Origin of the sequence: Mesorhizobium sp. M7A.F.Ca.US.006.01.1.1 (assembly GCF_003997935.1) — a bacterium.
Classification (GTDB): domain Bacteria; phylum Pseudomonadota; class Alphaproteobacteria; order Rhizobiales; family Rhizobiaceae; genus Mesorhizobium.
This window is the reverse complement of record NZ_RZQL01000003.1, coordinates 1-57,671: the sequence shown is the minus strand read 5'-3', so window position 1 is coordinate 57,671 and position 57,671 is coordinate 1. Positions and strand designations below refer to the sequence as shown.

Genomic DNA, 57,671 nt, shown 5'->3' with positions numbered 1-57,671 from the left:
CCGCGTAGCGGCTCACCGGCCTGTCGGCGGCCAGTGCGGCGGTCTTTCTGTGTTCCGCCATCACCTCGGGCGGTATCATCCTGACCACGGCAAGGACGCCCAAAGGGACAAGGATCACGTCGTCGAGATAGCCGATCACCGGAATGAAATCGGGGATCAGGTCGATTGGCGACAAGGCATAGCTTGCAACACACACGGCAAGCGCCTTGGCGTACCAGGGCGTTCGGGGATCGCGAGCGGCAAGGTAGAGCGCATGCACATCGCGCTTGATCGTTCGGGCCCACTCATTCAGTGCCATCGGATGATTTTAGCGCCAAATGAAAACCGCCGATAGCGCACGCCAGGCGCCTGCCTCCGAGAGCATCTCGAAGAGCCGATGACCGCCGGTCTACCGCACGGAGCCGGTGACGGTCGGGTCGATCATGCTGGGAACCGACTTGCGTTCGTTTCCGGCAAGCGCCGCTATGATCAGCAGGCTGGCAACCACCGGGACAAACAGGATGGCAACGCGAGCCTGCACGTAAAATATGGCGCGCCATTCATTGCGCTTGTCGGGGCTGTTGCTCATCATACTCACTTTGTCGGCCCCCGGGACCGATGACATAGCCGCGAACGGTTAAACAACTCCTTCCGACTTCGTTAACCCAGCGGATTTGAGGCAAAATTCCCAGGCGATCCCCCAGATGGCGATCCCGGGCTTCAGTTCAGCCCGATGCGGCTGGCGCCCTGCCGGAACAGCGCTACGGCATCCGGTTCGAAGCGGAAGGTGCCGATGAAATCGTCGGCGCAATAGTCCGGCCTTGTCTTGCGGATGGCGGCGGCGAAGCCGCGCGCCTCGTCGAGCCGTCCGGCCAGCGCCAGGCAGTGCGCCGCGATCGCCAGTATGATGGCGTGGGCGTTGGGCCGCGCCGCCGCCTTCAGCGCCCATTCGGCCGCTTCCTCGAACTGGCCGAGCCGGACATGCGCCATGGCGCGTGCGCCCAGCATGCCGAACAGCAATGGGTCGAACGGGCTGAGATGACGCGAATGATCGGAAGAGCCGATCGCCGCTTGCGGGTCGCCCGACTGCGAATGCACGAAGGACAACGCGTAGTGGCCAAGCGCGAAGTTGGGGCTGAGATCGACCGCCCGTTCCAGTTCGAGCAGCGAACCGTCCTGCTCGCCGCGCAGCCACAGCGCCCGGCCCATTGCCCAATGCGCGGCCGGATTGTGGTCATCGACCAGCAGGCTGTTTCCGGCGCTCTCGAAGGCCAGCGCGCTTTCGCGGTCGCGGTCGCCCCAGCGCTGGAAAGCGTTCTGCCAGTGGGTGAAGGACAGGCCGGCATAGGCGCGGGCAAAGGTCGGGTCGAGCTGCAAGGCGTGGGCAAAGAAATGCCGCGCCTGCTCGTTTTCGACCTGGGTGAAGCGGTACATGTGCCAGAGGCCGCGATGGTACGCCTCCCAGGCGTTGAGCGAGCTGGGCGCCTTCAGCATGGCGCGGTTGCGCTCGACTGTTTCGATCTCGGCCGAGATCGAGGAGACGATGCTGTTGCCGATGTCGTCGAGCACGGAAAAGATGTCATCGGGCCTGCGCTCGAAGGTCTCGGCCCAGACGATCCTGGCGCTGCGCACCTCGATCAGTTCGACGCTGACGATGAGGCGGCCGGACGGGCTGCGCACCGTGCCGGTGGCGACATAGTCGACATTCAGCCGGCGGCCGGCATCCTCGGGCGCGATGTTCTGCTCTGCCAGCGCAAACACCGATCCGCGCGCGATGACGAAGAAATCCCTGAGCTTGGCCAGGCGGGTGATGATGTCGTGGGTGAAACCGTCGGCCAATCCGCCGCGCGTGCCGCCGCTCTCCTCGACAAACGGCATCACCGCCAGCGAAGCGTGGCTGGGCTCGACCGGGCCGGGTGCGGTGGGCAAGGTGGCCACCAGTGGCGATAGCGTGGACAGGCAGGCCGCCCGAAGCGAGGTGCCCGACCGTCGGTCACAGATCGCCCGCCAGGCCGCGCGAAGCGGTGCGAAATCGAGTTCCTCCGACCGAAACAATCGTTCCGCCGCTGCCAGATGCTCTTCGGCCGCACCGGCCTCGCCGCGCCCGGCCAGACCGGCCAGAAGTGCTGCATGCGCACGCGTGTCGAACGGCGCCAGTTCCACCCATGTGTCGAGATGGGCGATCGCCTCGTCACTATGCGCCGGCAGGCTCGCGACAAGCCGTTCCAGCACGGCGGCATGGCAAGCGCTGAAGCGCCGGCGCTGCGCGATCAGCCAGCTGTTGAAATGCGGGCTGCGCTCGAGCTCCAGCCCGTCCAGGAAATCGCCGGCAAACAGTTTGGCCAGCGCCCGCAAGCGGTCGACATCAAGGGTGCCGAGCCCTTGCGTGGCGGCGCGGCTCACCTCCAGCGCATCGACCAGGCAATCGCTCAGATCGAGTACGACCGTGTCGCCCTGTGTCGCGACCCGGTGTCGGCCCACCGCGTCGAGCGCGCCACGCAGCTTGCTCAGGCACCAGCGCAGTTCGCCCCGCGGGTCGTTCGGCACATCCCACAACAACTCGCACAGGCGACTGCGGCCGACCGGATGCGGCGCCAGCGCCAGATAGGCGAGCAGCGCGCGCAGCTTGCGTGACGACGGCAGCGCAACCGGCACATCGTTGTGGGAGATCATCAGCGGTCCGAGCAGGCGCACGGAAAGGACCGGCATCTCGCCGTTCAGCCTCGATCGGGTGGATTCCACGTGCGTTTCCACGCCTGCTCCCACGCTGGCCTGTCGGCCTCTCCTGTATCACCAAACACGACACGGCGCATCCGGCAGCGGATTTAAGCGCCGGATACCGTCATTGCCGCTATGCGGCATCTCAGTCCTAGCGCGGCAAGGTCACCAAACCTCGCCGCCCAACCCGCCGGTTTGTAACCGGCCTGTGAAGACACTCGAGGAGGACCAAAAATGTTGCAGCAGCAGAAGATCAGAACCACGGCCGGGCGCGGCCGCCTGTTCGACAGCATTCTCGACACCGTCGGCGACACGCCGGTGGTTCGCATCAACAATCTCGGACCGTCCCACGCGTCGATTTATGTCAAGGCCGAGTATTTCAATCCCGGCGCCTCGGTGAAGGACCGGTTGGCGCTTAACATCATCGAGGAGGGCGAGCGCAGCGGTGCGCTGAAGCCGGGCCAGACGGTGGTCGAGGCGACCAGCGGCAACACCGGCATTGGCCTCGCCATGGTCTGCGCGCAAAAGGGCTATCCGCTGGTCGTCACCATGGCCGACAGTTTTTCGGTCGAGCGCCGCAAGCTGATGCGCATGCTGGGCGCCAAGGTGGTGCTGACGCCGCGCGCCGAAAAAGGTTTCGGCATGTACAAGAAGGCGGTGGAACTGGCCGAGGCCAATGGCTGGTTCCTTGCCCGCCAGTTCGAGACGGCGCCAACGCCGCCATCCACGAAGCAACGACGGCGCGCGAGATCGTCAATGATTTCGCCGGCTCGCGGCTCGATTGCTTCGTCACCGGCTATGGCACCGGCGGCACGGTGGTGGGCGTGGCGCGCGTGCTGCGCCGCGAGCGGCCGGAAACCCGTATCGTGCTCTCCGAGCCGGCCAACGCGCAGCTCATCGGCAGCGGCAAGGTCCAGCAGCGCGGCGCCGATGGTGCCCCCGCCGCCAGCCATCCAGCCTTCGAGCCGCACCCGATCCAGGGCTGGACGCCGGATTTCATCCCCAACGTGCTGCAGGAGGCGATCGACACCAGCCTCTATGACGAGGTGATCCCGATCGCCGGGCCCGAGGGCATCAAATGGGCGAGGGAATTGGCGCGCAAAGAGGGCATCTTCACCGGCATTTCCGGCGGCGCCACCTTCGCCGTGGCACGGCAGGTCGCGGAGAAGGCGCCGGCCGGCGCGGTGATCCTGTGCATGCTGCCAGACACCGGCGAGCGCTACATGTCGACGCCGCTGTTCGACGGCATCGAGGCCGAGATGGATGCCGACGAGACGGCCCTGTCGCGCTCGACGCCCGGCTGCCAGTTTCCGGCGGCTTGACGGGAGATCTGGTATGGACGCCGTGCAAGGAAACCTCGGCCTGGTGGACGAGGAAACGCTCGATCCCTTGGACTGGGCCGATGTGCAGGCCCTGTCGCACCGGGTCATCGACGATGCGGTCGATTATCTCCGCGATGTGCGCGACCGCCCGGTCTGGCGGGAGATGCCGGCCAATGTGAGAGAGGCCTTCGCCGCACCCCTGCCGCGCTCGCCGGCGCCGCTGGATGCTGTCTATGCCGAGGTGTCGCGCACGGTGATGTCCTATCCGATGGGCAACATCCATCCGCGCTTCTGGTCCTGGTATATGGGGTCGAGCAACTTCACCGGCGCGCTCGGCGACTTCCTGGCGGCTATCCAGGGCTCGAACCTCGGCGGCGGCAACCACGCCGCCGGGCTGATGGACAGCCAGGTGGTGAACTGGTGCAAGCAGATGCTGGGCTTTCCCGCTTCTGCCGGCGGCACGCTGGTCAGCGGCGGCTCGATGGCCAACATTATAGGGCTGAGCGTGGCGCGCAACGTCAAGGCCGGCATCGACGTGCGCGAGCACGGTGTCGCCGCCATCGAAAAGCCGCTGCGCTTCTACGGCTCGGAGCAGATCCACTCCTGCCACCGCAAGGCGATGGAGGCACTTGGCCTCGGCAACCGGGCACTGCGCCGCATCCCGACCGATAGCGGGCTGCGCATCGATATCGCTGCCTTGCGTGCGGCGATCACTGAGGACCGCGCGGCAGGGTTAAAGCCGGCCTGCGTCATCGGTACGGCCGGCACCGTCAACACCGGGGCGATCGACGATTTGCAGGCGCTTGCGAAGCTGGCACATGAGGAAGGCCTCTGGTTCCATGTTGACGGCTGCATCGGCGCGCTGATCGCCATTGCGCCTGAAAATGCCCATCGCGTCTCCGGCATCGAACGGGCCGATTCGGTCGCGCTCGATCCCCACAAATGGCTGCACGCACCGTTCGAGGTCGGCTGCGCCCTGGTCAGGGATGCCGCCGCGCATCGCGGGACCTTTGCTGTGACGCCGGAATATCTGGAATCGACGCCGCGCGGCCTCGCTTCCGGCGAATGGCTGCACGACTACGGCCTGCAGACGTCGCGCGGTTTTCGCGCGCTGAAGGTGTGGATGGCGCTGAAGGAGCATGGCGTCGAAAAATTCGGCCGCCTGATCGACCAGAACATTGCCCAGGCCGCCTATCTTGCCGGCTTGATCGAGGCCGCGCCCCGGTTGCAACTGGCGGCACCGCCGACCGTCAACATCGTCTGCTTCCGCTATCAGCCCGATCTGACAGGCGAGGCTCTGAAGGCGCTCAATACGGAGATCATGCTGCGGCTGCAGGAACAGGGCATTGCGGCCCTTTCGGACACCACGGTGCATGGCGAGCACTGGTTGCGCGTGGCGATCACCAATCATCGCACACGGCGCGAGGATCTCGACCTGCTGGTGCGTGAAACGGTGCGGCTGGGGCATGAGATCGCGACGCAGCGTTCCGCGCCTTCCTAGTTACGGGCAGGCATGCGATTCTGCCGCGATGATTCGGGAGATCCAGGCCGTGACGCTGTTTCGTATGGTTGCACTGGCGGCGCTGGTCTTCACCGCCTCGGCGCAGGCCGCCGACATGGCCTTCTTCGTCAAGAACCTGCGCAAGGAATCTGTCGCGGTCGAGCTGTTCAGCCGCGACCGTGAGACGGTCTGGCCGGGCAATGACAAGGTGTTCCTGATCGCCCCCGGGTCGCAGAAATCCGTGCCGTTCTCCTGCAATCAGGGCGAACATATCTGCTATGGCGCCTGGGCCGACGGCAATGACAGCCTCTCGGCCGGCGTCGGGCCGGACAATGACCAGCCCTGCGACACCTGCTGCTTCATCTGCGTGGAACATTCCACCGAGACGATCGATCTGGTGCCGTAGAGCGCGGAAGTTTCGTTGGACCCAAATTAAGTCAGGGATCGGCTCATCCGGTCCACTTCCGCGATTCAGCGCTGCATGCAATGGTCGCCCCGCGGCCGGGTGGGCCGCTTATTCGGGGGTTATCATGTTTCATGCCTATGCGCGCCGCATGCTGGCCGCGCTGTCCTTCGTCATGCTGGTCGCGTCGGCGGCGCAAGCCGACGATGTCACCTTCGCCATCAAGAACAGCCACCCCAACGCCATGCGCGTCGAGCTCTACAGCCAGGATCGCGACTATGTCTGGCCAGGCGAGGACAAGGACTACGTCCTCGACGACGGCGAGACCAGGCAACTCCCGATATCCTGCAACGCGGGCGAATCGATCTGCTACGGCGCCTGGGTCGATGGCGATGAGGGCACCTATTGGGGCGTCGGTCCCGGCAACACGGAAAAATGCGAGGATTGCTGCTACACCTGCAACGGCGGCGAGACCGAGGAGATCGAACTGGTCCCCTGACCGGTTTGCCAGCTTGACGGTCTTCGGGCCGGAGCCATAGCCTGTGCAAATACCCAGCGCGCGCCGCCTCGAACTGTTCAGACGCGACGTGCTTCAGGCAAAAGGAGCCCAGCTATGGCCGGCATGGTCGAAAGCGACAAGATCGACGTCGGGTTTTCCGGCAGGCGCTGCATTCATTCGCGCAACTGCGTGCTCGGCGATCCGCATGTCTTCGTGCCCAACGCGCCGGGCCAATGGATCCATCCCGAGGCGGCCAGCGTCGAGAAGATCGTCGCCATCACCGAAAGTTGCCCCTCGGGCGCCATCACCTATGTCAGGAAGGATGGCGGGCCGCAGGAGCAATCACCGGTGGTCAACACCGTGCGGCTGCGGGAAAACGGCCCGCTGGCGGTACACGCCGAGATCGTGCTCGACGGCGAGACTTCTTATCGTGCCACGCTCTGCCGCTGCGGCGCTTCGGAAAACAAGCCGTTCTGCGACGGCAGCCACAACAAGTCAGGTTTTGCCGCCACCGGCGAGCCGCCGCTGAAGGACACGCCGGCGCTCGAAGCGAGGAACGGTCCGCTGAAAGTGACGCCGACCACCAATGGCCCGCTCAAGCTTGAGGGCAATCTCGAGATCGTCACCGGAACAGGCCATACGGTCGACCGTACGCAGCGCGCCTTCCTCTGCCGCTGCGGCCATTCCGCCAACAAGCCGTTCTGCGATGGCACGCACAAGAAGGTGGGGTTTGTGGGTTGAGCGGATAATCTCCCCCCTCGAGGGGGAGATGTCGCCGAAGGCGACAGAGGGGGTCGGCACATCCTGACGCGACGCCATGCAAGGGCGAAGATGAGGTCAGCGCTTCACGCGCGGCGACCCCCTCTGGCCTGCCGGCCATCTCCCCCTCAAGGGGGGAGATTACACCTGGCCCAGCGCTCGCGGCTTTATCGTCCGCTCCGTATCGGCTAAGGGCAGGGACAAATAAATTGCCACCCGGACCGCCGCCAAAAAATGACCGTCAAGACCAAGCCAAAGCCGCTGTTCCTCGGGATCGACACCGGCGGCACCTATACCGATGCCGTGTTGTGGTCTGAAACGGAAGGCCCGCAAGAAGGCCCGAACAAGGGCAAGGTGCTGGCCAAGGCCAAGGCGCTGACCACCAGGCATGATCTTGCCGTGGGCATTTCCGGCGCCGTCGACGCGGTGCTGCAGAAAGCGGGAACCGATTCGGCTGATATCAAGCTGGTATCGATGTCGACGACGCTTGCCACCAACGCGCTCGTCGAGGGCCAGGGCGGCCGCGTCGCGCTGGTGATGATCGGCTTTTCCGAGGGCGACCTCGCCCGCGACGGGCTGAAGGCCGCGCTCGGCACCGATCCGGTGGTTTTCTGCCCCGGCGGCCACGATGTGCACGGCAATGCCGCCAAGCTCGATTTGTCCGGACTGGAAGCGGCGCTGCCGGAACTCGGCGCCTCGGTGTCCGGCTTTGCCGTCTGCGCCTATTTCGCCACCCGCAATCCGGCGCATGAGATCGCTGCCCGCGAGCTGATCCGCGAAAAGACAGGCCTGCCCGTCACATCGAGCCACGAGCTGTCGGCCAAGCTCGGCGGCCCGCGCCGGGCGCTGACCACTTTGCTCAACGCCAGGCTGATCTCGATGATCGATCGGCTGGTGGCGGCAACCGAAGGTTTTCTCGAGGCACGCAACATCGCGGCACCGCTGATGGTGGTGCGCGGTGATGGCGCATTGGTGTCGGCCGCCTTTGCCCGCCAGCGGCCGATCGAGACCATCCTGTCCGGCCCGGCCGCCAGCCTGGTCGGCGCCCGCCACATGACCGGGCTCGACAATGCTGTGGTGTCCGACATCGGCGGCACCACCACTGACGTCGCCGTGCTCGACGGCGGCCGTCCCAGGCTCGATCCGGAAGGCGCCACCGTCGGCGGCTTCCGCACCATGGTCGAGGCCGTCGCCATGCGCACCTTCGGCCTCGGCGGCGATTCCGAAGTGGCGCTGGAAGATGGCGCGCTCAACCCCAGGATCCTGCTCGGGCCGCGCAGATTGGTGCCGTTGGCGCTGGCCGGCATGGCGCATGGCGTAGCGGTGATTTCAGAGCTGGAGCGCCAGCTGCGCGCGCCCAATCCCGGACGCATGGACGGCCGTTTCGCGGTCCGCACCGGCGTGCCCGACCGGCTCGCCGCCGGCCTGACCGGCGCCGAAGCCAGGCTTTACGAGGCCATTGGTGCCGTGCCGCTCGCCGTCGACAGGCTTTTGACCTCGAACGCCCAGAACGCGACGCTGAACCGGCTGGTGTCGCGCGGGCTGGTGCATGTCGCCGGCTTCACCCCGTCGGACGCCGCCCACGTGCTCGGCAAGCAGGCGAACTGGGATCCCGTTGCCGCGCGCCTCGGCGCCGAACTGTTCGCCCGCAGGCGTGACGGCCGTGGCCAGAACATCGCCGCTTCGCCGGAAGCGATCTCGGAACGGGTGCTGGTGACGCTGACGCGTTGGTCGGCCGAATATATCCTCGAAACCGCCTTTGCCGAGGACGGGCTCGATGGCGCGTCGACGGTGGCGCACGCCCTGGTGCAGCGCGCGGTCGACGCGCATCCCGGCATTGCCCGCCTGAGCGTTGCGCTCGACCGCCCGGTCATCGGCCTCGGCGCCTCGGCGCCGCTGCACTATGCCGGCTTGGCCGACCTGATCGGCAATGACTGCGTGGTGCCGGAGGATACCGATGTCGCCAACGCGCTCGGCGCCGTCGTCGGCCAGGTCAGGGTTTCGGCCGAGGCACGGGTCAGCCAGCCCATGGAAGGGCTGTTTCGTCTCGCCTCGGGCGAGACCGTACGCGATTTCCTCGACGAGGCGACGGCGATCGCGGCGGCCGAGGCCGATGTCCGCGCCATCGTCGCGGAGCGCGCCAGGGAAGCCGGCACCGACAGCGCCGAGATCGACGTCGCCACCGAATTCCGGGTCTCGACCGTCGAAGCCCAGCGCATGTTCATCGAGGCGCATGTCGTGGCCGTGGCCTCGGGAAGGCCACGCATTGCGGTCTGAGCGGGGTGGCGAAATACGCCCCCTTCACCCTAAGCTGAATTGACCCGGCAAACCTGACATGCCAAAGGCCCGCAAAGCCTTTCATCTGGAGTAGCCTGATGACCGACCGCATCGAGATCGCCGGATTGCGGATTGCCCGCGAGCTGCATGAGTTCGTGGCCGGGGAAGCGCTGACGGGCACGAGGATCGAAGCGGACGCCTTCTGGAACGGTTTTTCGGCCATCGTCCATGATTTGGCGCCGAAGAACCGGGCGTTGCTGGCAAAGCGTGACGCCATCCAGGAACAGATAGATGGCTGGTATCGCGAGCATGGCGCGCCGGTCGATATGGAGGCCTACAAGGGCTTCCTGAAAGAGATCGGCTACCTCGTTCCCGAAGGCCCGGCCTTCAGCGTGTCGACCGACAATGTCGACCCGGAAATCGCAATCGTTGCCGGCCCGCAGCTGGTCGTGCCGGTGATGAATGCGCGCTATGCGCTCAACGCCGCCAATGCGCGCTGGGGTTCGCTCTACGATGCGCTCTACGGCACCGATGCCATCCCCGAAACGGATGGCGCCGAAAAGGGCAAAGCCTTCAATCCGGCGCGCGGCGCCAAGGTCGTCGCCTGGACGAAGACCTTTCTCGACGAGGCTGCCCCGCTCACCCTAGGCAAATGGGCCGGCGTCAATGGTCTGTCGCTGGCGCAAGGTGCCTTGCGGCTGAGCGCCGGCGCCGGCTCGACGACGCTGGCCGACCCCAGGCAATTCGTCGGCTATCGCGGCGATGCCGCCAATCCCGATGCCGTGCTGCTTGTGCGCAACGGCCTGCATATCGAGATCGTGATCGACCGCAACAACCAGATCGGCCGCACCGATCCGGCTGGCATCGCCGATGTCATCCTGGAATCGGCGCTGACCACCATCCAGGACTGCGAGGATTCGGTCGCGGCGGTGGATGCGCCAGACAAGGTCGTCGTCTACCGCAACTGGCTCGGCCTGATGAAGGGTGACCTGGCGGAAGAGATCACCAAGGGCGGCAAGAGCTTTGTCCGCAAGCTCAATCCCGACCGCTCCTACACCGCGCCCGCCGGCGGCACGCTGACCGTGCCCGGCCGCTCGCTGATGCTGGTCAGGAATGTCGGCCACCTGATGACCAACCCGGCGATCCTTGACCGCGACGGCAATGAGGTTCCGGAAGGCATACTGGACGCGGCGATGACGGCGCTGATAGCGCTGCACGATGTAGGGCCGAACGGCCGCCGCGCCAATTCCCGCGCCGGCTCGATGTATGTCGTGAAACCCAAGATGCATGGGCCGGAGGAAGTCGCTTTCGCCGTCGAGATCTTCGACCGCGTCGAAGCGCTGCTCGGCATGACCGAGAATACCATCAAGATGGGCATCATGGACGAGGAGCGGCGCACCACCGTCAACCTCAGGGAGGCGATCCGCGTCGCAAAAGAGCGCGTCGTGTTCATCAACACCGGCTTCCTCGACCGCACCGGCGACGAGATCCACACCTCGATGGAAGCCGGCCCGATGATCCGCAAGGGCGACATGAAGCAGGCCGCCTGGATTTCCGCCTACGAGGCGTGGAATGTCGACATCGGGCTCGAATGCGGCTTGGCTGGCCACGCCCAGATCGGCAAGGGCATGTGGGCAATGCCCGATCTGATGGCTGCCATGCTGGAACAGAAGATCGCCCACCCCAGGGCCGGCGCCAACACCGCCTGGGTGCCGTCGCCGACGGCGGCGACGCTGCATGCCACGCACTATCACAAGGTCGATGTCCACGCCGTGCAGGCGGCGCTGAAGAACCGGCCGAAGGCCAGGCTCGACGACATCCTGTCGGTGCCGGTCGCGGTGCGGCCGAACTGGTCGCCCGAGGACATCCAGAAGGAACTCGACAACAACGCGCAGGGCATTCTTGGCTATGTCGTGCGCTGGATCGACCAGGGCGTCGGCTGCTCGAAAGTGCCTGACATCAACGATGTCGGCCTGATGGAAGACCGCGCCACGCTGCGTATTTCTTCACAGCACATCGCCAACTGGCTGCACCACGGCGTGTGCAGCGAGGACCAGGTGATGGCGACGATGAAGCGCATGGCTGACATCGTCGATCGCCAGAACGAGGGCGACCCGCTTTACCAGCCGATGGCGGCCGACTTTGACAAGTCGATAGCCTTCCTCGCCGCCTGCGACCTGGTTTTCAAGGGCCGCGTCCAGCCCAACGGCTACACCGAGCCGGTGCTGCACGCGCGGCGGCTGGAACTGAAGGCGCAGCAGAGCTGAAGAGGCCAGTCCCTGCGGTGAATGGGGCGGCAGGTCTTCGGCCTGGCTTCCTCCGGAGGTGAGGCGTCAGGAAGCTGTATGGTCCAGGAGCCGGATGGTGGGATCGCGACGGTGTTCGGAGTTGACCCTATCGACGCCTTCCACCGTAATCGCGATTGTCCCGTTTTCCACTCTTGCTATCCAGCCCTTCGCTTTCAGATACCAGAGATGAAACTCGAGATGCTCTCGCGGACAGTCTGACAGGCGTTCGAGCTCCACATCTCCGATCCCGGGATTGCTGACGTCGTGCCGGCGCTTCGCGTAAAGCAGCGACAGCAGCCTGGCCTGGATCACGACATCACGCTCGATGCCTTTGGTGTTGCTGGCTTCCTCGGTCAATTCACGGCGAAGGCCGGCATGGTCCCTGTATGCGATGTCGTATTGAGCGCGTTTGACCGGGTCCTTGAGCGTGTTGTGGGCTTCCACGATTTCACTGAAGCGGGCTTCATCGCCGGTTTCGCGATTGTCTGGATGATAGCGCATCGCAAAATAGCGAAATATGCGCTCCAGCGTCTCCGAATTGGCGTTCGGGCTAACTTCCAAAACTTCGTAATAGTCAATGAACATAGTGGGCTCCCCGACCACAACCATATTCGCATTGTCTAAATAAGGAATGTCCAATGCAGAGACCAAGACTTTGGTCCGATGCCGATGACGTCCACGCTTCTGGACGAGGAAGAAAATGGCCGACGCCCGGTCGGTGGGGGCCGTTGGGTGGTGAGGACGCCGGCCAAGCGGACAATCAGGTCCGCCGCACCGTGGAGATGATCGATTCGCAGCAATTTGGCGTGGTCGGCTTGTCGGGCGGCGAGTGACCTACGCCGCCTGCGCCATCCGCTCCGAGCTCATGCGATAAGAGATCGCTTCGGCCAGATGGATGCGGCCGACCGTCTCGCTGGCGTCGAGATCGGCCAGTGTCCTCGCGACCTTCAGCACGCGATGGTAGGCGCGGGCGGAAAAGGCGAGCTTTTCGCTGGCGTCCTTGAGCAGCGACAGGCCGGCGGCATCCGGCATGGCGATCTCCTCGATGACCGAGGGCGCGCAATGCGCGTTGGTGGTGGCGCGGGTGGCGCCGAGCCGCTCGAAGCGTTCGCGCTGGATGGTGCGGGCGCGTGCCACGCGCAGCGCCACATCGGCGCTTTTCTCCGCCCGGTCGGGCCGGATCAGGTCGCTGGCCAAGACCGCCGGCACTTCGATCCTGAGATCGATGCGGTCGAGCAGCGGGCCCGAAATGCGCGCCTGATAGTCGGTGCGGCAGCGCTCGCCGCGCAGGCAGCGATAACCCGGCTCGCCGGCCATGCCGCAGCGGCACGGGTTCATCGCCGCCACCAACTGGATGCGCGCCGGATAGGTGACGCGATGGTTCGCCCGCGCGATCATGCAGTCGCCGGTCTCCAGCGGCTGGCGCAGCGCATCGAGCGTCTGCGGCGTGAACTCGGGGAACTCGTCGAGGAACAGCACGCCGTGATGGGCCAGCGACACCTCGCCCGGCCGCGCGCGGATGCCGCCGCCGACCATCGCCGCCATTGAAGCCGAATGGTGCGGCGCGCGGAACGGCCGCCGGTCGGTCAATTTGCCTTCGCCGAGCTCTCCCGCCACCGAGGCGATCATCGAGACTTCCAGAAGCTCCTTCGGCGCCAGCGGCGGCAGGATCGACGGCAGCCGCTGCGCCAGCATCGATTTGCCCGATCCCGGCGGGCCGATCATAAGCAGATTATGCCCACCGGCGGCGGCGACTTCCAGCGCCCGCTTGGCGGTTTCCTGGCCCTTGATGTCGGCGAGGTCGGGCAAATCCAGCGCCGCGGCGTGGATGCCGGCCTCGGGGCGCGACAGCACCTGCGTGCCGCGGAAATGGTTGGCGATGGCAATCAGGCTGCGCGGCGCCAGAATGTCGAAATCCTTGCCCGCCCAGGCCGCTTCCGGCCCGCAGGCGAACGGGCAGATCAGGCCCTTGCCCTCGGCATTGGCGGCGATCGCCGCCGGCAAGGCGCCGGCTACCGCGGCAATCGTGCCGTCGAGCGACAATTCTCCAAGCACGACATAGCCGGCCAGCATGTCGCCCGGAATGGCGCCAAGGGCAGCCATCAGGCCAAGCGCGATCGGCAGGTCGTAATGACTGCCTTCCTTCGGCAGGTCGGCCGGCGCCAGATTGACCGTGACTTTCTTCGACGGCATCGACAGGCCGGAAGCATGCAGTGCGGCCTGCACCCGCTCGCGGCTTTCGGCCACCGCCTTGTCGCCCAGGCCGACGATGTGCATGTTGACCTTGCCGGGCGCGATCATCACCTGCACGTCGACCGGCACGGCCTCGATGCCTTGGAAAGCGACCGTGCGAACCCGCGCCACCATCGTGCAACCCCAATTCAGGCTGGCCCCAGCCCTGCGTTCAGGCCAGGAACGGCCCCCTGGGGCAGACAATCACACTTCCACGGTCAAATCAAGAACATTACGGGAACACATGACCGCTTGGGTTGCGGCGGAATCGAGCGCGGTTGTAAAAACGGAACATGGTTAAGACAAAATGAAAACGGCTTACCCCCGCTTGCCCTCGACCGCATCCCAGAACAGGCTGGCGATGTCAGCGCCGCCGAAGCGTTTGACCTCGCGCACGCCGGTCGGCGAGGTCACGTTGATCTCGGTCATGTAGTCGCCGATCACGTCGATGCCGACCAGGATGAAGCCGCGCTCCTTCAGCGATGGGCCGATGCGGGCGCAGATCTCGCGTTCGCGCGCCGTCAGTTCGGTCCTTTCGGCGCGCCCGCCGACATGCATGTTGGAGCGGGAATCATGCTCGGCCGGCACCCGGTTGATGGCGCCGACCGGCTCGCCGTCGATCAGGATGATGCGCTTGTCGCCCTTGCGCACGTCCTTGAGATAGCGCTGCACGATATAGGGTTCGCGGAACATCTGGCCGAACATCTCCAGCAGCGAGGCAAGGTTGCGGTCGCCCTCGAGCAGATGGAAGATGCCGGCGCCGCCATTGCCGTAGAGCGGCTTGACGATGATGTCGCCGAACTCTTTGCGGAAGGCGGCAACTTCGAGCGGATCCTTGGTGATCAGCGTGTCCGGCATCAGGTCGGCAAATTCGGTGACGAAGATCTTTTCGGGGCTGTTGCGCACCCAGGCCGGATCGTTGACCACGAGCGTTTTCGGATGGATGCGCTCCAGGATGTGCGTGGTGGTGATGTAGTTCATGTCGAACGGCGGATCCTGGCGCAGCAGGACGACATCCATTTCCGAGAGGTCGGTGCGCACCTTCTCGCCCAGCGAATAGTGGCTGCCCTTCTCGTCGCGCACCTGCATTTCCTCGATGCGGGCAAACACCTTGCCGTCGCGCAACGACAGCCGGTCCGGCGTGTAGTGGAACAGCTCATGGCCGCGCCGCTGCGCTTCCAGCGACAGCGCGAACGAGGTGTCGCCGGCGATCGACACCGTGGAGATGTGGTCCATCTGGACGGCGATTTTCAGCTTCATGACGGGTCTCCGGCGGCTCGGATGGACAACTGTCTTGCCTGTACAGGCTCATTGCCCGTCTGCCAATCGCGACATTCCTAGGATTGGCAATCTGACACCCGAATGCGCTGCGTTCATCGATCATTCGAAACAGGTCGCGGTTACCCATGGAAAATCGATTTCGCGATACGTTTCCTAAAGGGTTTGCTGCCAGTCTGAAACTAAATTCCGACGTCACAAAACAGGGACACCGATGCAAACTTCGTTTGGCACCGGTCAGGCAAACAGGGAGAGCACGGATCTGGCATTCACCGATCCGTTGACCGGGCTTGGCAACCATCGCCGCTTCTTCGACAAGGTCGCTCGCCTGATCGCCGACCGTGCCGACGATCCCGCGCCCTTTACCGTCGGCATTCTCGACCTCGACGGCTTCAAGCCGATCAACGATTTGTTCGGCCACAAGGCCGGAGACGACATCCTGATCCAGGTGGCGATGCGGCTGCGCGCCTCGATGGACGGCCATTCCACAGTCTGCCGCATCGGTGCCGACGAATTCGCCTTTCTCTATCCGATGGTGTTCTCAGAGGATGCAGCGGCCGAAAAATCGCGCATGCTGATCGAGATCCTGTCAGCGCCCTATGATGTCGGCGAACGCACCGCCAGGCTTTCGGCCTCGGTCGGCTGCTCGCTGTTCTATTCGGGCGACGAGACCACGGAAATCCTCATCAACAAGGCCGAGACGGCGCTCTATCACGCCAAGCGTTCCGGCCGTGGCCGCGTCGTCGTCTACACCCGTGAGATGGAAGAGGCGGCCAAGCGCGTCACCCGCATCGAACAGGCGCTGCGCCGGGCTGTCTCGGCCGGCGAGGTGGAGCCGCATTTCCAGCCCATCGTCGATCTCGCCACGCGCCGCACCATCGGCTTCGAGACGCTGGCGCGCTGGACCGATCGCGATCTCGGCTCGGTGCCGCCAACCGTCTTCATCCCCATCGCCGAGGAGCGCGGCATCATCGGCCCGCTGTCGCAGTTGGTGCTGCGCAAGGCGACCGAAGCGGCCCGAAGCTGGCCGAAGGACCTGTTCCTGTCGTTTAACCTGTCGCCATCGCAGCTCGTCGACCAGAACACCGGCCTGCACATACTGGCGATCCTAGACCGCACCGGCTTCGATCCGCGCCGGCTGGAGATCGAGATCACCGAGACCGGCCTGATGAACGACCCGGCCTCGGCCGCGCAGATCGTCGAGGATCTGCGCCGCGTCGGCATCCGCGTCTCGCTCGACGATTTCGGCACCGGCCAGTCCTCTCTCGGCCGCTTGCGCGAATTCCATTTCGACAAGCTCAAGATCGACCGCGCCTTCGTCTCTTCCATTCTCGATGACAGGCCGTCCGAACACATCATCCGCGCCATTCTCGCAATGTGCGAGGGGCTCGGCATGGATGTCGTCGCCGAAGGCATCGAGCAGGAAGCGCAGGCCGACCGCCTGGTCCAGTTCGGCTGCGCCGGCGGGCAAGGCTATCTGTTCGGCAAGCCGGTCGACGCCGACGCCACGCTCGGCTATCTCCGAGATTCTTTCCGCGGCGCCTTGCGCGCCAAGGCGATCTGACCGGCGATCCCCGTAGTCCGTAATCCCGACGGTGCCGCCATGCGCATCCGGTGCGGCGCATTGTCGTTTTGTCTGACATAAGCCCAGAAATCCGGTCTTTCGCCCTTGCCCACGCGCCTTGCGTGGCTAGGATGCGCGCCGGCCACGCTACAGCGCCGCGCGTCTTCCAAGACGCGCAAAGGACGCTGTAGCATTTAACATTTGCGCATGATCCCTTTCCGAAAATCGATCCGATTTTCGGGGTCATGCGCTGGGAGACAACAACGATGATGCCATCGGCGCATTTTGCCGACCTCGAAGGAGCCTCGGTGCTGATCACCGGCGGCGGCTCCGGAATAGGTGCTTCACTGACCGAGGGTTTTGTGCGCCAGGGCGCCAATGTCGCCTTCATCGACATCGCCGACGGCCCGAGCACGGCCCTTGCCGACCGCATCGAGAAAGAGTTCGGCAAGAGGCCGCTCTATCTCAAGACCGATTTGCGCGACGTCGAGGCTCTGCGTGCGTCCGCCGCGAAAGCCGTCGAGGCGCATGGCGATGTCACCGTGCTGGTCAACAATGCCGCCTGGGATGAACGCCACGCCGTCGAGGACGTGACGGTCGAGTTCTGGGACAACAACCAGGCGATCAATCTGCGGCCGCATTTCTTCACCGCGCAAGCGGTGGCGCCGGGCATGAAGCGGGCCGGCGGCGGCTCGATCATCAACTTCACCTCGACATCCTATCTGATCAACCACCCCGACATGCCGTCCTACACGGCCGCCAAGGCCGGTATCCTCGGTCTTACCAAGGGGCTGGCCGGCAAGCTCGGCGTCGATGGCATCCGCGTCAACGCCATTGCGCCTGGCTGGGTGATCACCGAGCGGCAGAAGGAGCTCTGGGTGACCGAACAGGCGCTTGCCGCCCATGTCGCCAAGCAGTGCATCAAGCAGGTGATGCAGCCCGACGACATCGTCGGCACCGTGCTGTTCCTCGCCTCGGACGCCTCGCGCATGCTGACAGCGCAGATGCTGATCGTCGATGGAGGTTTCCTGTGAACCCAGCCGGCAACGCACCGGCGGTCGCCGCCGTCGACTGGGGCACGACCCGCATGCGGGCCTGGCTGATCGATGGGCAAGGCAAGGTGGTTGCCGAACGCCGTGGCGATGATGGCCTGATCACCGCCCAGCAGAAGGGCTTTTCGACCATCCTCGAAGGGCATCTGGCGGCGATGGGAGCACCAGCGGCGCTGCCCGTCATCATCTGCGGCATGGCCGGATCCCGCCAGGGCTGGCTAGAAGCGCCCTATGTCACGGTGCCGGCGCCGCTTAGCGCCATCCTTGCGGGTGCCGCCAGCGTTCCCGGCCAGAGCCGCGACATCCGCATCGTTCCGGGCCTTGCCCAGCGGCTGGCCGATGCGCCCGACGTCATGCGCGGCGAGGAAACGCAGCTTGCCGGCGCCGGCCTGCCGGCCAAGGGGCGTCAGCTGGTCTGCATGCCCGGCACCCATTCGAAATGGGTGCTGGTCGAGGATGGCGCGGTTGCCGGCTTCGGCACCTGGCCGACCGGTGAGCTGTTTTCCGTGCTTGCCGCGCATTCGATCCTGCGTCATTCGCTCGGCGAGCACCCCAAGCCGGTCACATCGGACAATCCGTTCTTCCGCCGCTGGTGCGAAACGGCGCTTGGCGAAGGCGGCGATGTCACCTCGCGGCTGTTTTCCATCCGCGCCGCCGGCCTGCTGCAGGATCTGAAAGCCGACGATGCCGCAGCCTGCCTGTCCGGCCTTCTGATCGGCGGCGAGATCGCCTCCGCCAGCCGCCGTCACGGCGCCGGCGCGGAACCCGTGGTGCTGATTGCGTCCGGCGCGCTGGCCGCGCTCTACCAGGCCGCACTTGGTCTTGCCGGGCTTAAGGTCCGGGCCGTCGACGCCGACGAGGCAGTGCGTGCCGGTCTCGTCGAGGCGGCGCGTGAGAATGGCATGATCGCCAGAATTGGAGTTACCCGATGAGCCAGACCGCACCGTTTCCAAAACTCAAGCGCGGCCTGGTTGCCATCCTTCGCGGGCTCAAGCCCACCGAGGCGATGGCCATGGGCCAGGCGCTGTTCGACGCTGGCATCGAGGCGATCGAAGTGCCGCTGAACTCACCGCAACCGTTCTCGTCGATCGCCCGCATCGTCCAAGTGCTGCCGAAAACGGCGCTGGTCGGCGCCGGCACGGTGCTGACGCCGGCCGATGTCGATGGCTTGCACCAGGCCGGCGGGCGGCTGCTGGTCAGTCCCAATATCGATGCCGAGGTGATGGCGCGCGCCATGCACTACGGCATGGTGACGATGCCCGGCGTGTTCACGCCGACCGAAGCCTTCCTGGCGATCAAGCTCGGCGCCTCGGCGCTGAAATTCTTCCCGGCGAGCGTGCTCGGTGCTGGCGGCATTTCCGCGATGCGCGCCGTGTTGCCGGCGCAAACGCTGGTCGGCGCCGTCGGTGGCGTCTCCGAAAAAGATTTTGCCGGCTACAAGGCGGCCGGCGTGACCGCCTTTGGATTGGGATCCAGCCTGTTCAAGCCTGGCATGAGCGTCGACGAGGTGTCCGCGCGTGCGCAAGCTGCCGTCGCGGCCTGGGATGTGGTGTTCGGAGAGGCATGATGAGCGAAGCGATCGTTTCGGTTTTTTCCGATCACGTCTGCCAGCTCGGCGAGGGGCCGAGCTACGATCCCGCCACCGATACGCTCTACTGGTTCGACATCGTCAACAGCCAGCTTCTGGAAAAGCGGCTGTCCGGCGGCGCGACCACCGTCCATGAGCTTGGTCAAATGGCGAGCGCCATCGCCGTCATCGACGACAAGCGCCAGCTGATCGCCGCCGAGACCGGCCTTTATGTGCGCGACGTCGCGACCGGCAAACTGACGCTGCACACGCCTGTCGAGGCCGACAATCCGGTCACGCGCTCCAACGATTCCCGGGTCCATCCCTGCGGCGCCTTGTGGATAGGCACGATGGGCAAAGGCGAGGAAAAAGGCGCGGGTTCGATCTACTGGTTTTTCAAGGGCGAACTGCGCCGCCTGTTTTCGGACATCACCGTCTCCAATTCGATCTGTTTTACCGAGGATGGCACGATCGCCTACTACACCGACACCTCGACCGGGCTGCTGATGCGCGTCGCCTGCGACCCGGCGACCGGTCTGCCTGCCGGTGAGCCGAAGCTGTTCGTCGACCACCGCTCGGCCAAGGGCTATATCGACGGGTCTGTGCTCGACCGCGACGGCATCCTGTGGAATGCCGTCTGGGGCGGCAGCGTCATCGAAGCCTATGGTCCCGACGGCAAGCTCGTCCGCACGGTTGCCATGCCGGTGACGCAACCGTCCTGCCCGGCCTTTGTCGGCGCCAAGGCCGATCGGCTGGCGGTTACCTCCGCGTGGTCGGGCAAGGATGAGAAGCAGCGTCTGCTGGATCTGCAGGGCGGCATGACCTTTCTGCTCGATATTCCCGTCAATGGCCGCTTCGAGCCGCGCGTGCTGATCGCCTGAGCAAGGCCGGCCTTCCCGGCTCCATGCCGGTGCTGTCACGCAGGCGCCCGCGCCATGTCGGTTTCGCGAGAGCCGATAGTATCGGCCGTGCGATGGTAGGTGGCCCCCGCCGCCGGAAACCGTTGAAGCCATGACGAGCACAAAACGAAGACTGATCCTTGTCCATGAGCTGGAGAAGGCTTGTTTCGACCGTCTGGTCGCCGACGGTCATGCGCCGCAGCGCGCCGCCGAAATCGCGTCCTATCTGGCGCAGTCGACCGATCTCGCTCCTGAATTCGAGGCGCTTGACCGCGCCTGCCAGGCACGCGGCCTGTCGTTCACGCCGGTGGCGCTGGATGACGCCGCGAGCGTGCTCGCCGGCGAGCACCCCAGCACAACGCTGGTCTGGACGCTGACCGACGGCATTGCCTATTTCCGGGGCGGGGCGGCGCCCGCTTTGGCGCGACTGGGCGGTTTCAAGACAATCGGCGCCGACGATGCGCTGTTCGCGCTCTGCCAGGACAAGTTCCGCTCCGGCGCCGTGCTCGGCGCGCTCGGCCTGCCGGTGCCACAGGCTGGGCTCGCGCGTGACGGCCGATGGCTGGTCGAGCCGCCGGCCTCGCGCGCCGGCTGGTTCGTCAAGCCCAACCGGCTTGGCGCCAAGATCGGCATCTGGCCGGATTCGCGTGTGGCCGAGCTCGGCCATGCACTGGAGCTTAGCCGGCGCGTCTTTTCGGCCTATCGCGACGATGTCGTCATCCAGCCCTATGTCGCCGGCCGCAACGTGCGCGCCAGTTTCCTCGGCCTGATGCAAGGTGCCGGGGTCGAAGCGCTTGGCGTGGCCTTTGTCGATTCAGGCGCCGATTTCCAGACCATGGCCGACAGCCTGGCGCTCTACGGCGACACCGGCGAGGCGGCGAAAGCGGCGGGACATTACGCCGAACCGGAACTTGTCGCGGTCGCCGATAGCCAGCCGACCGCCGACGCCACGATACGTGCGATCGCCGGGCGGCTGATGAGCGGGCTCGGCCTGCGCGATGTGTTTTCCATCGATCTCAGGGTTGAGGCCGACGACACCGTCCACCTCATCGAGTTCGAGGTCTGCCCCGGCCTGCCCTGCTTCGATTTTCGCGCCTATTGCCGCCAGCAATGGGGCCTCGAACTGGCCGACGCCATGGCCGAGACCGCCGCCAGCCGGCTGATCGGCGTCGACCGATAGCTGCGCGCCTTGACGGCTTTCGCCCTGCCTCTAGTGTCGGCCAACGACTCCTAGAGAAGGCCGCGCGATGAACACAACGCCCGTCGAACCCCTCCACCATCATGTCAGGCGCATGGCCGGGCGCGATCCGCATGAGGTGCATCGCGTCGCGACGCCACTCGAGCTTCTGTTCGACCTGACCTTCGTGACGGCGTTCAGCTTTGCCTCGTCGCAACTCGCCCATGCGCTGGCCGAAGGCCATTATTCGGCGGCCCTGCTTGGTTTCGCTTTCGCCAGCTTCGCCATTTGCTGGGCGTGGATCAATTTCTCCTGGTTTTCTTCCGCCTATGACACCGACGATTGGATTTTCCGGCTCGTCACCATGGTGCAGATGATCGGCGTGCTGGTGCTGGCGATCGGCCTGCCACGCATGTTCGCCTCCATCGAGCACGGCGAGCACCTCAACAATTCGGTGATGGTGCTGGGCTATGTCATCATGCGGGCGGCGATGATCTTCCAGTGGCTGCGTGCTGCCCGTCAGGACCCTGTCCGGCGTCGTGCCTGCCTGACCTACGCCGCGGCAATCGCGGTCGCCCAGATCGGCTGGGTGGTGCAGATCGTCGTCGATTTCCCGGTCGGCACCAGCATCATCCTCGCTGCCATTCTCGGGCTGATCGAAATGGCCGGGCCGGTGATCGCCGAAAGCAGGGATGGCGGCACGCCCTGGCATGCGCACCACATGGCCGAGCGCTACAGCCTGTTTGCCATCATCGCTTTGGGTGAGGGGGTCGTCGGCACCCTCGCCACCTTGTCCGCCGTGGTCGAGGAGCAGGGCTGGACCATGGATGCGGCGCTGGTCTGCATCGCCGGCACCGGGCTCACCTTCGGCATGTGGTGGGTCTACTATATGCTGCCGTCAGCGCCGATCCTTCATGCCCACCGAAATCGCGCATTCGTTTGGGGCTACGGGCAAATGGTGATCGTCGCGGCAATCGTCGCCACCGGTGCCGGGCTGCATGTCGCGGCCTATTTCATTGAGCACAAGGCGCATATCGGGCCACTTGCGACACTGCTCGCGACAGCTGTTCCCGTCGCTGTGTTTCTGGCGGCGATCTATGCGCTCTACACCTATCTTGTTCAGCGCTTCGACCCGTTCCACATCTGGCTGCTGGTCGCGACCGCAGCGGTCGTGGCGCTTGCCATTCTTGCAGCGCTTGCGGGCGTCGACATGGCGATCTGCCTGATCATCTTGATGCTGGCGCCAGCAGTTACCGTCGTTGGCTACGAAATGCTCGGGCACCGCCACCAGGCGGAAGCGCTCGCCGGCGAAGAGCACTCGACACGCCACGGGGCGGCCCCGCTAACTCACGAATAGTGTCGGCGGGTTATAACCAGCAGACGCTACCCGCCAGGCATTCGCTCGACCGCTTGCAAGGACGGATCCATCTTGTCCCAAGCATGGCCGTGGCTCGTGTAGGTCACCATCTGCGGGCTGAACTGTTCCGGATCGTCGAGGCTGGCCGCGTGGACCGCTATAAATTCCGGCATGGCGACGGATATCAGAAAGACCGGCGTTCCGCAGGTTGGACAGAAGGTGTGGATTTTTTCATTGCCGCTGGCGCCCGCCACGCGCCAGGTGCTCACCTCCCCGGTAATGGCCATATCGGTGCGCTGGCCGAAGGTCAGGTAGGATCCGTGGCCGGTGCCTGAGCGCTTCTGGCAATCACTGCACTGGCAGTGGTTCTGAAAGATCGGCTCGTCATTGGTTTCATAGCGGATCGCGCCGCATGCGCAGCCGCCGGTATAGCGCTTGGTCATCGTTATTCTCCCGCGGCGATCAGGGCTGATTTCGGCTTGGCGAAAATGTCGATGCCGCTGCCGGTTTCAAGGAAGGATTTCATGCTCGACAGCACCGCCGGCCAGCCCTGGCTGACGCCTTTCGCCATGCCGCTGCCGGCTTCGAGCTCGTCATGGCTGACGGTCAGCCGCACCATGGTGTCGTATTCCTCGATGGCGAACGTCACCCGGCTGGTTTTCGACGGATCGTGCGCCTGCGAAGCGTTCGCCCAGGTGATGACGAGGCGGGTCGGCGGCGAAATCTCGACGACCTTGCCGACGAGTTCTACGGTCCGTTCATCATTGGCGCGGATATGCTCCCATTTCGAGCCCGGCGTCCATTCCGAGACGTTCTCGTGGCCCCAGTAGCGTTTTGCGACATCGGGCTTGACTATGGCCTCGAACACCTTCTGCGGCGTCGAGCGGATATAGGTCACGTAGACAAAGCTGGTCGTTTCCCTGGTCATTGCTCTTCTCCTTCGAGTTCTTGCTTCAGGTCGTGCAGCAGGCTGAGCCGCTGCCGTTCGAATTTCCGTACCCAGCGCTCGTAGACTTCGTGCAGCGGCACGGGATTGATGAAATGCAGCTTTTCGCGGCCGCGCTTGACTGTGCTCACCAGATTGGCCGCCTCCAGCAGGTCGAGGTGCTGGGTGGCGGATTGCCTGGCCATGTCCAGGTTTTCGCAAAGCTGACCGAGTGTCTGCCCGTTCTGCTCGCACAGAAGGTCAAGCAGCCTTCTGCGTGTCGGGTCGCCCAGCGCCTTGAAAACCTTGTCGGCGTCCATCTGCCTCACTCTGTTGTAAGGCACAATATGCAGGTAAATACCTGCATGTCAACCGGCCATCCGACCCGCGTTGAATGACCGCTCGTCGGCACGGCTTCGCACCCGGCAACTGCGCTAGGCAGATCACCGTGAATTCGCGGAGCAAAGATATGCAAAATGAGCCTGCGGGGCTTCAAACGCCGCCAGGCTTTATCCGATTTTGAACGTGATCTCCGGCGAAAACCGGAATGACTTCTTCGGAACTATGCTCGCAAGGACCTCAGGCGCCCTCGACCAGAACGATCTCGCCGTCGGCGACCTTCTGACGGATGGCGGCGGCGCGCTGGTATTCCGGCGAATGGTAGCAATCATGCGCGGCGGCGAGCGATTCGAACTCGATGATGACATTGCGTGCCCGGCCGGGTCCTTCGGCCTTTTCATGCTCGCCGCCGCGCGCCAGGAATTTCGCGCCGAAGCGCTCGAAGGCAGGCTTGGCGGCGGCGACGTAGTCCTTGTAGCCTTCCGCGTCGCGCACATCGACACGGGCGATCCAGTATCCCTTGGGCATTTTCTTGGTCTCCGAACTTGTTCCTGGAAATCTCAGGCCGAGCGCATTTCGTCGAGGATGGCTTCGGCCGCTTCCCGTTTGTTGGCCGCCGCCACGATCGGACGGCCGACGACGAGGTGGCTGGCGCCGTTGCGGATCGCCTGGCCCGGCGTCACCACGCGCTTCTGGTCGCCATGGTCGCTGCCCGCGGGCCGGATGCCGGGCGTCACCACCGCCATGTCGGGTCCCACGATCCGGCGCACCGCTTCGGCCTCCGCGGCTGAGCAGACGATGCCGCCCATGCCGGCATGCAGCGCCTGTTCCGAGCGCCTGAGCACCAGCGTATGCGGGTCGTACTCGTAACCGACGTCGATCATGTCCTGCTCGTCCATCGACGTCAGCACGCTGACGGCAAGCAGGCAAAGGTCGCTGCCTCTGGCCGCCTCTACGGCGGCCTGCATTGCCTTGGGATAGGCGTGGATGGTCAGCATGGTCATGCCCATCTTGACGATGTTCTCGACGCCCTTGGCCACCGTGTGGTCGATGTCGAGCAGCTTCATGTCGAGGAAGACCTTGGTCCCGCCGCTGGCCAGCTCCCTGGCGAAGTCGAGCCCGCCGGCGAAGGCAAGCTGGTAGCCGATCTTGTAGAAGGAGACGATGCCGTCGAGCTCGCGTACCGCCTGCTCGGCATCCCTCACGGTCGGCACGTCGAGGCCGACGATCAGTCTTTCCTGCATGGATTGGGCCTGCATGGTTCGCATCGTGTCGGCGATCACGCCTCGATCCGGGTGGACAGCATGCGCGAGGTTTCGATCAGCGTGCGGCATAGGTGCTCCATCGATTTGTGCAGTCTTTCGTCACGGAAATTGCCGTCTTCGTCGAAGGCATCGCCGCCCTCGGGCACCGAGCACTCCGGCGTCACCACCTCCATCTGGCAGCGCACCAGAACGGCGCGCAGATGGTTGATGCAGCGGATGCCGGCAAAGCGGCCGTTGGAGGACGAGCAGAGGCCGGCGACCTTGCCGGCCAGTGGCCTGACCGGCCGGCCGCCATCCCTGCGCACCCGGCTCACCCAGTCGATCGTGTTCTTGAGCAACGGCGGAATGGAGCCGTTATATTCGGGCGTGGCGATCAGCAGCCCGTCATGGGCGACAATCAGACGACCGAGTTTCTGGGCGTTTTCAGGAACGCCTTTTTCCTTTTCCAGATCCTCGTCCATGATCGGCAGGGGGTAGTCGGCAAGCGAGATGCGGGTCACCTCGGCGCCTTGCATGGCAAGTTCCTTCTGCGCCACGTCGGCGGTCCTGCCGCTATAGGCGCCGCTGCGCACCGAGCCGGCGAAGACGAGGATTTTCGGGATCACTGCCATTGGCCACCCTTGTTCCCGGACAGGTACAGCCAAGGACCGAGCAAATCAACGCGCTGACGCGATAAAACGCTCGGGATTAGCGGAAGCCCCAGGACTTCGTCATCCCTGGGCGAAGCAGGAGCGAAGCTCTGTCGCGGAGGCCCTGGGATCCAAGCCGCGACCTTGATCGGAGAGTGCCGCGGGGCAGAATTCTGCGCCGTAGCGGCGCTCGGAAGTCGCGGCATGGATCCTCGGGTCTGCGCCGCGTCGCTGCGCTCCTTGCTCCGCCCGTGGATGACGAAGCGATCCCGCCATCGCCAAGGTATGCGGTGAGCACTGGCGAGGCGCTGAGCGATTTTGCGCTGAGAAACTAATGCGCTTCGCGCCGATAGATCCACAGCTGCGTCGGCGGAATGTTGCGGAAGATGAAATCGAAATGCTTGACCGTGTAGTTACCGCGGCCGGCCGGGATCGGCGACATCGGGCCATAGGTCAGCTGCACGATCGGCCGTCCGGCCGGGATGCGGTCGAGCAGGCTCTCGATATAGGCAATACGCTGGGCGACCGGGAAGTTGAGCAGCGGCACGCCGGAAACCACGGAATCGAAGATCATCCCGCTCTTGTCGCCAAGCGTGGCGTTGAGGTTGAAGGCGTCGCCCTCGATGACGTTGACGCCGGGATAGAGTCGCCGCAAATGGCGCACGAAATCCGTGGAATATTCGACGGCGTAGAGGTTTTCGGGCCGTACGCCCTGGGCGAGGATAGCGCGGGTGATGACGCCGGTACCGGGACCGACCTCGAGCACCGGCAGGCCGGATTTAGGATCGACGATCGAGGCCATCTTGCGCGCGGTGATTGAACTGGTCGGCACGATCGAGCCAACCGTCTTCGGCTTGTCGATCCAGCCCTTGAAGAATTTGAGTTCGTCGTCGAACTTTTCGACAAGCGCCTTCCGCAGTCCAGGGCCACGTGTCATGCAAGCTCTCCTCAGCGCTCCCCGCAAAGTTACTTAGCACCTGAGCGGTGCTAGGCAAGGCGCGGCCGGACGCATGTCGTGGATAAGATAATTTTCGTCGCGTCTCAAGGGGTGACGCGATTCAGGGATTTACGCGTTGCAAATCGGCTTACGCGGGCCAAAGTGCATCAACGTTCGCCGAAGGACTCGAAAAAATCCTTCATGCGGGCGAAAAAGCCGCTCGATTGAGGCGAATTGTCTTGCGAGGAGAGCTGTTCGAACTCCTCCAGCAGTTCGCGCTGGCGGCGGGTCAGGTTCTGCGGCGTCTCGACCGCAGTCTGGATATAGAGGTCGCCGATATTGGGCTGGCGCAGCACCGGCATGCCCTTGCCCTTGAGGCGGAACTGGCGGCCGTTCTGCGTGCCTTCGGTCACCTTGACCTTGGTCTGCGTGCCGTCCAGCGTCGTCACCTCGAAGGAGCCGCCAAGGGCGGCCGTGGTCATCGAGATCGGCACCTTGCAATAGAGATCGGCGCCGTCGCGCTGGAAGAACTCGTGTGGTTTGACCGCCAGGAAAATATAGAGGTCGCCCGAGGGCCCGCCGCGCAGGCCGGCTTCGCCCTCATTGGCTAGGCGGATGCGGGTGCCGTCCTCGATGCCGGCCGGGATGTTGACCGACAGCGAACGCTCCTCGGTGACGCGGCCCTGGCCGGCGCATTTCGGGCACGGATCCTTGATCGTCTGGCCGCGCCCCTGGCATTGCGGGCAGGTCCGTTCGATCGAGAAGAAGCCTTGCGTGGCGCGCACCTTGCCGTGGCCGTTGCACATCGAGCAGGTGACGGGCTGGGTGCCGGGCTTGGCACCGCTGCCCGAACATTCAGAGCACGATATCGACGCCGGCACGCGGATTTGCGCGGTCTTGCCGGCAAAAGCCTCTTCCAGGGTGATTTCCATGTTGTAGCGCAGGTCGGCGCCGCGCTCGCGGCCGCCCGACGAGCGGCGCTGGCGCCCGCCCATCATGTCGCCGAAAATATCCTCGAATATGTCGGCGAAACCGCCGGCGCCGAAACCTTGCGCGCCGCCATTCATGCCGCCCTGTTCGAAGGCGGCGTGGCCGAAGCGGTCATAGGCCGCGCGCTTCTGCGGGTCTTTCAGCGTCTCGTAGGCTTCGTTGATTTCCTTGAACTTGTGCTCGCAGGAATGATCGCCGGGGTTGCGGTCGGGATGGAACTGCATGGCGAGCTTGCGGAAAGCGCTCTTGAGCTCCTTCTCGTCGGCGCCTTTTTGGACGCCCAGCGTCTCGTAGAAATCAGCTTTCATTTTTTCCCGCTGTCCGGATGCTCAACGTCTTGAAGCATTGTTGCGTCTCTTGCCGGCACTGACGCTTCGATTTAGGTGCGATGGAAGGGGGATGCCAGTGTCGACGCGGCTTTGCCTGCATTTTTTCAGCAAGGCCCGCTGTTTTTCTGCAAGGGGTTGCAAAAAAGCCCGGCCTTCGCCGGGCTTTTCGCTTTATCTTGCCGTCAAACGGTTCAGGCCGACTTCTTCTTGTCGTCGTCCTCGTCGATTTCCTCGAAATCGGCGTCGACAACGTCACTGTCCTTGGCGGCGTCCGCCTTGGCGTCGGCTTCCGCCGCTTCCTTCTGCGAAGCCTCGTACATGGCCTGGCCAAGCTTCATCGAAGCCTCGGCAAGCATCTGGCTCTTGGCTTCGATGTCGGCCGCGTCGTCGCCTTCGGTCGCGGTCTTCAGCGCCGCGATGGCGTCGGAGATCGCCGTGCGCTCGCCTTCCGAAACCTTGTCGCCATATTCCTTCAGCGACTTCTCCGAGGAATGCAGCAGCGCTTCGGCCTGGTTGCGGGCCTCGACCAGCGCACGCCGCTTCTTGTCGGTCTCGGCATTGGCCTCGGCGTCCTTGACCATCTTCTCGATGTCGGCGTCCGAAAGACCGCCCGATGCCTGAATGCGGATCTGGTGCTCCTTGCCGGTGCCCTTGTCCTTGGCCGAAACGTTGACGATGCCGTTGGCATCGATGTCGAAGGTGACCTCGATCTGCGGCACGCCGCGCGGCGCCGGCGGAATGCCGACCAGGTCGAACTGGCCGAGCGCCTTGTTGTCGGCGGCCATTTCGCGCTCACCCTGGAAGACCCGGATGGTCACGGCCGACTGTGAGTCCTCGGCCGTCGAGAACACCTGACTCTTCTTGGTCGGGATCGTCGTGTTGCGCTCGATCAGGCGGGTGAACACGCCACCCAGCGTCTCGATGCCGAGCGACAGCGGCGTCACGTCGAGCAACAGCACGTCCTTGACGTCGCCCTGCAGCACGCCGGCCTGGATGGCGGCGCCGAGAGCGACGACCTCATCCGGGTTGACGCCCTTGTGCGGCTCCTTGCCGAAGAACTGCTTCACAATCTCCTGGATCTTGGGCATGCGGGTCATGCCGCCGACCAGGACAACCTCGTCGATCTCGCCGGCCTTCAGGCCGGCATCCTTGAGCGCCGCCTTGCAAGGGGCAATCGTGCGCTGGACCAGATCGTCGACCAGCTGCTCGAACTTGGCGCGCGTCAGCTTCAGCGTCAGATGCTTCGGCCCGGTCGCGTCGGCGGTGATGAAGGGCAGGTTGATTTCGGTCTGCGTGGTCGACGACAGCTCGATCTTGGCCTTTTCAGCCGCCTCCTTGAGGCGCTGCAGGGCAAGCTTGTCGTTCTTCAGGTCGATACCCTGTTCCTTCTTGAACTCGGCCGCCAGATATTCGACCAGGCGCATGTCGAAATCCTCGCCGCCGAGGAAGGTGTCGCCATTGGTCGACTTGACCTCGAACACGCCGTCGCCGATTTCGAGCACCGAAATGTCGAACGTGCCGCCGCCAAGGTCATAGACGGCAATGGTCTTGCCTTCCTTCTTGTCGAGGCCATAGGCAAGCGCTGCCGCGGTCGGCTCGTTGATGATGCGCAGCACTTCAAGGCCGGCGATCTTGCCGGCGTCCTTGGTTGCCTGGCGCTGGGCGTCGTTGAAATAGGCCGGAACGGTGATGACCGCCTTCTCGACCTTTTCGCCGAGATAGGCCTCCGCCGTCTCCTTCATCTTCTGCAGGATCATGGCCGAAATCTGCGAGGGCGACTGCTTCCTGCCGCCGGCTTCGACCCAGGCATCGCCATTGTCGCCCTTGACGATCTTGTAAGGGACAAGCTTCTTGTCCTTCTCCGTCACCGGATCGTCGTAGCGGCGGCCGATCAGGCGCTTGACCGCGAAGATGGTGTTTTCAGGATTGGTGACCGCCTGGCGCTTGGCCGGCTGGCCGACCAGACGTTCGTCGTCGCCCGAGATGGCGACGATGGAAGGCGTCGTGCGCGCGCCTTCCGCATTCTCGATTACCTTCGGCTCCTTGCCATCCATGATGGCGATGCAGGAGTTGGTGGTGCCGAGATCGATACCGATTACTTTTGCCATTTTTCTAGTCTCTCCGCTAAGCAGGCTCTCAGGACCCGTACAGGCGTTCCGACGAAAGCCCCTGTTCACAAGAAATCCCGTTCCGGCAACCGGCATTCCGGCGCCGAACGGCTTGGCGCGTATATAAGAACAGGCGGCATCGCGCGCAAGCATTCTGCGCAAGGCTTCCATGAACCTTTCCACCTTCACCCGCGACTGATCTCCAGGTGCCGCTTGGTGCGGCCCGGAAAGGAAGCCCCCATGACCAATAACCCAGAGGCTCTGCGGTCTCCGGGAACAACAGGAGCTCGGCGCGACCACCGCCTTCGGGACGAGGTCGATGCGCTGGGCTTTCCGCTGATTCCGTTGACCCTGCGTAAGAGCAGGCGTATCGTGATTTTGAGGAAAGCAGACAATTCGATCAGGGAAGAACGAGCCGGACCGCCGCGCCTTGCCCTGATTTGCGCGGCCAGACCCGACGTTCTCCCGTCGACTACGGGGGGTAGTGTCATGTCTCGCATCCGCGGCTCGTTCGTGTCGTCTCTTGATGGCGGCTTGCGCCGCGCTGTGCAGCCAGGCGGGTTGCTGGCGCTGGCACTCGGCCTGTGGCTGGGCGCCGCCCAGGCCCAGGAAACCCGGATCATCTATCCCGGTTCGATGGCGGTGACCGGATTCTCCGGCACCATCATTCCTAATTTCGACCCCCCTGATTCCGAAAAAGGGGGCTTGCCGCCCGGCGTCGATCCGGTCGACGAAACCTTCATCGACACCACGCGTGCCACCTTGCGCGTGTTCGACGTCTCGCATCTGGGCGGCCCAGCCTCCGGTCAACTGGTCAACACGCCGCCGCCCTTCGAGGTGACGGCGGAGCAGATCGGCCAGGTGTTCGGCGTCGCCTACGATGACGGCGTGCGCGACGGCGTTCCATCGGGCATTCCCAATCTCTATGCCGGCGCCACCTCGCTGCACGGCATCCGTATCGTCACCCCGGACGCCGACGATGACGGCCGCCCCGAGCGGCATCGCCGCGGCGCTGCCGGCGCCATCTTCATGGACGGCCAGTTCGGCACCGAAAACGGCGGCGGGCCGGGCACCGTCTGGAAGATTGACGGCATCACCGGCCAGGTCTCCAAATTCGCCGACATCGACACCAACAGCGGTCCAGGCATCGGCAATCTCACTTTCGACGCCACTCACCGCGAGTTCTTCGCGTCCGATCTCGATACCGGCCTGATCCACCGCATCGACGCCGAAGGCAGGCTGATCGACAGCTTCGATCACGGCGTTGCCGGCCGTCCGGCGCATGGGCTTGCTCCAGTCGCCGACGATGGTTCGGTGATGGACATAAAGGGCGCGGCCTTCGACAGCGAAGACCCCGACAGCTGGGGCTACACGCAGGACGAGCGCCGCGTCTGGGGCGTCTCCTACCATGGCGGCCGGCTCTACTACTCGGTCGGCGAAAAGTCGGAAATCTGGTCGGTGGGCATTGCCCGCGACGGCAGTTTTGCCGGCGACCCGCGCTGGGAACTGACGGTCAAGGCCGACAAGGACTACGCCGTCACCGACATCGCCTTCGACAATAGCGGCTTCATGTACCTGGCCCAGCGCGGCCCGGTCGAGAACCGCTACGATTACAGCCAGTTCGCCGATTCCGGCAAGGGCGAGGTCATCCGCTACTTCAGAGAGAACCCGGACGATCCGGAAACGGAATCGGTCTGGGTCGAAGTGCCGCAGGAATATGCGGTCGGTTTCCCGCAGGACAACCGGCAGTCGGCCGGCGGTCTAGACTTGCAATATGGCTATGATGCCGACGGCAATCTCGACACCTCTGTGTGCACGCAGACGCTGGTCAACACAGGCGACAAGCTGCGCGACAATCCTTCACTCGCCGAACAGCTCGCCGCCGGCGGGCCGCTGGCCGTGCATGGCGTCCAGATCACGCCGAAAGAGCTGGTCAAGCCGGCCAACGTGCCGCCCTTCGGCTCCTGGTTCGTCGATTTCGACGGTTACTTCGAAGACCCGGAGGTCGAGGGCCATGTCGGCGACGTTGCCGTCTGGCACCCTTGCGAAGGCCGCGCCGGCTATTATGAGGAAATTCCGGGCGGCTACCTGCCCCCCTTCTACCCGCCGGATTTCCCACCACCCGGCAACCTGCCTCCGTGCATCGATGTCGAGGATGTCCAGTATTACTGTACGCCTCGCGGCCTTCAGGCCGATCTCTATCTCCATGACCATGCCGGCTTCGGCGGCGATTCGATCAAGGCGCAACCTTCGAATGAGACAAAGTCCAGGACGCCAGGCGTCGGGGTGACATCATCCCAGTCGCATGCGCCCGGCAAGCCTTACACGATCGACATCACCGGCCATTATCCGGGCGACAGAGTGGATGTTGGACTTTGCTTCTACAGGAAGTCCGACAAGGACAAGGGTGGCTACTACCCTTGCTGCAAGATGATCTTGCCGCTCCGAACCCCAGCCGTCAGCTGCGAACGTTGAGGAGGGGAAGATGAAAAATCTCGCACTCTCCCCGCTCGCAACCAACACTCAAGAAACCGTCATGGAGACGATCATGAAACCCCTGTCATACGCCAGGCGCGGCGCGCGCTGGCTGATGGCGGCCGGTATCGCGGTCGCCATGTTCACCCCTGTGGCAAGCCACGCCGAAGATGCCGTTTCGATCACTCCGGAACTGCGGCTCGACCTCGACAATTCCAAAATCGTCAATCCGAGGCCGGAGCGGGCGGTGCCCTTCTTCACCAAGAAAGGCACCCAGCGGAGCTGCGACTATGTCGTCTACTCCCTGAGCTTTGGCCTGCGCGGCGATGCGCAAGCCTTCGCCGACCTGACAGCCCTGCTGAAAACGCTCAAGATCGAGTTCAAGGACCAGCTTCCACACGGCCTTTCTATCGTCAGCGCGAATGTGTCGGGCGACGGCACGGACGCTTCGGGCGGACCATTGCCCGGCGTTTCGATCAGCACCTCGGCCGGTCCGAACGATACGGCAACGGTGTCCGATTTCCGGCTCTCCGCCGCCGATCTCGACGGCGCCGGTGCCGCCAATGAACGCGTCATCAATTTCCAGATCACCGCCAAGATCGACCATGCGGCGTTTCCTTCGCCGACCGTGATCGACAACCAGGGTGTGATCAAGGTCAGCAACGGAGCCGGCCCCGGGACCATCATCCCGTCGCAAGATCCGGGCAAGCCCGACGATGGCGACTACAAGACCGGGGCCAAGACCTCGATCAAGATCGACCTCACCAACTGTGATAAGCGGCCACCGCCTCCCGACCGGGAATGCTTCAAGGTGGAGCGCGGCACGGTCGATTGCGTGCCCGGCGGCGGCGCCTTCATCTACCATATGCCGGTCGGCCCGGAGATGGGCGGCAAATGGGTGCAGGTGTCGACGACCGCATCAGGCATCGCCATCATCCCCGACACCCAGCTGGTGCCGGCGGGCGGCGGTGTGCTCAACTGGAAGATCGTCGGTGCCTCGCCCGGCGACGTCATCCACCTCATCGTCACCGGCATCGAAACCTATGCCGGTCCGAAGGAAGGCTGGGGCCTGTGCTGCACGCAGACGATCGACATCGTCATCCCGCGTGACCTCAGATGCCCGCCCAAGGACAAGGAGCCGGACCTCAAGGTCGAGAAACGCGCCGACGTGACGCGTTGCACGATGGGCGGCGGCTGCGATTTCACCATCAAGGTCACCAATGTCGGCGCCGGGCCGTATCACGGCAAGATAGTGCTCGACGAGGTGACGCTGCCGGCCGGCTCGACACTCGATTCAGGGCCAAATCCGCCCTGGGTCTGCGTACCCGGCACCACCCCGATGATTTGCACCCATCCGGTGACCACGCTCAATCCGGGAGCCTCCGTCGACCTCAAGCTCGGTTTCAAGCCGGCCGGAGGCTGGCAAGGCAGCGTCTTGCGCAACTGCGCCACCTATAATTACGGCGCCAGCGGCAAGCCGTTTTTCGGCAGCCAGTCGAACGACCGTGGCTGCGCCTCGATCCCGATCTGCCGGCGTGGTGACCGTGACCGCGACTGCCGGCCGCCGGTCGAAAAGAAGGTCGACCTGATCCTGAAGAAGCGCGCCCGAACCGAGGTCTGCACCGCCGACGGCATCTGCACCTTCGTGATCGACATCATCAACAACGGCACATCGACCTATAACGGGCCGCTGACGGTGACCGACAGCTATCCCGGCGGCGCGCCGTCCTCCTCGACCTTCGGGCCGAGCCCGCCCTGGACATGCGGACCGAACGGACCCGGCCAGTTCCGCTGCGACAATGCCGGCATCTCGCTGCCTGCGGGCGCCTCGACGCCGATCTTCGTCAAGGCGGTCATGCCGGCCGGCTACCAGTCGGACACGGTGGAGAACTGCGCCGCGGTGAAGCCCATCCCCGGTGAAAACGATCTCACCAACAACAAGGCCTGCGCCAAGGAACGCTTCCGTCATCCCAATGGCGGCAAGTCGACCCTGCGCATCACCAAGGTGTGCAACGGTTCGCTCGCCGGTGCCGCGGTCATCTCTTGCCGAATCACCGTCATCAGCCTTGGCACCGCTGCCCCCACCGGCCCCGTGCGGGTCAACGATGCCGCCACGCTGGTGGCCGGCGGCGCGCCCGTCCAGATCCAGACCGTCACCCCTGACGGCGCTGAGTGGGCGTGCGGACCGGTTCCGGCCAATGCACTGTCATGCCAGATTCCCGGTGCCGTCATGACACCCGGAACCAGCCGCCACTTCGACGTGACGGTCTCGGCCAATGGCGCGTTCGAAAACTGCGCGCGCGGCTCCTATGGGCCGGCGCCGGGCGACGACGTCGTCTATCCCTTTGGCCAGGCCTGCGCCAAGGGCGGCGGTTCTTCGACCATCCGTGTCGAAAAGACCGGCGACCGCGAATGCAGGCTCGGCCAACCCTGCTCGTTCGAGATCGCCATCACCAATGACGGAGCGACCGCCTTTTCCCGGCCGGTCCGTATCGGCGATGCGATCGGCGTGGAGGGTCTCGGCAGGCTGGAAGGCGTTGAGATCACGTCGATCGATCCGCCCTTCGGCTGCTCGCCGGAACCGGCAACCTTGCCTGCGTCCTGCGTTGCCAACCTGACGCTCGGCGCCGGCGAAAGCCGGGTGCACCATGTCACCGTGGTCATTCCCGACGACGGTCGCCTGGGCAATCTGCAGGGCAATGTCAGCGGCCAGAACTGCGTCGGCGTGCTCTCTCCCGACACACGGGTGCAGGGCGGTGGCGACGTGCTTGGCGGCGATCAGACAAATGTGCAGGGCGATCGCGGCAAGGCCTATGCTTGCCATCCCTTCACCATCAGCCAGGAGACGAAGAAGGAATGCTCGCAAGGCTTCGTCATGAACGACGCCGGGCGCTGCGTCTGCCCGGAAGGCACCACCTTCCGCAACGGCCAGTGCACCGGCGGTGGTACCAATATTCTGCCAACGCCGCCGCCGCCGAAGCGCTGCGTGCTGCTCGAAGGCCAGATCCGCACCGAGGACGGACGTTGCGTCTGCCCACGCGGAACCGGGCTCGAGAATGGCAGATGTGTCAGGACCGACAAGCCCGAGCAGTGCACCATCCGCGGTCAGGTCCACAATGCGGATGGCGATTGTGTGTGCCCCAGGGGAACCGAGATCAGGGGCAATGCCTGCCGCCCGATCCAGCCAAAGCCTGAGCAGTGCACGATCCGTGGCCAGGTCCACGACGCCGACGGAGACTGTGTCTGCCCGAGAGGCACCGAGGTGCGCAATGGCGCCTGCCGCCCGATCCGGCCGAAGCCTGAGCAGTGCATCATCCGTGGTCAGGTTCACGACGCGGACGGAGACTGCGTCTGCCCGCAAGGGAACGAGGTCAGAAATGGCGCCTGCCGCCCGATCCGGCCAAAGCCTGACCAGTGCACCATCCGTGGCCAGGTCCACGACGCCAACGGCAATTGTGTCTGCCCGAGGGGTACCGAGGTGCGGGGCAATGCCTGCCGGCGCAAGCAGCCGACACAGGAGCAATGCGACATACGCGGCCAGGTCCACAACAAGCGCGGCGAGTGTGTCTGCCCGCGCGGCACCGAGGTGATCAACGGCGCATGCCGCAGGCAGGAGGTGGAATGCGCACCGGGCTCGCAGATGATCAATGGCCAGTGCCAGCCGATCATCAGGAGGCGCTGCCCGGAAGGCACGATCGGGCGGTATCCGAACTGCCGGCCCGTCCGCGGACAACCGTCGCTGGAGCTCAACCCCGGCCTGCTGCTGCAGCAGGTCCTGCCACGGCGCAGGCCGCAGGTCGAACAGCAGCAGGATCAGGTTCCAGACAGGATCCTGAAGCTCCAGCAGCAATAACCACCTGCTCGACACGAGACCAAAAACCCGCCGGAGCAATCCGGCGGGTTTTTCTTCGTAGCTTTGGGGCAAGCGGGAATTGGCCGCACCATGATCGCGAATAACGGCACGCACCCCAGCCTGCGCGCCGACCGCGCCTGCACCCTCGACAAGTCGGCTGTGGCGCATTAGGCAGTCGGTAGGGTGGCCAACGAGAAGGACACTCGGAAAGGCCGCATCCATGAGCAGAAAGACCCTGATTGCACCATCGGTGCTGGCATCGGATTTTTCGAGGCTCGGCGATGAGGTCGAAGCAGTTGCGGCGGCCGGCGCCGACTGGATCCATCTCGATGTTATGGATGGGCATTTCGTGCCCAACATCACCTTTGGCCCGCCGGTGATCAAGGCGATCCGCAACCGCACCAAGGCCTTCTTCGACTGCCATCTGATGATTGCCCCGGCCGATCCCTATCTGGCTGCTTTCGCCGAGGCCGGCTGTGACGGCTTGACCGTCCATGCCGAAGCCGGCCCGCATCTTGACCGGTCGCTGCAGACCATCAGGAACCTTGGCAAGAAGGCCGGTGTGTCGCTCAATCCGGCGACGCCGGAAAGCGTGGTCGAATATGTGCTCGACCGGCTCGACCTGATCCTGATCATGACCGTCAATCCGGGCTTCGGCGGTCAGGCCTTCATCCCGGCGATCGTCGACAAGGTGAAGCGGGTCAAGGCCCTCATCGGCGGCCGGCCGATCCGCATCGAGATCGACGGCGGTGTTTCAGCCGAAACCGCACCGCTGGTCACCGCTGCCGGCGCCGACGTGCTGGTGGCTGGCGCCGCCATCTTCAAAGGCCGCAGCGTCGAAGCTTATCGGCAGAACATCCAGGCGATCAGGACGGCAGCCGACGCAGCCGGTTGACCTGCGCTGTCCCCGCCTCCAGCCCGACGTGCCGGCTAAGGTTCTGGTGCCGGGCGCGGTTTTTGAAGGTCTGATGCGCAACAGCATCGGATCTGAGCGGCAGCCTGATTCGGTCTCAAGGTCCGTCGTCCATGCCCAAAGCAGACAGTTGATTTCGCGCGAATACAAAAGAACAAAAAGAACAGATTCTCCTGCGTGCATACAAAACATGTTAAGTTCCCGCAGGTTGTGGAAATGCGCGGAATTACAGCATTGAAATCCGAAATGCCGCATATTCCTTTGTGCTAAAGTACAATGACGTGATCTTCTGCTTGAGCAGGCGAATCCTCGCGCTGTATGATACAAGTACGAGACGGCGAATGCTTTCGGACTCGAATCGCTCAGGACAAGTCCTGGGAACAAGGAGTCGCTTTGACATACGGAGCTGCCAATCTGAACGACGACGCTGCCGGACCCAAGAGCACGCTTGCCACTACGGTCTATCAGCAATTGCGGGACGATCTTCTCGGTGGTGTTCTTGAGGCGGAAAGTAAGCTGCGGGTCGAATGGGTGGTCTCCAAATATGGGGCCGGCGCTTCACCTGTCCGCGAGGCTCTCAATCGCCTCGCCTCGGAAGGCCTTCTCGGCCGGCACGACCAGCGCGGCTTCTTTATCATGCCGGTCAGTGCGTCGGAACTCGAGGAGTTGACGCGCACCCGCTGCTGGCTCGAGGAGCGGGCGCTTCGCGAATCCATCGCCCACCGCACCGCCGAATGGGAAGAACAGCTCGTGCTGGCGCTGCATCGCCTGGGGCGCGCGTCACGTCTGGCGCCGCAGAATCTCTTTTCGCTCAATCCCGATTGGGAGAGGCTGCATCGCATCTTCCACAGGGTGCTGATTTCGGCCTGCCGGTCGCAATGGCTGGTGGGGTTTTGCGACCAGCTCTCCGATCATGCCTATCGCTACCGGCAAATGGCCAATGATGGCGAAGGCGTCCAGCGCGACGATTTCGGCGAGCATCGTCGGATCGCCGAATGTGCCCTGGACGGCAATGCCGACGGTGCCGTCGAGGCGTTGATCAACCACTACCGGTTGACTGCCGCCATGTGCATGAAACGCTTCGAGCAGGACGAGGAAACGAAGCAACTCGCCGGCAAACGCGCTCGGCGATAGCAGTCGTTTCCTGGCGGGCTCGTGCGCTCGTTTCTTGCTCGCAATCTGCGCCGAGCGCGGCGGGGGTGAACCGCTGCGGGCGGGCTTGACGGCGCGGCCAAGAACCGCGAATTCTCGCCGCCGAGGCATGCCGCGACAGGCGCATGCTCAGCGCCGCAGGGAAGTCTTCATGAGCAATCATCTGTTCGATGCGTTCCGGTCCCGGATGCCGGCGCCAGCGCGCTTGCTGATGGAAACCGATGATGGCCGCTCGCTCACCTATGGCGATATGCTGGCCCGCTCGGCGCAGCTTGCGCATGCGCTCTTGCAACTGGATGTCGAACCCGGTGACCGCGTTGCCGTGCAGGTCGAGAAGAGCCCGGAAGCGGTCATGCTCTATCTCGCCTGCCTGCGAGCCGGCGCCGTCTTCCTGCCGCTCAACACCGCCTACACGCTGGCCGAGCTGGAGTATTTCTTCGGCGACGCGGAACCACGCCTGGTCGTCTGCGATCCGGCAAGAGCGGCCGACATCGGCGCGCTGGCGGAAAAGACGGGCGCCGTCACCGTCACGCTCGGCCGCGACGGCCGGGGATCGCTGACCGACCAGGCCTCGCGGCTGCCGACGGATTTTCATGACGTGGCGCGCGGGTCGGATGACCTCGCGGCAATCCTCTACACGTCGGGAACCACCGGCCGTTCGAAAGGCGCCATGCTCAGCCACGAGAACCTTGCTTCGAACGCGCGCGTGCTGGTCGAGCACTGGCGTTTCACTGGAGACGACGTGCTGATCCACGCATTGCCGATCTTCCACACGCACGGCCTGTTCGTCGCCACCAACGTCGTCCTGATGGCCGGCGCCTCGATGCTGTTCGAGCAGAAGTTCGATCCGGCCCGCATCGTCTCGCTGCTGCCGCGTGCCACCGCTCTGATGGGCGTGCCGACCTTCTACGTGCGCCTGCTGCAGCAGGATGGGCTGGACCATGAGGCGGCGAAAAACATCCGTGTGTTCATTTCCGGTTCGGCGCCGCTGCTGGCCGAGACGCACAAGGCTTGGCGCGAGCGAACCGGCCACGCGATCCTCGAACGCTACGGCATGACCGAGACCAACATGAACACCTCGAACCCCTATGAGGGCGAGCGGCGCGCCGGCACCGTCGGGTTCCCCTTGCCCGGCGTCACGCTTCGCATCGCCGATCCAGACAGCGGCGCAGCGCTTGCGCGGGGCGAGGTCGGCATGATCGAGGTGAAGGGCCCAAATGTTTTCGGCGGCTATTGGCGCATGCCGGAGAAGACCAAGGCGGAATTCCGCGCCGACGGTTTTTTCATCACCGGCGATCTCGGTATGATCGACGCCGACGGCTACGTCCACATCGTCGGCCGCGGCAAGGATCTGATCATATCGGGTGGCTACAATATCTATCCGAAGGAACTCGAAAGTGAGATCGACGCGCTCGACGGGGTTAGCGAAAGCGCCGTCATCGGCGTTGCCCATCCGGATTTCGGCGAAGGCGTCACCGCCGTCGTCGTGCGGGCGCCGTCATCGCAGATCACCGGCGCCGAAATTCTCGGCTCCATCGCCGAGCGCGTGGCGAAATACAAGCACCCGAAGCGGGTGATCTTCGTCGATGAGCTGCCGCGCAACACCATGGGCAAAGTACAGAAAAACCTGCTGCGCGATACCTACAAGGACATATACGCACCATAGTTGCGCGGTGCCTGGGGCAAGGGCGCCTTACTCCTTGCGCGGCCTTTCGGCCCGACTGCCGGAGCCCCACAAGGCGCGCTTCAGCAGGTTGCGCTTGCGTGGGGCGAGGTTGATGTCGCTGACAAGCTTGGCGCCGCCCTCGCGCCGTTCGAGGGTGATCTTGCGGCTGTGGAAGGCTTCCAGCTCGGCCCGGTGCGCCACGCTGATGATGGTGACATCGGGCAATTCGCGGATCACCGTCGCCATCATGGTGTCCTGGCTCTTCTCGTCGAGCGCCGAAGTTGCTTCATCCAGCACGACGATATCGGGCCGGTGCAGCAGCAGGCGCGCGAAGGCGAGACGCTGCTTTTCACCGCCTGACAGCGTCTGGTCCCATGGCGCTTCTTCCTTGATCCTTTCGGCAAGATAGGCAAGGCCGACCTTGTCCAGGGCGGCCTTGATCTGTTTGATCGTCCACTTGTCCGCGGCCGCCGGATAGGCGACCGCGCGGCGAAGAGTACCCGAGGGGATGTATGGGCGTTGCGGCAGCATGAACAGTCGCCTGTCTGCGTGGAAATTGACGCCGCCGCCGCCCCATGGCCACAGGCCAGCAATGGCCCGCACCAGCGTCGACTTGCCCGAGCCGGATTCGCCAGCCACCAGCACACGCTCACCCGGTTCGATCGCAACCTCGGTTTCCTTGACCACCGAGGTGCCGTCGTCGAGCGTGACGGAGAGATCGTCGAGGCTGAGCATCGCACCGTCTTCGGTTTCGCCGTGCTGGATGCGTCCGAGCGCGTCGCTCTGCTCCGCACGCTCGAGTCCATCGAGCGACATCATCAGCGAGGCGATGCGCCGCGCCGAGGCGTTCCAGTCGGCCAGACGCGGGTAGTTGTCGACCAGCCATCCGAACGCGCCCTGCACGATGGCGAAGGCGGAGGCAGCCTGCATCACCTGTCCGAGCGACATCGAGCCTTCGAGGAATTTCGGCGCGCAAAGCAGGACCGGCACGACCGGCGCAAACAGGCTCGATCCCTGCGACACCAGCGCCGTGCGCATGTGCTGGCCCGTCAGCAGCGCCCATTGCCTCAGTACATGGCCGAAATTCCTGTCGATGCCACTGCGCTCCTCTTCCTCACCGCCCAGCAAGGCGATGCTCTCGCCGTTTTCGCGCACCCGCGTCAGCGTATAGCGGAATTCGGCTTCCGCCTGGTTCTTCTGCTCGGAGAGCCGGACGAAATGACGGCCGATGACCACCATCGACGTGGAGGTGATGGCGGCATAGATGACCGCGGTGATGACGAGGAAGCCGGGAATGGTCAGGTTTTCGCCGCCGATCGGCAAAGTGAGCGCGCCGCCGATCGTCCACAGCACCACGATGAAGGTCGAGGCTGACAGGAAGGCGTTGAGGACGCCGGAGATGAAATCGACGGGTGATTCGGTGGCGATCCGCAAATCCTCCGTGAGGCGGGCTTCGGGATTCGAATGGTCGCCGGCGACGAGGTTCAACTGATAGTAGCGGCCATTGGCGAGCCAGCGTGCGATGACGGCGGTGGTCAGCCAAGAACGCCAGCGGCGCTGGATTGTCATGCGCAGATAGACCTGCGCGACCACAAGGCCCGCGTTTCCAGCCACGAGCGGCAGGAATATGGCGCTGAGCCCATAGACGGTGTGGACGTTGCGTTGCTCGATGGCGTCGAAGAACGCGCGGTTCCAGACGTTGATCCCGTATTGAAAGCCGACATTGACGCAGATCAGGATCAACAGCCCGATGGTGAGCGGCCAGGCAAGCCCATCGCCGCGCCGGGCCCAGTAGCCGCGCCCGCTGATCCAGAAACGCCGTAGCAGGTATTTCCTGCGCGCCTGCTCGGCCTCTTCGGGCGTCAGTTGTGGATCGGGCTCGACAGCCTCCGGCGGCGGCCCCGGCTGGCCGTCGACCTCCGGCGTAGCTTCGGCAGCCGACAGCTTTTTTTCGCGCAAATCCTCGTGGCGCGGCCTCTGGTCACGCGGCGCTTGCTGTCGCGGCTTCAAGGCACCGCGCGGTTTGATGCCGTCGGCCTGTTTCAATTTGGGTTTCGCCTCGGACATACGCTCCGACAACGACCTCAAAATCAAAAGGTTTCATGACGTCAGCCGACTTGAACCTGAAATCAACGCGTAGTGTCGGAACCGGCCGTGAAAACCTTTTCGCCGCCGATCCAGACGCCCTTGGTGTCGAGATCGTCCGACAGCGCGACAATATCCGCAGCCGTGCCGTTGGCGAATCGGCCAAGGCGATGCGACTGGCCGATTGCTTGCGCCGGATAGAGTGAGGCCATGCGCAAGGCCTCGGAAAGCTCGACTCCCACGACGCGGTGGATGAAACGAACGGCCGAGATCATATCGAGATCGGCGCCCGCCAGTGTTCCATCGGCGAGCCTCAGGCTGCCATCCCTTCGATAGATGGTGCGGCCGTTGAGCGTGAACGACGTCATGTCGGTGCCGATTGTCGCCATGGCGTCGGTGACCAGCACGATCCTGGCCGGTCCCTGCTTGGCGCGCAGCGCGATCTTGATGGTGGCCGGATCGACATGGATGCCGTCGGCGATGAGACCGGCCGACAAGGTGCCGATGTCGATGGCGGCGCCGACCAGTCCGGGCTCGCGATTGCCGATCTGGCTCATCGCATTGAACAGATGGGTGACCATCGAGGCGCCGGCCGCGGCAAAGGCGCTGGCGGTGGCATAGCCGGTATCGGAATGGCCAAGGCTGACGATGATGCCTGCCCTGGCGAGTGCCGCGACGCGCGCCGGCTCGACGGATTCAGGGGCAATGGTGGTGAGCAGCACCGGTAGTTTTTGCCGCGCGGCGATCAGCATCGCCTGGTCGGCATCCGTCATCGGCCGGATCAGCGCCGGATCATGCGCGCCCTTGCGGATGATCGACAGATGCGGGCCTTCGAGATGCAGCCCGAGAAACCCAGGCACCTTCTGGCGCGCCGCTGCCTCGCCGGCGGCGACAGCGGCGGCCGTGATTGCAGGCGTGTCGGTGATCAGCGTCGGCAGCAGCGCCGTCGTGCCGAAGGGCGCGTGCGCGCGGCAGATGGTTTCGATCGAGGCGACATCGGGATGGTCGTTGAGCATGACGCCGCCGCCGCCATTGACCTGCACATCCACAAAGCCCGGCGTCAGCGTACCGCCGCCGGTGTCAACGACGCGGATATCCGAGGGGATAGCGCCGGCGGGCAAAATGGCCTCGACGAGACTGTCGCACACGACAAGTGCGTGGCCTTCATGCCAGTCGTCGCCGTCGAAAATCCGGGCGCCAGTCAGGGCAAAGCGATCGCTCATACTGTCTCCGTCACCTTGCGAAGATTGCGCGGCGTGTCCGGGTCGAGACCGCGATGGCGGGCAAAGGCCTCGACGAACATGTAGAAGGAGACGATCAGCGTCAGCGGGTCAGTCAGCGGGTGACCGGTGGCGACATGCGGCAGGCGCACGGCTCGTTTGGCAAGCGCGGAGGTGACGAACACCGGCGCGCCCTTGGCCGCCAGGCTGTCGGCGGCCTCGGCAATGGACGGCTCGGAGGCGTCGCGCGCGGCCAGCGCCAGCACCGGAAAGTCGGGGCCGATCAGCGCCAGCGGGCCGTGCATGACTTCGGCGGCGCTGTAGGCCTCGGCATGCATGCCACAGGTCTCTTTGAATTTCAGCGCTGCTTCATTGGCCATCGCCGCCGACGGTCCGCGGCCGAGGATGAACAGCGACTTCTGCTTCTCGATCGTCTCAGAGAGCACGCTCATCCAGTCGCAGGCGATCGCCTTGCCGAAATGCTCCGGCAGGCGGGCAAGCGCCGCCAGCAGCGCATCGTCGCCGGTGGCATGCGCCATCAGAGCGAGGCCGGCGACGGCCGAATTGATGAAGGTCTTGGTCGCCGCCACGCTGCGCTCGGGGCCGGCCAGGATATCGATCGCATAGTCCGAAGCACGCGCCAGCGGCGAATCGGCGGTGTTGGTGATGGCGACGGTCAGCGCGCCCCCCGCCCGCGCGGTTTCGGCCATGGCGACGATATCGGGGCTCTTGCCCGACTGCGAGATCGCCAGGCAGGCCGAGCCGGCAAGCCTGAGCTTGCGGCCATAGATGGAGGCGATCGACGGGCCGACCGATGCCACGGCCAGGCCCGCGGTCAGCTCGACGGCATATTTCATGAAGGTGGCGGCATGGTCGGACGAGCCGCGTGCCACGGTGACGACGAACTGCGGGTCGCGCTCGCGGATGCCGCGCCCGGCCTCGGCCAGCACGGCGCCGGAGCCGTCGAGCAGGCGGGCGACGGCCTGCGGGACCTCCTCGATCTCGCGCCGCATATGGGTCATTTCTGCCGACATGGTCGGCTCTGTCGTGCTCATGGTCGGCCCTCTTCGCTCGGCCCTGTCAGCCGCAGTTCGGCGACGAAATCATAGGCGTCGCCCCGGTAGATGGAGCGGGTGAATTCGATCACCTTGCCGCTCGCCAGATAGGAAATGCGTTCGATGTGCAGGCCGGCAATACCTGGCGGCACTTCGAGCAGGCGCGCGTCGCTGTCGCCGAGATTGGCGGCGGAGATGCGCTGCACGGCGCGCACCGGCCGATTGCCGGTCAATTCCAGCGCGGCGTAGAGCGAGGAACCTATATCGGCCGGGTCGGGCAACACGCTGGCCGACAGCGAGGCGCGTTCGATGGCCAGCGGCGTGTCGTTGGCGATACGCAGGCGCGCCACCCGCGCCACCAGTTCGCTCGACGACAGGCCGAGCACCATCATCTCGTCCGGCGAAGGTGCGTAAAGGCCGCGGTCGAGCCATGCCGAACGCACCGCCATACCACGCCGCGCCATGTCCTCGGTAAACGAGGTCAGCCGCGACAGCGACTGTTCGACACGCTCCATGCGCGGCGCCACGAAGGTACCGGAGCCGTGGCGCTGCACAAGGATGCCGCCCTTGACCAGGTCCTGCACCGCCTTGCGCACGGTGACCCGCGAAATATCGGCCTTGGTGGCGATGTCGCGTTCGGAGGGCAGCGCGTCGCCCGGCCCGATCAGGCCGCGATTGACCGCGTCCTCGATGCTCTTGCGCAGCTGCAGATAAAGCGGCGCGCCGCTTTGCGCCTGATGTTTCAGCGTAGCGAAGATCTGGTCGGCGGCCTCGCTCATCGAGTTGCCTCCGCGTGTCCGGCGAAAAGGCGGACCGCCATCTGCACCGCGCCGCCCAGCGCGTCGTCGAGCGGCGGCTTCAGCAGCGCCCGGTAGCGGGCAGACAGGCGCGGCGCGTAGAGCGGCGCCAGCCCGCCGAGCAGGCACAGCGGCGCGTCGTCGGCGAGATCGAGCGCACCGAGCGAGGCTTCGACATCGGCGACCACCCTGTCGAGAATCCAGTTGGCGACGCTGTCGCCCTTCTCGGCGTGTTCGAACACCTTGGGTGCGAAGCCGCCGAAATCGCCGGGCTTGGCATTGGTGGTGAATTCGACGACGTCCTCCGGGTTGTTGCGGAAGACGGCCAGCATGCTCTGCGTCAGCGGCGAGCCCGCGCGGACGCCGTCATAGGCAAGCAGTGTCTGTTCGAGCAGGTCGCGGCCGATACGGGCGCCGCTGCCCTGGTCGCCAACCTGGAAGCCCCAGCCGCCGATAGCGCGCGATTTGCCTTGTCTGCGCGCCATATAGGCGGTGCCGGTGCCGAGGATCGCCATGGCGCCGTCACCGGAGCCGACAGCGCCTTCCAGTGCGATCTCGGCGTCGGTCTCGACGCGGCTGATGCTGAACGGCAGGATCGCTTCGAGCTGCTGCCGGTAGGTGCCGACATTGGCGCCGGCAAGGCCGAGAATTGCGGGCGTTCGCGGGATCAGTTCCGGATCCTGCCCGGCGGCAAGAAACGCCTGCCGTGCGGCCTCGACGATGTTCGAGCGGGCGCCGGTCAGGTCGGTGCGGATGTTGGCGGCGCCGCTTTTGGCGCGGCCGATCACCGTGCCGTCCACCGTTGCCAGGGCGGCCCTGCAGCTGGTGCCGCCGCCATCGATTCCGAGCACGAAATTCACGTGATTTCTCCTCCGGGCGGATAATACCAATAAAATACCAATAGCCAAGGGTTAATTTCCGTTTCAAAAAGATTAAGCCGTATTTTATTGAAAAATCTGCGTATTTCGTCGGCTCCGCGATTCACGGCCAGCGAATTCGTTAATGCGTGTGGACAAGTGGTATTTTTTTGGTATTGTTCTGGTATTGGAGGAACCGGGATGGCCGAAACGCGCACCGAAGCGCTTCACAAAAATGCCGAGGGGCTGGATATCCAGCCTCCGGACGCCATCCTTTCCTATTTGGCCGATGCGCAGATCGAAGCCGCCAAGGTCGTGCGGCATGCCATTCCATCCATCGCCAGGGCGGCCGAGATCATCGCCGGCAGGCTGAAGAGCGGCGGCAAGCTTGCCTACGCCGCGGCCGGCAGCTCAGGCCTGATGGCGCTGGCCGATGCGCTGGAGCTGCCGGGCACCTTCGGCATTCACCGCGACCGCATCGCCATCCTGATCGCCGGCGGCGACGACGCTTTCCGCACGCTGGCCGGCGGGCCGGAAGACGATACCGAGGAGGCCGCGGCGGCGGTCGCCGAGGCCGGCCTCGGCAAGGGCGACTGCCTGATCGCCATTTCCGCCAGCGGCACGACGCCCTATGCCGTGCGGGCCATCGAGGAGGCGGCGCGCCGCGGCGCTGCCACAATCGGCATCGCCAACAACAGGGACTCTGCGCTGCTGCGCCAGGCACAAACCGCCATCCTGCTCGAAACGCCGCCGGAACTAATCGCCGGCTCCACGCGCATGGGCGCCGGCACTGCCCAGAAGATCGCGCTCAACATGCTGTCGACGCTGACCGCCATCCATCTCGGCCATGTCCATGACGGCTACATGGTCAATCTCATGGCCGACAACATCAAGCTGCGCGACCGCGCGGCGCGTATCGTCGCCGCCATCAGCGGGCGCGGCACGGACGAAGCGGCCCGCCTGCTCGAAAAGAGCGGCGGCGCGGGCAAGACCGCCATTCTGCTCGCCGCGGGCGCCGACAGCACTGACGCGGCGCAGAAGATACTGGAAGAGGCCGGCCAGAAGTTGCGGCCGGCCCTTTCCGCTATAGAGGGGAGCAAGGGCTCAAAAGCCTCTGTTCTCATCAAAACCGAACCTGAAAAAGGTCAACAGGGAGACTGAGCATGACAACGAAACTACTGACGGCACTGCTTTTGGGCACCAGCATTCTCGGCTCGGCCGGGGTTGCCTATGCCGACGACGTAACGCTCAACATCGAAAGCTGGCGCGGCGACGATCTTGCCATCTGGAAAGACAAGCTGATCCCGGCTTTCGAAGCCAAGAATCCCGGCATCAAGGTGGTGTTCGCGCCGTCGGCTCCGACCGAATATGACGCGGCCCTCGGCGCCAAGCTCGCCGCCGGCTCGGCGGGCGACCTGATCACCTGCCGCCCGTTCGACAAGTCGCTCGAGCTGTTCAAGAAGGGCAACCTTGCCGACCTCTCGGCGCTGCCCGGCATGGAGAACTTCTCGCCCGTGGCAAAGTCCGCCTGGCAGACCGACGACGGCAAGGCGAGCTTCTGCGTGCCGATGGCCTCGGTCATCCACGGCTTCATCTACAACAAGGACGCCTTCGACAAGCTCGGCATCAAGGTGCCGGAGACCCGCGACGAGTTCTTCGCCGCGCTCGACAAGATCAAGGCCGACGGCACCTACATCCCGATGGCGATGGGCACCAAGGATCTCTGGGAAGCCGCGACCATGGGCTACCAGAACATCGGCCCCAACTACTGGAAGGGCGAGGACGGCCGCGCGGCGCTGATCAAGGGCGATCAGAAGCTGACCGACAAGGACTGGGTCGCGCCGTATGAGGAACTGGCCAAGTGGAAGCCCTATCTCGGCGACGGCTTCGAGGCACAGACCTATCCGGACAGCCAGAACCTGTTCACGCTCGGCCGCGCCGCCATCTACCCGGCCGGCTCGTGGGAAATCGGCCTGTTCAACACCCAGGCGCAGTTCAAGATGGGCGCCTTCCCGCCGCCGGTCGAGAAGGCCGGCGACACCTGCTACATATCAGACCATACCGATATCGGCATGGGCCTGAATGCGGCTTCGAAGAACGCCGATGCAGCCAAGACCTTCCTGTCCTGGGTCGCCTCGCCCGACTTCGCCACCATCTACGCCAACGCACTGCCGGGCTTCTTCAGCCTGAACTCCTCGCCGGTGAAGATGGAAGACCCGCTGGCGCAGGAATTCGTCTCCTGGCGCGGCAAGTGCAAGTCGACCATCCGCTCGACCTACCAGATCCTGTCGCGTGGTACGCCGAACCTCGAGAATGAGACCTGGGTTGAATCGGCCAACGTCATTAACGGCACCGATACGCCGGAAGCCGCGGCCAAGAAGCTGCAGACCGGTCTCGACAGCTGGTATCATCCGGCCAAGTAAGAGCTCAGGCAACGGAGCCGGCCGGGCGTGCCTGGCCGGTTCCGGACTACCTCATTCAGAGTTCGCCTATTTAGCTATTTAGATAGCGATTGTCGGCACCGCCTCCCGGCCTTACCCTCTCTTTTTGGGGAAGGCTAGCTGATCAGTCGCAGGCCTTTGTTCTTGCCGCATCGGGCAGGAATGTTCGGGCCGTGGCATCGAGGCATCATCTAGATCGATACCCTTTGGAACCGAGAGACGGCGGGGACCGAACTCATGGCCGCAGATATCAGACCGAAAAGACCGTTCCGCTGGCATATAGGCGTCTTCCTGGCGCCGGCGGTGCTCGTCTACACGGCAATCATGATCCTGCCGCTCGCTGGCACGCTGCAGCTCTCGCTGTTCCGCAACATCGAGCAGCACCAGGTCTTCGTCGGGCTGGAAAACTTCCGCATGCTGTTCGGCGATCCCAACTGGTCGGTGGGTTTCTGGAACGCGCTGAGGAACAATGTCTGGTTCTTCATCATCCACATGATCGTGCAGAACCCGATCGGCGTCATGCTGGCCGCGCTTCTGTCCAGCCCGAGACTGAGGTTCGCGGCCTTCTACCGCACGGCGATCTTCGTGCCGACCATCCTGTCCTTCGTCATCGTCGGTTTCGCCTGGAAGCTGATCCTGTCCCCGCTGTGGGGCGTGGCGCCGCATCTGATGGATCTCGTCGGCCTGAAAAGCCTGTTCACGCCATGGCTCGGCAAGGAGCGATATGCGCTCACCGCACTCAGCCTGATTTCGGTGTGGCAGTTCGTCGGCATCCCGATGATGCTGATCTACGCTGCCCTGCTGTCGATCCCCGAAGAGGTGATCGAGGCCGCCGAATGCGATGGCATCACCGGTCTGGCGCAGTTCTGGAAGATCAAGCTGCCGCTGATCCTGCCGTCGATCGGCATCATCTCGATCCTCACCTTCGTCGGCAATTTCAACGCCTTCGACCTGATCTACACCGCGCAAGGCGCGCTCGCCGGGCCGAACTATTCGACCGATATTCTCGGCACTTTCCTCTACCGCGCCTTCTTCGGCTTCCAGCTGCAGGTCGGCGACCCCAATATGGGCGCGGCGATCGCCACGATGATGTTCCTGATCATCCTCGGCGGCGTCTGCGTCTACCTCTTCCTCGTGCAGACGCGCCTGCGTCGCTACCAGTTCTGAGGGGCAAGAGATGAGCACTGCCACCCGTTCCGTGCCCCGCACCATCGGCGCCCACGCGATCCTGCTGACCTACACGGTGATCGCGCTGTTTCCGGTGATCCTCGTCATCATGAATTCGTTTAAATCCCGCGCCGGCATCTTCGGCGCGCCGCTGACGCCGCCGACGCCGAAAACCTTCGACCTGATCGGCTACACGACCGTCATCGGCCAGGGCGACTTCATCCACTATTTCCAGAACAGCCTCGTCGTCACCGTCGCCTCGCTGTTCTTCGTGCTCTTGTTCGGCGCCATGGCGGCCTTCGCCCTGTCGGAATACCGCTTTCGCGGCAATTCGCTGATGGGGCTCTATCTGGCGCTCGGCATCATGATCCCGATCCGGCTGGGCACCGTCGCCATCCTGCAATTGATGGTGGCGAGCGGGCTGGTCAACACGCTGACGGCGCTGATCCTGGTCTACACCGCGCAAGGCCTGCCGCTTGCCGTCTTCATCCTGTCGGAGTTCATGAAGCAGGTGTCGGACGATCTGAAGAATGCCGGCCGCATCGACGGCCTGTCCGAATACACCATCTTCTTCCGGCTGGTGCTGCCGCTGGTCAGGCCTTCGATGGCGACCGTCGCCGTCTTCACCATGATCCCGATCTGGAACGATCTGTGGTTCCCGCTGATCCTGGCGCCGTCGGAGGAAACCAAGACCGTGACGCTCGGCGCGCAGCTCTTCCTCGGCCAGTTCGTCACCAACTGGAACGCCATCCTGGCGGCGCTGTCGCTGGCGATCATGCCGGTGCTGATCCTCTACGTCATCTTCTCGCGGCAGTTGATCCGCGGTATCACCTCCGGAGCGGTGAAGTGAGCGGCGGGGAAGAGGCTATCGTACAGGCCCTCGTCGAGACAGCGAGCCACTATGGATTCCGGGGCGTTCGCGCCAGAAATTTCTACCGAGAGTGGCCGGAGACGATCTGTGTGCTGAACCTTCAGAAGTCTTCCTGGGGTCCGCAATTCTATATCAACGCTGCTGTCTGGTTTGTGCGGCTTGGGCCGGAGCGCCGGCCGAAGGAATACAATTGTCACATTCGTTGGCGCGTCAATTCCCAGATGGAAGACGAGCAGTCGAAAGCGTTCGAGCAGGCGCTCAACCTTGAGCATCCCTTGCCTGATGATCAGAGGCTTTCACTGATCAAGGACGGAGTTGATGCCTATGGCTTTCGACTTTTGTCCCGGTGTGACAGCGAAGAAGCAGCCCTGCGGGTCGCAGATGAATGTGAGCCACAGGTGATGGTGGCTCTCGCAGCCCGCAGTCAAGAAAAGGCGAATTGAAATGGCCCAACCTCTTCGCGTCGTCGTCGCTGGGCTTGGCAATATGGGTCGCAGCCATGCGCTGGCCTACCATACCAATCCAGGTTTCCAGATCGCGGCGCTGATCAATCGCTCCGACGTGCCGTTGCCGGAAGGGCTGTCGGGTTACGGCATCAGGCGCTCCTTCGATGAGGCATTGCGCGAGGAAAAGCCCGATGTCGCCTGCATCGCCACCTATTCCGACAGCCATGCCGACTATGCGGTGAAGGCGTTCGAGGCCGGTTGCCACGTCTTCGTCGAGAAGCCGCTGGCAACGACGGTGGCCGACGCCAGGCGCGTCGTCGCGGCGGCGAAGGCCAACGGCAGGAAGCTGGTGATCGGCTACATCCTGCGCCATCACCCGTCCTGGATCAGATTGATCGCCGAAGCGCGCAAGCTCGGCGGTCCCTATGTCTTCCGCATGAACCTCAACCAGCAATCCTCGGGCCACACCTGGGAGACGCACAAGCAGTTGATGCAGACGACCTCGCCGATCGTCGATTGCGGCGTGCACTATCTCGACGTCATGCTGCAGATCACCGATGCGAAGCCCGTGGAAGTGCGCGGCATGGGCGTGCGGCTGAGCGACGAGGTCGCGCCCTCGATGTACAATTACGGCCATTTGCAGGTGCTGTTCGACGACGGTTCGGTCGGCTGGTACGAGGCCGGCTGGGGGCCAATGATTTCGGAAACCGCCTTCTTCGTGAAGGACGTGATCTCGCCCAATGGCTGCGTGTCGATCGTCATGAAGGAAGGTGTGAAGTCGGATGACATCGACACCCACACCAAGACCTCCACCATCCGGCTGCACAATGCGGCGACCGGCGCGGACGGCAAGTTTCTCAAGGCCGACGAGATGCTGTCGATGGCAGGCGAACCCGGCCATCAGGACCTCTGCGACCTCGAACAGGCCTTCGTGCTGAAGGCGATCCGCGAGGATCTCGATCTCACCAAACATATGGACGACGCGGTCAAGTCGCTCGCCGTCTGCCTTGCAGCTGACGAGAGCGTGCGCAGTGGCGCCGCCGTCAAACTCTAGAACAGGGACGAAGCCGTGGGCTCGCTGAACATCGAGAACGTGAAGAAGGCCTTTGGGCCGGTCGAGGTGCTGAAGGGCATCAACCTCGAAGTGAACGACGGCGAGTTCGTTGTCTTCGTCGGCCCCTCCGGTTGCGGCAAGTCGACCTTGCTCAGGGTCATTGCCGGACTGGAGGACTCGACCTCGGGCCGCGTCGTCATCGATGGCGCGGACGTCTCGGCCACGCCGCCGGCCAAGCGCGGCATCGCCATGGTGTTCCAGACTTATGCGCTCTACCCGCATCTGACGGTGAAGAACAATATGGGCCTTGGCCTCAAGCAGGCCGGCACGCCGGCCCCGGAGATCGAGCGCCGCATTGGCATCGCCTCGTCGATGCTGTCGCTGGAACCCTATCTCGAAAGGCGGCCAGCCGAACTGTCCGGCGGCCAGCGCCAGCGTGTCGCGATCGGCCGCGCCGTGGTGCGCGAGCCCAAGCTTTTTCTCTTCGACGAGCCATTGTCGAACCTTGATGCCGCACTGCGCGTCAACACGCGGCTGGAGATCGCGCAGCTGCACCGCCGGCTGAAGGCGACGATGATCTACGTCACCCACGACCAGGTCGAGGCGATGACGCTTGCCGACAAGATCGTGGTGCTCAACGCAGGGAAAATCGAGCAGATTGGTGGCCCGATGGAGCTCTACAATTCGCCGGCAAATGAGTTCGTCGCCGGCTTCATCGGCTCACCGAAGATGAATTTCGTCGACGGTGCCAGGCTCGGCGAAACCGCCAAGACCATCGGCGTGCGGCCGGAACATTTGACCGTCGATCCGAAGTCCGGCGCCTGGAAGGGAACGGTCGTTCACGCCGAACATCTCGGCGCCGACACCAACCTTTATCTCGATTGCGAGAAGGCCGGTCTGATTACCGTGCGGATTTTTGGTGTTTATGATGCAGAGCCAGGGGCGACGCTTTATGCGACGCCGGAGCCGGGGAAGACGTATCGGTTTGGCGCGGATGGGAAGGTGTTGAAGTAGATACACCGACGCTCCTTTCCTCTCCCTCCGGAGGGGGGAGAGGTGGCGCCGCGAAGCGGCGACGGAGCGGGGGAAGCCGGTGCCCCGAGCACAGTCGCCGAAAAGCAAGCACGACCCAGTGAGCGCCTAGTCTCTCGCCGAGCAGTCGACCCCCACTCCGTCGAGCTTCGCTCGACACCTCTCCCCCGATCGACGGGGTAGAGGAAGGGCGCCAAGCCGTCTTCGCTCCTTCAGGAGCCCACAAGAGCAGAAGGTAAGAGCTCCTGCCTAAACGTCCGCCTTGAACGTCTGCTTCTGCTGGCCCAGGCCCTCGATGCCCAGCTCCACCACATCGCCGGCCTTCAGGAACACCGGCGGCTTCATGCCGAGGCCGACGCCGGGCGGTGTGCCGGTGGAGATGATGTCGCCGGGGTGCAGCGACATGAACTGGCTGAGATAGGACACCAGATATTTGACGCCATAGACCATGGTCTTGGTCGAGCCATTCTGCATCGTCTTGCCGTTGACGGTCAGCCACATTTTGAGGTTCTGCGGATCGGCGACCTCGTCCTTGGTCACCAGCCATGGGCCGGTCGGGCCGAACGTGTCGCAGCTCTTGCCCTTGGTCCACTGGCCCTGCCGCTCGGCCTGGAAGGCGCGTTCGGAGACGTCGTGGGCAACGCTATAGCCGGCGACATAGTCGAGCGCATCGGCCTCGCTGACATATTTGGCGGTTTTGCCGATGACCACGGCCAGCTCGACTTCCCAGTCGGTCTTCTCCGAGCCGCGCGGGATCAGCACGTCGTCATCCGGCCCGACAATGGCCGAGCTTGCCTTCATGAAGATGATCGGCTCCGGCGGCACGGTGGCGCCGGTCTCGGCGGCGTGGTCGGAATAGTTGAGGCCGATGCAGATGAACTTGCCGGTGCCGGCAACGCAGGCGCCGAGGCGCGGGCTGCCGGAAACCGCCGGCAGCGACTTCGGATCGAGCTTGGCGAGTGCTGCCAACGATGCCGGATCGAGTGCCTTGCCGCCGATATCGGTGACGTGAGCGGAGAGATCACGGATCGTTCCATCCGCATCGAGCAGGCCGGGACGTTCGCTTCCCACCTCGCCATAGCGCAGCAGTTTCATCTAAATCCTTCTCCTGATTGCGGCCTCGCGGCCTTTTGCAAACTTTCCGCCAAGGCGATTGCTCCTTCAAGGAACCGGCGGACCGTACCCACCGACCTGACTACGGACAAGCGCGATCGCCATACAAGATAGCCGGCGCGCGGGATTTTCAGACTGTTCGATCCCCTGTTGAACGCCGGCAACGGGCCAGATCGTCCGGCTCGCGCAAGATTTCCGCAGTCAGATCGACCAGCCGCCGTCGATATTGTAGGCCTGCCCTGACGTATAGGTGGCGCCGGCCAGATAGACGGCGAGATCCGCTATCTCCTCCGGCGTGCCGAGCCGGCCCATCGGCTGGCGGGCGATGAAGGCGGCGCGGGCGGCATCGTAGTCGCCTTGCGCGTGCATGCGGTCCTGCAGCGACGGGCTCTCGACCGTGCCGGGGCAGATGGCGTTGCAGCGTATGCCCTTGCCGACATAGTCGGCGGCGATCGCCTTGGTCAGGCCGATGACCGCGGCCTTGGTCAGGCCATAGACGAAGCGGTTGGGCACGCCCTTGGTCGAACTGGCCAGCGAGGCCATGTTGATGATCGAACCGTCGCCGCGTTCCAGCATGCCGGGCAGCACGGCCCGGCTGGTGCGGATCATGGCGCGCACATTGAGGTTCAGCGCGAAATCGAGATCGGCGTCCTTCATCTCCAGGATCGAGCCCGCATGGACGAAGCCGGCGCAATTGAACAGCACGTCGACGACACCGATCTCGGCAAAGGCGGCGTTGACGGCTTCGTCGTTGAGCACGTCCAGCTTGCGGGTCTTGATCCCTGGCGTCTTGGCGAGTTCCGCCAGCAGGGCCTCGTTGATGTCGGTGGCGTAGACGATGGCGCCAGCTTTTGCGAAGGCCAGTGCGCTCGCCTTGCCGATGCCTTGCGCCGCTGCCGTGACGACAACGACCTTGCCTGCCAGATCCGCCATACTGTTCTCCTCGTCCGCTTGGGTCATCCGCATTTACTGGCGGCTGGCCAAGGCGTCATGTGCCAGTCGCGCGCGATCATGCGGCCTGCGCCGTTGCCGGTTCACAGATAAAGATGTTTTTTCTCGTTAAAGAACATCTGTCCGGGCGTCAAGCCCGAACGCGATCACCGTCGCAATAGCCCTCTGGGCTCAATCGCCGTAAGGCACCCAGACATTCTTGACCTCGACGGCGCGGCGCAGGAAAGCATCGCCGGCGGCTTCGTCGGATGCCCAGTCGAGGCTGCGGCCATTGCCGCTCCATACGCGCTTGAGGTTGCCGATGGACTCTGCCTCCGCCTTGGCGCAGGTCTCTGCGTCGGCGAACACCCACAGCCCGTCGACATCGTCATGCTTGGCCAGCACGCCGGCGAGTTCGGCGCTGCGACCGGTGACGATGTTGATGGCGCCTGAGGGAATGTCGGAATATTCGATGACCTGGTAGAGATCGGTCGCCAGCAGCGGATAGCGCTCCGAAGGCACCGCGACCACGGTGTTGCCCATGGCCAGAGCCGGTGCGACCAGCGAGATCAGGCTAAGCAGCGGCGAGGCATCAGGTGCTACGATGCCGACGACGCCGACCGGCTCGTGAAGCGCCAGGGTCACGGCACGTGCCGGCGGCTGGTGCACGCGGCCGTCGAACTTGTCGGCCAGACCGGCATAGAGGAACAGCCGTTCGATGGATTGTTCCACTTCTTCCCGCGCGGCCTTGGCGGTCGCACCCGTAAGCTCGGTGAGGCGGGCAGCAAACTCGGTCGCGCGGCCCGAGAGATTTTCGGCCAGATAGTAGAGCACTTGGGACCTGTTATAGGCGGTTGCCTCGGGCCAGCCCTTGCAGGCGCTGGCGGCGGAGACGGCATCGCGGATATCCTTGCGGCTGCCGAGCCCAACTTCGCCGGCAAGCTTGCCCTTGGCGGTGGCGATGGCGAGTGAATAATTGCCGTCCGGCCGTACCTGCTTGCCGCCGATGAACAGTTTTGCCGTGCGATCAATCGTGTCGCCGTCAGCCTGCTCGACTGGCTGTGCGGAGATCGTCGCCGGCTTGATGACCGGGCCGAGCGGCAATTTTGCCGTGAGATATTCGAACATGCCTTCGCGCCCGCCTTCGCGGCCGAATCCGCTCTCGCGGTAGCCACCAAAACCACAGGAAGCGTCGAACATGTTGGTGCCGTTGACCCAGACCACGCCGGCCTTCAATTGCGGTGCGACGTGCAGGGCAAGGTTGACGTTCTCGCTCCACACCGAGGCGGCGAGGCCATAGCGCGTGTTGTTGGCGAGTTCGATCGCTTCCTCAGTGTTGCGGAAGGTCATGGTGGCCAGCACCGGACCGAACACCTCTTCCTGTGCGAGAATATTAGCCGGCGAAACACCTGTGGCGAGCGTCGGCAGATGGTAATAGCCGGAAGACGGCAGCGCCGCATCCGGCTGCCAGCAGACGGCGCCCTGTCTGGCGCCTTCGGCAACCAGGCCCTTGACGCGGTCAAGCTGTGTCAAGTCGACCAGCGGGCCGATATCGGTGTTCTTGTCGAGCGGGCTGCCGACGCGCAGCCGGCTCATCCGCGTCTTGACCTTGGCGATCAGGGCGTCGGCTATGCCTTCCTGCACCAAGAGCCGCGAACCGGCGCAGCAGACCTGGCCCTGGTTGAACCAGATGCCGTCGACCAAGCCTTCGACCGCGCTGTCGAGATCGGCATCCTCGAAGACGATGAAGGCCGATTTGCCGCCGAGCTCGAGCGACAGTTTCTTGCCCGAGCCGGCGGTTGCCTTGCGGATGATCTTGCCGACCTCGGAAGAACCGGTGAAGGCGATCTTCTGGATGCCGGGATGGTTGACGATGGCCACGCCGGCCTCAGGGCCGCCCTGCACGATGTTGACGACGCCTTTCGGCACGCCGACGCGTTCGCAAATCTCGGCGAACAGGATAGCGGTCAGCGGCGTGAACTCGGCCGGCTTCAGCACCACGGTGCAGCCGGCGGCGAGCGCCGGCGCGATCTTCCAGGCCAGCATCAGCAGCGGAAAATTCCAGGGGATGATCTGGCCGACGACGCCGACGCCCTTGTGGCCGGGGAAATCCCTGTCCAGCGCCTGCGCCCAGCCGGCATGGTGGATGA

The 57,671-nt window shown here is 64.3% G+C and carries 48 protein-coding genes and 1 pseudogene (1 of these 49 running past the window's edge); 26 read left to right on the top strand and 23 right to left on the bottom strand.

What is annotated here, in order from left to right:
• From EN943_RS01235 to EN943_RS01225, 3 genes are all read right to left on the bottom strand, one after another.
• Positions 1 to 298, bottom strand: partial view of a YkvA family protein gene (locus EN943_RS01235; protein WP_127269768.1) — the 5' portion only. The gene continues 77 nt to the left of window position 1, outside the view; the window shows 298 of its 375 coding nt (coding positions 1-298); it begins with the start codon at positions 296 to 298; its stop codon lies beyond the left edge, outside the window.
• A gap of 90 nt (positions 299 to 388) precedes the next feature.
• A complete protein-coding gene (locus tag EN943_RS01230) occupies positions 389 to 571 on the bottom strand; it encodes a hypothetical protein (RefSeq protein WP_013528612.1) in 183 nt (60 codons plus the stop codon).
• A 128-nt stretch (positions 572 to 699) separates the two neighbouring features.
• Complete coding sequence (locus EN943_RS01225) at positions 700 to 2,688, bottom strand: BTAD domain-containing putative transcriptional regulator (RefSeq protein ID WP_127411222.1); 1,989 nt, start codon at positions 2,686 to 2,688, stop codon at positions 700 to 702.
• Positions 2,689 to 2,931: 243 nt separating this feature from the next.
• On the opposite strand from EN943_RS01225, the pseudogene cysK reads away from it, so the two are divergent.
• From cysK to EN943_RS01190, 7 genes and pseudogenes are all read left to right on the top strand, one after another.
• Positions 2,932 to 4,019 (top strand): annotated as a pseudogene (gene cysK / locus EN943_RS38940) (cysteine synthase A).
• A 13-nt stretch (positions 4,020 to 4,032) separates the two neighbouring features.
• The gene (locus EN943_RS01215) at positions 4,033 to 5,520 is read left to right on the top strand and encodes an aspartate aminotransferase family protein (protein WP_127411186.1); all 1,488 of its coding nucleotides are present in this window, start codon (positions 4,033 to 4,035) and stop codon (positions 5,518 to 5,520) included.
• 49 nt (positions 5,521 to 5,569) lie between these two features.
• Positions 5,570 to 5,926, top strand: a complete 357-nt coding sequence (locus EN943_RS01210) for a hypothetical protein (RefSeq protein WP_127411185.1) — start codon at positions 5,570 to 5,572, stop codon at positions 5,924 to 5,926.
• Positions 5,927 to 6,050: 124 nt separating this feature from the next.
• Entirely contained in the window at positions 6,051 to 6,422 is a 372-nt protein-coding gene (locus EN943_RS01205) for a hypothetical protein (protein ID WP_127411184.1), read from the top strand.
• Positions 6,423 to 6,536: 114 nt separating this feature from the next.
• Positions 6,537 to 7,163, top strand: coding sequence for a CDGSH iron-sulfur domain-containing protein (locus EN943_RS01200; protein ID WP_127411183.1), 627 nt, complete (start codon positions 6,537 to 6,539; stop codon positions 7,161 to 7,163).
• A 252-nt stretch (positions 7,164 to 7,415) separates the two neighbouring features.
• A complete protein-coding gene (locus EN943_RS01195) occupies positions 7,416 to 9,458 on the top strand; it encodes a hydantoinase/oxoprolinase family protein (protein WP_127411182.1) in 2,043 nt (680 codons plus the stop codon).
• Positions 9,459 to 9,556: 98 nt separating this feature from the next.
• Positions 9,557 to 11,725 carry a malate synthase G gene (locus tag EN943_RS01190; protein WP_127411181.1) on the top strand — a complete coding sequence of 723 codons (2,169 nt, stop codon included), beginning with the start codon at positions 9,557 to 9,559 and terminating at the stop codon, positions 11,723 to 11,725.
• Positions 11,726 to 11,791: 66 nt separating this feature from the next.
• On the opposite strand, the gene EN943_RS01185 is transcribed toward EN943_RS01190, so the two are convergent.
• From EN943_RS01185 to gshB, 3 genes are all read right to left on the bottom strand, one after another.
• Positions 11,792 to 12,331, bottom strand: coding sequence for a J domain-containing protein (locus EN943_RS01185; RefSeq protein WP_127411180.1), 540 nt, complete (start codon positions 12,329 to 12,331; stop codon positions 11,792 to 11,794).
• A 249-nt stretch (positions 12,332 to 12,580) separates the two neighbouring features.
• Positions 12,581 to 14,113, bottom strand: coding sequence for a YifB family Mg chelatase-like AAA ATPase (locus tag EN943_RS01180; RefSeq protein WP_127411179.1), 1,533 nt, complete (start codon positions 14,111 to 14,113; stop codon positions 12,581 to 12,583).
• Positions 14,114 to 14,296: 183 nt separating this feature from the next.
• A complete protein-coding gene (gshB, locus tag EN943_RS01175) occupies positions 14,297 to 15,238 on the bottom strand; it encodes a glutathione synthase (protein ID WP_127411178.1) in 942 nt (313 codons plus the stop codon).
• 232 nt (positions 15,239 to 15,470) lie between these two features.
• On the opposite strand from gshB, the gene EN943_RS01170 reads away from it, so the two are divergent.
• The 7 genes from EN943_RS01170 (at position 15,471) to EN943_RS01140 (ending at position 22,872) form a co-directional block, all read left to right on the top strand.
• On the top strand, positions 15,471 to 16,820 hold the full coding sequence (locus tag EN943_RS01170) for an EAL domain-containing protein (RefSeq protein WP_127411177.1): 1,350 nt from the start codon (positions 15,471 to 15,473) through the stop codon (positions 16,818 to 16,820).
• 266 nt (positions 16,821 to 17,086) lie between these two features.
• The gene (locus EN943_RS01165) at positions 17,087 to 17,854 is read left to right on the top strand and encodes an SDR family oxidoreductase (RefSeq protein ID WP_127411176.1); all 768 of its coding nucleotides are present in this window, start codon (positions 17,087 to 17,089) and stop codon (positions 17,852 to 17,854) included.
• Positions 17,851 to 18,804: a 2-dehydro-3-deoxygalactonokinase gene (locus tag EN943_RS01160; protein ID WP_127411175.1), complete on the top strand. Its 954-nt coding sequence runs from the start codon at positions 17,851 to 17,853 to the stop codon at positions 18,802 to 18,804. Before EN943_RS01165 ends, EN943_RS01160 begins: the two co-directional genes overlap by 4 nt.
• Positions 18,801 to 19,439, top strand: a complete 639-nt coding sequence (locus EN943_RS01155) for a 2-dehydro-3-deoxy-6-phosphogalactonate aldolase (RefSeq protein WP_127411174.1) — start codon at positions 18,801 to 18,803, stop codon at positions 19,437 to 19,439. The genes EN943_RS01160 and EN943_RS01155 overlap by 4 nt, the downstream gene beginning before the upstream one ends.
• A complete protein-coding gene (locus EN943_RS01150) occupies positions 19,439 to 20,320 on the top strand; it encodes an SMP-30/gluconolactonase/LRE family protein (protein WP_127411173.1) in 882 nt (293 codons plus the stop codon). Before EN943_RS01155 ends, EN943_RS01150 begins: the two co-directional genes overlap by 1 nt.
• A 130-nt stretch (positions 20,321 to 20,450) precedes the next feature.
• Positions 20,451 to 21,518, top strand: a complete 1,068-nt coding sequence (locus EN943_RS01145; RefSeq protein ID WP_127411172.1) for a D-alanine:D-lactate ligase-like protein — start codon at positions 20,451 to 20,453, stop codon at positions 21,516 to 21,518.
• A gap of 67 nt (positions 21,519 to 21,585) precedes the next feature.
• The gene (locus EN943_RS01140; RefSeq protein WP_206522725.1) at positions 21,586 to 22,872 is read left to right on the top strand and encodes a low temperature requirement protein A; all 1,287 of its coding nucleotides are present in this window, start codon (positions 21,586 to 21,588) and stop codon (positions 22,870 to 22,872) included.
• A gap of 26 nt (positions 22,873 to 22,898) precedes the next feature.
• Here the strand turns inward: EN943_RS01140 and EN943_RS01135 are convergent, their stop codons facing one another.
• The 9 genes from EN943_RS01135 to dnaK all read right to left on the bottom strand — a co-directional run bounded on the left by EN943_RS01135 (position 22,899) and on the right by dnaK (position 30,394).
• Positions 22,899 to 23,315, bottom strand: a complete 417-nt coding sequence (locus tag EN943_RS01135) for a GFA family protein (protein WP_127411171.1) — start codon at positions 23,313 to 23,315, stop codon at positions 22,899 to 22,901.
• A 2-nt stretch (positions 23,316 to 23,317) separates the two neighbouring features.
• A complete protein-coding gene (locus EN943_RS01130; protein WP_127411170.1) occupies positions 23,318 to 23,800 on the bottom strand; it encodes an SRPBCC family protein in 483 nt (160 codons plus the stop codon).
• Positions 23,797 to 24,117, bottom strand: coding sequence for a helix-turn-helix domain-containing protein (locus tag EN943_RS01125; RefSeq protein ID WP_023814190.1), 321 nt, complete (start codon positions 24,115 to 24,117; stop codon positions 23,797 to 23,799). The genes EN943_RS01130 and EN943_RS01125 overlap by 4 nt, the downstream gene beginning before the upstream one ends.
• 259 nt (positions 24,118 to 24,376) lie before the next feature.
• Positions 24,377 to 24,664, bottom strand: coding sequence for a DUF1330 domain-containing protein (locus EN943_RS01120; protein ID WP_013528591.1), 288 nt, complete (start codon positions 24,662 to 24,664; stop codon positions 24,377 to 24,379).
• 32 nt (positions 24,665 to 24,696) lie between these two features.
• The gene (gene pyrF / locus EN943_RS01115) at positions 24,697 to 25,404 is read right to left on the bottom strand and encodes an orotidine-5'-phosphate decarboxylase (protein ID WP_164778036.1); all 708 of its coding nucleotides are present in this window, start codon (positions 25,402 to 25,404) and stop codon (positions 24,697 to 24,699) included.
• Between the two features lie 11 nt (positions 25,405 to 25,415).
• Positions 25,416 to 26,012, bottom strand: coding sequence for an NADPH-dependent FMN reductase (locus EN943_RS01110; RefSeq protein WP_127411169.1), 597 nt, complete (start codon positions 26,010 to 26,012; stop codon positions 25,416 to 25,418).
• 349 nt (positions 26,013 to 26,361) lie between these two features.
• A complete protein-coding gene (gene pmtA, locus EN943_RS01105) occupies positions 26,362 to 26,967 on the bottom strand; it encodes a phospholipid N-methyltransferase PmtA (protein ID WP_127411168.1) in 606 nt (201 codons plus the stop codon).
• Between the two features lie 167 nt (positions 26,968 to 27,134).
• Entirely contained in the window at positions 27,135 to 28,265 is a 1,131-nt protein-coding gene (gene dnaJ / locus EN943_RS01100; RefSeq protein ID WP_023810873.1) for a molecular chaperone DnaJ, read from the bottom strand.
• Between the two features lie 212 nt (positions 28,266 to 28,477).
• A complete protein-coding gene (gene dnaK, locus EN943_RS01095; protein WP_127411167.1) occupies positions 28,478 to 30,394 on the bottom strand; it encodes a molecular chaperone DnaK in 1,917 nt (638 codons plus the stop codon).
• A gap of 489 nt (positions 30,395 to 30,883) precedes the next feature.
• Here dnaK and EN943_RS01090 point away from each other — a divergent pair, with 489 nt between their 5' ends.
• From EN943_RS01090 to EN943_RS01070, 5 genes are all read left to right on the top strand, one after another.
• Positions 30,884 to 32,869 (top strand): hypothetical protein, encoded by a 1,986-nt coding sequence (locus EN943_RS01090; RefSeq protein WP_127411166.1) that lies wholly within the window; start codon positions 30,884 to 30,886, stop codon positions 32,867 to 32,869.
• A 10-nt stretch (positions 32,870 to 32,879) separates the two neighbouring features.
• Positions 32,880 to 36,722 (top strand): hypothetical protein, encoded by a 3,843-nt coding sequence (locus tag EN943_RS01085; RefSeq protein WP_127411165.1) that lies wholly within the window; start codon positions 32,880 to 32,882, stop codon positions 36,720 to 36,722.
• Between the two features lie 220 nt (positions 36,723 to 36,942).
• Positions 36,943 to 37,617 (top strand): ribulose-phosphate 3-epimerase, encoded by a 675-nt coding sequence (gene rpe / locus EN943_RS01080; RefSeq protein ID WP_127411164.1) that lies wholly within the window; start codon positions 36,943 to 36,945, stop codon positions 37,615 to 37,617.
• Between the two features lie 411 nt (positions 37,618 to 38,028).
• On the top strand, positions 38,029 to 38,769 hold the full coding sequence (locus tag EN943_RS01075; protein WP_127411163.1) for a GntR family transcriptional regulator: 741 nt from the start codon (positions 38,029 to 38,031) through the stop codon (positions 38,767 to 38,769).
• Between the two features lie 169 nt (positions 38,770 to 38,938).
• Positions 38,939 to 40,453 (top strand): malonyl-CoA synthase, encoded by a 1,515-nt coding sequence (locus EN943_RS01070; RefSeq protein ID WP_127411162.1) that lies wholly within the window; start codon positions 38,939 to 38,941, stop codon positions 40,451 to 40,453.
• Between the two features lie 27 nt (positions 40,454 to 40,480).
• On the opposite strand, the gene EN943_RS01065 is transcribed toward EN943_RS01070, so the two are convergent.
• The 5 genes from EN943_RS01065 to EN943_RS01045 all read right to left on the bottom strand — a co-directional run bounded on the left by EN943_RS01065 (position 40,481) and on the right by EN943_RS01045 (position 46,470).
• The gene (locus EN943_RS01065; RefSeq protein WP_127411161.1) at positions 40,481 to 42,520 is read right to left on the bottom strand and encodes an ABC transporter ATP-binding protein/permease; all 2,040 of its coding nucleotides are present in this window, start codon (positions 42,518 to 42,520) and stop codon (positions 40,481 to 40,483) included.
• Positions 42,521 to 42,582: 62 nt separating this feature from the next.
• Positions 42,583 to 43,761: an N-acetylglucosamine-6-phosphate deacetylase gene (gene nagA / locus EN943_RS01060; RefSeq protein WP_127411160.1), complete on the bottom strand. Its 1,179-nt coding sequence runs from the start codon at positions 43,759 to 43,761 to the stop codon at positions 42,583 to 42,585.
• Complete coding sequence (locus tag EN943_RS01055; protein ID WP_164778035.1) at positions 43,758 to 44,792, bottom strand: SIS domain-containing protein; 1,035 nt, start codon at positions 44,790 to 44,792, stop codon at positions 43,758 to 43,760. Before EN943_RS01055 ends, nagA begins: the two co-directional genes overlap by 4 nt.
• 17 nt (positions 44,793 to 44,809) lie before the next feature.
• Positions 44,810 to 45,592 carry a GntR family transcriptional regulator gene (locus tag EN943_RS01050; protein WP_027040192.1) on the bottom strand — a complete coding sequence of 261 codons (783 nt, stop codon included), beginning with the start codon at positions 45,590 to 45,592 and terminating at the stop codon, positions 44,810 to 44,812.
• On the bottom strand, positions 45,589 to 46,470 hold the full coding sequence (locus EN943_RS01045; protein ID WP_127411158.1) for an N-acetylglucosamine kinase: 882 nt from the start codon (positions 46,468 to 46,470) through the stop codon (positions 45,589 to 45,591). Before EN943_RS01045 ends, EN943_RS01050 begins: the two co-directional genes overlap by 4 nt.
• A gap of 198 nt (positions 46,471 to 46,668) precedes the next feature.
• On the opposite strand from EN943_RS01045, the gene EN943_RS01040 reads away from it, so the two are divergent.
• From EN943_RS01040 to EN943_RS01010, 7 genes are all read left to right on the top strand, one after another.
• Positions 46,669 to 47,628 (top strand): N-acetylmuramic acid 6-phosphate etherase, encoded by a 960-nt coding sequence (locus EN943_RS01040; RefSeq protein ID WP_127411157.1) that lies wholly within the window; start codon positions 46,669 to 46,671, stop codon positions 47,626 to 47,628.
• A gap of 2 nt (positions 47,629 to 47,630) precedes the next feature.
• The gene (locus tag EN943_RS01035; RefSeq protein ID WP_024502146.1) at positions 47,631 to 48,890 is read left to right on the top strand and encodes an ABC transporter substrate-binding protein; all 1,260 of its coding nucleotides are present in this window, start codon (positions 47,631 to 47,633) and stop codon (positions 48,888 to 48,890) included.
• Between the two features lie 255 nt (positions 48,891 to 49,145).
• A complete protein-coding gene (locus EN943_RS01030) occupies positions 49,146 to 50,075 on the top strand; it encodes a sugar ABC transporter permease (RefSeq protein WP_127411156.1) in 930 nt (309 codons plus the stop codon).
• A gap of 10 nt (positions 50,076 to 50,085) precedes the next feature.
• Entirely contained in the window at positions 50,086 to 50,925 is an 840-nt protein-coding gene (locus tag EN943_RS01025) for a carbohydrate ABC transporter permease (RefSeq protein ID WP_127265686.1), read from the top strand.
• Entirely contained in the window at positions 50,922 to 51,389 is a 468-nt protein-coding gene (locus EN943_RS01020) for a DUF4304 domain-containing protein (protein ID WP_127411155.1), read from the top strand. The genes EN943_RS01025 and EN943_RS01020 overlap by 4 nt, the downstream gene beginning before the upstream one ends.
• A gap of 1 nt (position 51,390) precedes the next feature.
• Positions 51,391 to 52,446 (top strand): Gfo/Idh/MocA family oxidoreductase, encoded by a 1,056-nt coding sequence (locus EN943_RS01015; protein WP_127411154.1) that lies wholly within the window; start codon positions 51,391 to 51,393, stop codon positions 52,444 to 52,446.
• A gap of 15 nt (positions 52,447 to 52,461) precedes the next feature.
• The gene (locus tag EN943_RS01010; protein ID WP_127411153.1) at positions 52,462 to 53,460 is read left to right on the top strand and encodes an ABC transporter ATP-binding protein; all 999 of its coding nucleotides are present in this window, start codon (positions 52,462 to 52,464) and stop codon (positions 53,458 to 53,460) included.
• A 267-nt stretch (positions 53,461 to 53,727) separates the two neighbouring features.
• Here the strand turns inward: EN943_RS01010 and EN943_RS01000 are convergent, their stop codons facing one another.
• From EN943_RS01000 to EN943_RS00990, 3 genes are all read right to left on the bottom strand, one after another.
• A complete protein-coding gene (locus tag EN943_RS01000) occupies positions 53,728 to 54,573 on the bottom strand; it encodes a fumarylacetoacetate hydrolase family protein (protein WP_024502142.1) in 846 nt (281 codons plus the stop codon).
• A gap of 219 nt (positions 54,574 to 54,792) precedes the next feature.
• Positions 54,793 to 55,524 (bottom strand): SDR family oxidoreductase, encoded by a 732-nt coding sequence (locus tag EN943_RS00995; protein ID WP_127411152.1) that lies wholly within the window; start codon positions 55,522 to 55,524, stop codon positions 54,793 to 54,795.
• 189 nt (positions 55,525 to 55,713) lie between these two features.
• A partial coding sequence (locus tag EN943_RS00990; RefSeq protein WP_127411151.1) for an aldehyde dehydrogenase family protein occupies positions 55,714 to 57,671 on the bottom strand: 1,958 nt, incomplete at its 5' end.

What these genes read in the sequence shown, in the direction of transcription:
- EN943_RS01230 (WP_013528612.1), bottom strand. Translation starts at nt 571, where the DNA reads ATGATGAGCAACAGCCCCGACAAGCGCAATGAATGGCGCGCCATATTT.
- EN943_RS01225 (WP_127411222.1), bottom strand. Translation starts at nt 2,688, where the DNA reads ATGCCGGTCCTTTCCGTGCGCCTGCTCGGACCGCTGATGATCTCCCAC.
- EN943_RS01215 (WP_127411186.1), top strand. Translation starts at nt 4,033, where the DNA reads ATGGACGCCGTGCAAGGAAACCTCGGCCTGGTGGACGAGGAAACGCTC.
- EN943_RS01205 (WP_127411184.1), top strand. Translation starts at nt 6,051, where the DNA reads ATGTTTCATGCCTATGCGCGCCGCATGCTGGCCGCGCTGTCCTTCGTC.
- EN943_RS01200 (WP_127411183.1), top strand. Translation starts at nt 6,537, where the DNA reads ATGGCCGGCATGGTCGAAAGCGACAAGATCGACGTCGGGTTTTCCGGC.
- EN943_RS01195 (WP_127411182.1), top strand. Translation starts at nt 7,416, where the DNA reads ATGACCGTCAAGACCAAGCCAAAGCCGCTGTTCCTCGGGATCGACACC.
- EN943_RS01190 (WP_127411181.1), top strand. Translation starts at nt 9,557, where the DNA reads ATGACCGACCGCATCGAGATCGCCGGATTGCGGATTGCCCGCGAGCTG.
- EN943_RS01185 (WP_127411180.1), bottom strand. Translation starts at nt 12,331, where the DNA reads ATGTTCATTGACTATTACGAAGTTTTGGAAGTTAGCCCGAACGCCAAT.
- EN943_RS01180 (WP_127411179.1), bottom strand. Translation starts at nt 14,113, where the DNA reads ATGGTGGCGCGGGTTCGCACGGTCGCTTTCCAAGGCATCGAGGCCGTG.
- gshB (WP_127411178.1), bottom strand. Translation starts at nt 15,238, where the DNA reads ATGAAGCTGAAAATCGCCGTCCAGATGGACCACATCTCCACGGTGTCG.
- EN943_RS01170 (WP_127411177.1), top strand. Translation starts at nt 15,471, where the DNA reads ATGCAAACTTCGTTTGGCACCGGTCAGGCAAACAGGGAGAGCACGGAT.
- EN943_RS01165 (WP_127411176.1), top strand. Translation starts at nt 17,087, where the DNA reads ATGATGCCATCGGCGCATTTTGCCGACCTCGAAGGAGCCTCGGTGCTG.
- EN943_RS01155 (WP_127411174.1), top strand. Translation starts at nt 18,801, where the DNA reads ATGAGCCAGACCGCACCGTTTCCAAAACTCAAGCGCGGCCTGGTTGCC.
- EN943_RS01150 (WP_127411173.1), top strand. Translation starts at nt 19,439, where the DNA reads ATGAGCGAAGCGATCGTTTCGGTTTTTTCCGATCACGTCTGCCAGCTC.
- EN943_RS01145 (WP_127411172.1), top strand. Translation starts at nt 20,451, where the DNA reads ATGACGAGCACAAAACGAAGACTGATCCTTGTCCATGAGCTGGAGAAG.
- EN943_RS01140 (WP_206522725.1), top strand. Translation starts at nt 21,586, where the DNA reads ATGAACACAACGCCCGTCGAACCCCTCCACCATCATGTCAGGCGCATG.
- EN943_RS01135 (WP_127411171.1), bottom strand. Translation starts at nt 23,315, where the DNA reads ATGACCAAGCGCTATACCGGCGGCTGCGCATGCGGCGCGATCCGCTAT.
- EN943_RS01130 (WP_127411170.1), bottom strand. Translation starts at nt 23,800, where the DNA reads ATGACCAGGGAAACGACCAGCTTTGTCTACGTGACCTATATCCGCTCG.
- EN943_RS01125 (WP_023814190.1), bottom strand. Translation starts at nt 24,117, where the DNA reads ATGGACGCCGACAAGGTTTTCAAGGCGCTGGGCGACCCGACACGCAGA.
- EN943_RS01120 (WP_013528591.1), bottom strand. Translation starts at nt 24,664, where the DNA reads ATGCCCAAGGGATACTGGATCGCCCGTGTCGATGTGCGCGACGCGGAA.
- pyrF (WP_164778036.1), bottom strand. Translation starts at nt 25,404, where the DNA reads ATGCGAACCATGCAGGCCCAATCCATGCAGGAAAGACTGATCGTCGGC.
- EN943_RS01110 (WP_127411169.1), bottom strand. Translation starts at nt 26,012, where the DNA reads ATGGCAGTGATCCCGAAAATCCTCGTCTTCGCCGGCTCGGTGCGCAGC.
- pmtA (WP_127411168.1), bottom strand. Translation starts at nt 26,967, where the DNA reads ATGACACGTGGCCCTGGACTGCGGAAGGCGCTTGTCGAAAAGTTCGAC.
- dnaJ (WP_023810873.1), bottom strand. Translation starts at nt 28,265, where the DNA reads ATGAAAGCTGATTTCTACGAGACGCTGGGCGTCCAAAAAGGCGCCGAC.
- dnaK (WP_127411167.1), bottom strand. Translation starts at nt 30,394, where the DNA reads ATGGCAAAAGTAATCGGTATCGATCTCGGCACCACCAACTCCTGCATC.
- EN943_RS01090 (WP_127411166.1), top strand. Translation starts at nt 30,884, where the DNA reads ATGTCTCGCATCCGCGGCTCGTTCGTGTCGTCTCTTGATGGCGGCTTG.
- EN943_RS01085 (WP_127411165.1), top strand. Translation starts at nt 32,880, where the DNA reads ATGAAAAATCTCGCACTCTCCCCGCTCGCAACCAACACTCAAGAAACC.
- rpe (WP_127411164.1), top strand. Translation starts at nt 36,943, where the DNA reads ATGAGCAGAAAGACCCTGATTGCACCATCGGTGCTGGCATCGGATTTT.
- EN943_RS01070 (WP_127411162.1), top strand. Translation starts at nt 38,939, where the DNA reads ATGAGCAATCATCTGTTCGATGCGTTCCGGTCCCGGATGCCGGCGCCA.
- EN943_RS01065 (WP_127411161.1), bottom strand. Translation starts at nt 42,520, where the DNA reads ATGTCCGAGGCGAAACCCAAATTGAAACAGGCCGACGGCATCAAACCG.
- nagA (WP_127411160.1), bottom strand. Translation starts at nt 43,761, where the DNA reads ATGAGCGATCGCTTTGCCCTGACTGGCGCCCGGATTTTCGACGGCGAC.
- EN943_RS01055 (WP_164778035.1), bottom strand. Translation starts at nt 44,792, where the DNA reads ATGTCGGCAGAAATGACCCATATGCGGCGCGAGATCGAGGAGGTCCCG.
- EN943_RS01050 (WP_027040192.1), bottom strand. Translation starts at nt 45,592, where the DNA reads ATGAGCGAGGCCGCCGACCAGATCTTCGCTACGCTGAAACATCAGGCG.
- EN943_RS01040 (WP_127411157.1), top strand. Translation starts at nt 46,669, where the DNA reads ATGGCCGAAACGCGCACCGAAGCGCTTCACAAAAATGCCGAGGGGCTG.
- EN943_RS01035 (WP_024502146.1), top strand. Translation starts at nt 47,631, where the DNA reads ATGACAACGAAACTACTGACGGCACTGCTTTTGGGCACCAGCATTCTC.
- EN943_RS01030 (WP_127411156.1), top strand. Translation starts at nt 49,146, where the DNA reads ATGGCCGCAGATATCAGACCGAAAAGACCGTTCCGCTGGCATATAGGC.
- EN943_RS01025 (WP_127265686.1), top strand. Translation starts at nt 50,086, where the DNA reads ATGAGCACTGCCACCCGTTCCGTGCCCCGCACCATCGGCGCCCACGCG.
- EN943_RS01015 (WP_127411154.1), top strand. Translation starts at nt 51,391, where the DNA reads ATGGCCCAACCTCTTCGCGTCGTCGTCGCTGGGCTTGGCAATATGGGT.
- EN943_RS01000 (WP_024502142.1), bottom strand. Translation starts at nt 54,573, where the DNA reads ATGAAACTGCTGCGCTATGGCGAGGTGGGAAGCGAACGTCCCGGCCTG.
- EN943_RS00995 (WP_127411152.1), bottom strand. Translation starts at nt 55,524, where the DNA reads ATGGCGGATCTGGCAGGCAAGGTCGTTGTCGTCACGGCAGCGGCGCAA.